28 protein-coding genes are annotated in these 46,575 nt (G+C 44.4%); 17 read left to right on the top strand and 11 right to left on the bottom strand.

Annotated elements, in window-relative coordinates:
- The coding region (locus tag CWB99_RS23090) for a KAP family P-loop NTPase fold protein (protein ID WP_249332080.1) at window positions 1–667 on the bottom strand (667 nt) is incomplete at its 3' end.
- A gap of 564 nt (window positions 668–1,231) precedes the next feature.
- Between CWB99_RS23090 and CWB99_RS23085 the strand changes: the two genes are divergently transcribed.
- The 4 genes from CWB99_RS23085 to CWB99_RS23070 all read left to right on the top strand — a co-directional run bounded on the left by CWB99_RS23085 (window position 1,232) and on the right by CWB99_RS23070 (window position 9,159).
- Window positions 1,232–4,417 (top strand): M43 family zinc metalloprotease, encoded by a 3,186-nt coding sequence (locus tag CWB99_RS23085; RefSeq protein WP_138551468.1) that lies wholly within the window; start codon window positions 1,232–1,234, stop codon window positions 4,415–4,417.
- 471 nt (window positions 4,418–4,888) lie between these two features.
- Window positions 4,889–6,682: a S8 family peptidase gene (locus tag CWB99_RS23080; RefSeq protein ID WP_138551467.1), complete on the top strand. Its 1,794-nt coding sequence runs from the start codon at window positions 4,889–4,891 to the stop codon at window positions 6,680–6,682.
- 297 nt (window positions 6,683–6,979) lie between these two features.
- Window positions 6,980–7,831 (top strand): DUF417 family protein, encoded by an 852-nt coding sequence (locus tag CWB99_RS23075; protein WP_138551466.1) that lies wholly within the window; start codon window positions 6,980–6,982, stop codon window positions 7,829–7,831.
- A 119-nt stretch (window positions 7,832–7,950) separates the two neighbouring features.
- Entirely contained in the window at window positions 7,951–9,159 is a 1,209-nt protein-coding gene (locus tag CWB99_RS23070; protein WP_138551465.1) for a tyrosine-type recombinase/integrase, read from the top strand.
- 538 nt (window positions 9,160–9,697) lie between these two features.
- Here CWB99_RS23070 and ydiJ read toward each other — a convergent pair.
- Window positions 9,698–12,751, bottom strand: coding sequence for a D-2-hydroxyglutarate dehydrogenase YdiJ (gene ydiJ, locus CWB99_RS23065; protein WP_138551464.1), 3,054 nt, complete (start codon window positions 12,749–12,751; stop codon window positions 9,698–9,700).
- A gap of 147 nt (window positions 12,752–12,898) precedes the next feature.
- On the opposite strand from ydiJ, the gene CWB99_RS23060 reads away from it, so the two are divergent.
- Window positions 12,899–13,105, top strand: a complete 207-nt coding sequence (locus tag CWB99_RS23060) for a PGPGW domain-containing protein (protein ID WP_138551463.1) — start codon at window positions 12,899–12,901, stop codon at window positions 13,103–13,105.
- Window positions 13,106–13,151: 46 nt separating this feature from the next.
- On the opposite strand, the gene ppsA is transcribed toward CWB99_RS23060, so the two are convergent.
- Window positions 13,152–15,527 carry a phosphoenolpyruvate synthase gene (gene ppsA, locus CWB99_RS23055; protein ID WP_138551462.1) on the bottom strand — a complete coding sequence of 792 codons (2,376 nt, stop codon included), beginning with the start codon at window positions 15,525–15,527 and terminating at the stop codon, window positions 13,152–13,154.
- A gap of 141 nt (window positions 15,528–15,668) precedes the next feature.
- Between ppsA and ppsR the strand changes: the two genes are divergently transcribed.
- Window positions 15,669–16,478 carry a posphoenolpyruvate synthetase regulatory kinase/phosphorylase PpsR gene (gene ppsR / locus CWB99_RS23050; RefSeq protein ID WP_138551461.1) on the top strand — a complete coding sequence of 270 codons (810 nt, stop codon included), beginning with the start codon at window positions 15,669–15,671 and terminating at the stop codon, window positions 16,476–16,478.
- A gap of 29 nt (window positions 16,479–16,507) precedes the next feature.
- On the opposite strand, the gene CWB99_RS23045 is transcribed toward ppsR, so the two are convergent.
- The gene (locus CWB99_RS23045; protein ID WP_138551460.1) at window positions 16,508–17,863 is read right to left on the bottom strand and encodes a class II 3-deoxy-7-phosphoheptulonate synthase; all 1,356 of its coding nucleotides are present in this window, start codon (window positions 17,861–17,863) and stop codon (window positions 16,508–16,510) included.
- Between the two features lie 1,391 nt (window positions 17,864–19,254).
- On the opposite strand from CWB99_RS23045, the gene CWB99_RS23040 reads away from it, so the two are divergent.
- The gene (locus tag CWB99_RS23040) at window positions 19,255–20,127 is read left to right on the top strand and encodes a DNA replication terminus site-binding protein (protein ID WP_138551459.1); all 873 of its coding nucleotides are present in this window, start codon (window positions 19,255–19,257) and stop codon (window positions 20,125–20,127) included.
- Between the two features lie 1,247 nt (window positions 20,128–21,374).
- Here CWB99_RS23040 and CWB99_RS23035 read toward each other — a convergent pair.
- A complete protein-coding gene (locus CWB99_RS23035; RefSeq protein ID WP_138686233.1) occupies window positions 21,375–21,566 on the bottom strand; it encodes a hypothetical protein in 192 nt (63 codons plus the stop codon).
- 900 nt (window positions 21,567–22,466) lie between these two features.
- Complete coding sequence (locus tag CWB99_RS23030; protein ID WP_138553568.1) at window positions 22,467–23,681, bottom strand: replication protein A; 1,215 nt, start codon at window positions 23,679–23,681, stop codon at window positions 22,467–22,469.
- Window positions 23,682–24,381: 700 nt separating this feature from the next.
- Here CWB99_RS23030 and CWB99_RS23025 point away from each other — a divergent pair.
- From CWB99_RS23025 to rmuC, 6 genes are all read left to right on the top strand, one after another.
- Window positions 24,382–25,614 (top strand): AAA family ATPase, encoded by a 1,233-nt coding sequence (locus CWB99_RS23025; RefSeq protein ID WP_138553567.1) that lies wholly within the window; start codon window positions 24,382–24,384, stop codon window positions 25,612–25,614.
- A 16-nt stretch (window positions 25,615–25,630) separates the two neighbouring features.
- On the top strand, window positions 25,631–26,593 hold the full coding sequence (locus CWB99_RS23020) for a transcriptional regulator (protein WP_138553565.1): 963 nt from the start codon (window positions 25,631–25,633) through the stop codon (window positions 26,591–26,593).
- A 154-nt stretch (window positions 26,594–26,747) separates the two neighbouring features.
- Window positions 26,748–29,843, top strand: a complete 3,096-nt coding sequence (locus CWB99_RS23015) for an SNF2-related protein (protein WP_138553563.1) — start codon at window positions 26,748–26,750, stop codon at window positions 29,841–29,843.
- 237 nt (window positions 29,844–30,080) lie between these two features.
- Window positions 30,081–30,287, top strand: coding sequence for a hypothetical protein (locus CWB99_RS23010; protein WP_138553561.1), 207 nt, complete (start codon window positions 30,081–30,083; stop codon window positions 30,285–30,287).
- The gene (locus tag CWB99_RS23005; RefSeq protein WP_138553559.1) at window positions 30,288–30,980 is read left to right on the top strand and encodes a response regulator; all 693 of its coding nucleotides are present in this window, start codon (window positions 30,288–30,290) and stop codon (window positions 30,978–30,980) included.
- Window positions 30,981–31,099: 119 nt separating this feature from the next.
- Window positions 31,100–32,557, top strand: coding sequence for a DNA recombination protein RmuC (gene rmuC / locus CWB99_RS23000; protein WP_138553558.1), 1,458 nt, complete (start codon window positions 31,100–31,102; stop codon window positions 32,555–32,557).
- Between the two features lie 120 nt (window positions 32,558–32,677).
- Here rmuC and CWB99_RS22995 read toward each other — a convergent pair whose 3' ends face one another.
- The 4 genes from CWB99_RS22995 to CWB99_RS22980 all read right to left on the bottom strand — a co-directional run bounded on the left by CWB99_RS22995 (window position 32,678) and on the right by CWB99_RS22980 (window position 38,457).
- Complete coding sequence (locus tag CWB99_RS22995) at window positions 32,678–33,208, bottom strand: hypothetical protein (RefSeq protein ID WP_138553556.1); 531 nt, start codon at window positions 33,206–33,208, stop codon at window positions 32,678–32,680.
- Between the two features lie 211 nt (window positions 33,209–33,419).
- The gene (locus CWB99_RS22990) at window positions 33,420–33,899 is read right to left on the bottom strand and encodes a hypothetical protein (RefSeq protein ID WP_138553554.1); all 480 of its coding nucleotides are present in this window, start codon (window positions 33,897–33,899) and stop codon (window positions 33,420–33,422) included.
- Between the two features lie 297 nt (window positions 33,900–34,196).
- Complete coding sequence (locus CWB99_RS22985) at window positions 34,197–36,290, bottom strand: ATP-binding protein (protein ID WP_138553552.1); 2,094 nt, start codon at window positions 36,288–36,290, stop codon at window positions 34,197–34,199.
- 562 nt (window positions 36,291–36,852) lie between these two features.
- Window positions 36,853–38,457 carry an isocitrate lyase gene (locus CWB99_RS22980; protein WP_138553550.1) on the bottom strand — a complete coding sequence of 535 codons (1,605 nt, stop codon included), beginning with the start codon at window positions 38,455–38,457 and terminating at the stop codon, window positions 36,853–36,855.
- 232 nt (window positions 38,458–38,689) lie between these two features.
- Between CWB99_RS22980 and CWB99_RS22975 the strand changes: the two genes are divergently transcribed.
- The 4 genes from CWB99_RS22975 (at window position 38,690) to CWB99_RS22960 (ending at window position 45,301) form a co-directional block, all read left to right on the top strand.
- On the top strand, window positions 38,690–40,870 hold the full coding sequence (locus tag CWB99_RS22975) for a malate synthase G (RefSeq protein ID WP_138553548.1): 2,181 nt from the start codon (window positions 38,690–38,692) through the stop codon (window positions 40,868–40,870).
- Window positions 40,871–41,108: 238 nt separating this feature from the next.
- The gene (locus tag CWB99_RS22970) at window positions 41,109–43,394 is read left to right on the top strand and encodes a ferritin-like domain-containing protein (RefSeq protein WP_138553546.1); all 2,286 of its coding nucleotides are present in this window, start codon (window positions 41,109–41,111) and stop codon (window positions 43,392–43,394) included.
- Between the two features lie 9 nt (window positions 43,395–43,403).
- Entirely contained in the window at window positions 43,404–44,396 is a 993-nt protein-coding gene (bufB, locus tag CWB99_RS22965) for an MNIO family bufferin maturase (RefSeq protein WP_138553544.1), read from the top strand.
- Window positions 44,393–45,301 carry an HvfC/BufC N-terminal domain-containing protein gene (locus tag CWB99_RS22960; protein WP_138553542.1) on the top strand — a complete coding sequence of 303 codons (909 nt, stop codon included), beginning with the start codon at window positions 44,393–44,395 and terminating at the stop codon, window positions 45,299–45,301. The genes bufB and CWB99_RS22960 overlap by 4 nt, the downstream gene beginning before the upstream one ends.
- Here CWB99_RS22960 and CWB99_RS22955 read toward each other — a convergent pair.
- Window positions 45,292–46,575 (bottom strand): tetratricopeptide repeat protein (locus CWB99_RS22955; protein WP_249332076.1); only part of this gene is annotated, 1,284 nt, incomplete at its 5' end. The two genes, CWB99_RS22960 and CWB99_RS22955, sit on opposite strands and share 10 nt — an antisense overlap.

Here is a 46,575-nt window from a genome sequence, read left to right as displayed (position 1 = left end):
GGTTGGACTTGACCAGTACACTGTCAGGTTCAGGTAGCTTTGCACTGCGGTTAAAGAATCTAGATAAATATTCTCGGCCATCAAATTCCGAGCCGTACACAGCTTTTATAGAGTGCCCCAACTGCTCCGTGTCGGTCGCGACGACGAACATGTATCCGGGCATTTCAAAGAAGTGTTTAATCGTTTCAAGTAGTTCGATTGCATAATTGGGTCTGCATCGATCAAGTTCGTCGACGATGATTACTATTTGTTTTCTGTTTATTACTTCAGAGTATTCACTTAGAAGCTGTTTTAGATCTTGGACAGCTTTTCTCTGTAGTGGATATAGCTCCTGTAAGCTCAATTCGTCTTCATCCTTTATTTCAGCAGACAGTAAATCTTTCGCGGGCGCATATATTGGGCCTAAGCCGGACAATGCAGCAGCACATCCGCCAAGCTTAAGCATTGAATTCCATATTTTCTTTACTTTTTCTCCTACTTCTTTTTCGGCCTTATGTGCTTTGTAGCCCTCATGCTGATCTATCAACTGCGATGTTATTTCACTCACTATTACGAGTAATGGATCTTTGGAAAAGCCTGACTCCCAAGCGTTGATGTACACTACTGGTGCTTGATCCTTATATCTCAGCTGTGAATAGAGTTGTCGAAGAAAATGTGTTTTGCCTATACCCCATGAGCCATTGATATTTAACGTTAGTGGTTTTGTTTGGGCTTTGATGTTACCAAACCCAAGTAATTATTTTCTAGAAAGTCGTATTTGCTTGTACTCTGGATGTGAGCTAGTTCTGGTGTAATCTTATATACTGATTTCGAAATCTTCCTTAAATGACTTTAGGCCTTGAAAAAGCCCTGCTGTTGACCGAACTTGTGACAACCCAAACCTGTCGCTTGTATCGCTAACATTAGCACTAAAAACAAGCCATTACCCTACTTCCTGACGTGACTGCCCTGCTTCAACAAAATAACAATTATGCAAAATATTAAATTATACTGTATACAATATAATTTAACTGATGTAAGTTACACAAAGCTTTCGTAACGTTCAAAAATCCACCGCACCTTTGCGGCTTTTAGTTAGGTGGCTGATATAAATGCACTTTTATTCAGTTCCAGGAAAACAACAGAGTACCTTAATAGGGTACTTGCAACAACACTACAAGTTAACTTCGGGGATAAGAAAATAGGTTCTTAACATCCATATGTTAACAAATAAAAACAACAGGAGAACACTATGCCTTTTTCTAAACGTGTGTTGGCAAAAACACCGACCAGAAAAACACTCTGCCAGGCTACGGCTATTTTGCTGACTACGCTGTCCCCCGTCACTGTATTTGCAGGCGAGCCTGTCAAGGTAAATCAAACTGCACTTGATAGTAGGATACAATCCGTATTTGCAACTTCCACCAGCCATAAACATGCAGGACAGATCTGTGGTACCGACCATAATTCACAGGATTGGTCTGCTATCCAAAAAGAGAATCTCAGACAACGGTCTTTGAGCTCCAGTTTTGCAACGCACATTATGTCTGAGCTTGCGAGTCAGGACGATCTTGCTGCAGAAAATGGCAATGGTGTTCCCGGGCGTTACTATATTCCAGTGGTAGTGCATATTTATGGCGACAGATACAACTGTGAAACAGGCACCTACTGCTTAACCGAGCAAAAAGTCATAGACGGACTGAACAAGTCTAACCAGGATTTCCTGGGTTTAATCACAGATGATGGACCCATTGCGCCCGAGTTTCAGGCGATCAGGCAAAACCTTAACATTGAATTTGTATTGGCAAAAAAAGATCCAAACGGCCAACCAACAAACGGTATTGTCCGCCATCCAGAAAAGGCAGGATATGGTAAAGGCAGTGGCGTTGACGATCAAATTTCAGCCGATGCCTGGGATAACTTTAAGTATATGAATATCTATATTCAGCAAGACTTATATGATGACGGGTCTACCAATAATTCCGGTGTTGCCTGGTATCCTCAATTGAGTATGTCTCAAAATGGCTTGTCACGGGTTGTTTATAATGGTGATTATGTTGGCGCTAACACCAATGAAAACTTCCGCTCTGTTTTGACCCATGAGTTTGGCCACTGGCTAAACCTGCCCCATACCTTTGATGGCGATGTCTGTACAATTCATTCTGAGGCTTTTTGTAATGCGACTGGCGACGGCTCGTGCGATACGCCGCAAATGAGTAGCAGCATATTACAGAACAACGCAAAAAACTGCCTGGGCCAGCCAACAAACACAGAAAACTTTATGCACTACTCTGATAACTATGCCATGTTCACCAGTGATCAGGTAGACAGAATGACCGCTGCCCTTCATGGGCCTGCAAGGGCAACGCTTTGGTCTAATGCAAACCTAATCGCCACTGGCCTTGATGAGTATACCAGCAATGCTGATCATCCATGGGATGGCACGTCCGGCGCGGTTACGCCGCCAAAGGGCGATGTTATTCAGTCGTTTACTAATTTGTCGGGACAAAAAGGTGAAGTGGATAACTACGAGATCTCGGTGCCTGAAGGTACTCAGGCCGTCGCCTTTTATTTAGACGGTTACGATGAAGATCCTGATATGTATGTCTCTAAAGGCAAAGCACCGGTTAAAAATGGCGATACCTGGGACGCTGATTTTATCTCATTCAGAAGTGCAGGCTCTCCGGAGCTGGTAACGATTTCTGCTCCATCCAGTACAGTGCCCTATCACACTGCAATTGACGCTTTTAGCGCCTATTCAGATGCGACGCTCAGTGTCATTTCTGGTACGGACAATACACTGTGCAATGGCTGTGAGCGCGTATTCTTAGCCGAGATTAATAACCTGGAATCTGCTAAAGGTGCCGATCCAAAAATCTATCAGTTTGAAATCCCATCTGATGCTGTACGCACGGTTGCGGTAATGCCCGGCGGTTATCAGGGTGATCCAGATGCCTATGTTAGTATGAACTCGGTGCCAACGGCTGATAACCATGACTGCGGGCCATTCAGTGCGCCAAGACACAGCGAGTACTGCGAATTTGCAGCTGGCGGCGGCCAGTTAAATATCATGATTGACCCTTTCCTAGAGTATAGCGGCGCTTCGTTAGTTGTTTATTATGAACGAGCTGGTGACTCTGACTTACCCATCGCACAAGCGAATGGCCCTTATAGCACCACTATTGGTGAGTCTATTCAGTTTAGCAGTGTGGGCTCAAACGATGCTAACGGAAGTATTGTTAGCTATTACTGGGAGTTTGGTGATGGAAACACCTCCACCGCTGCAAGCCCTGTGCATACCTACCAAAACGCAGAAGTATATACCGTGAAACTGACCGTAACAGATAATGACGGTAATACGGGAACAGATACTGCAACTGCTGAGGTGAAATCTGAACTTGTGGCCCCTACTGCACTAGCCAATGGCCCCTACTCTGCCATGTCAGGACAAGCCGTCGCCTTCAGCAGTGCAGGTTCTGAAGATCCGGATGGCAATATTGTTACTTACCTGTGGGAGTTTGGCGACGGCAACTCAAGCAATGAGCCGAACCCCGGCCATACCTACACTCAGGCTGGCGACTTTACGGCAACTTTAACAGTGACAGATAACGATGGACTGAGCAACAGCGCGCAAGCCGCCGTAAGCATTTCCGGCATTGAATACTGTTCAGCCAGTGGCAATACCCGATATGAATGGATCGCAAATGTACAAAATGGATCGTTCAGTAACCCTTCCCAGGCAGATGGATACGGTGATTTTTCTAATCAGACTATTAAGCTTACAGAGGGAGCTAACCTGTTTACCTTCACGCCGGGTGGAAATTACACCGAGCATTGGGTTGCCTGGATAGATTTTAATAACAATGGTCAGTTCGAAGATTCTGAGCAGGTTATGTCAGACGTGTCTGGTAAAGGTGAAGTGACAGGCTCAATTAATGTTCCTGCAAGTATGGTGGGTTCTAAAGCGAGATTACGTATTGCTATGAAGTACAACGGCGCTGCTGCCAGTGCCTGTGGCTCGGTAGGTGATGGAGAAGTTGAGGACTATACCGTTGAGATCATGCCCAAAGATATCAGTGGCTCGGTACCTGATGCATGTGCGACTCAGCAGCCAGTAAGCGGCGGTCGACTGGTGGCGGGCGAAGCGACCTGTCTGGGCGGAGACGGTACTTTATGGTTATCTATTGGAGATATTACCTCTACACAAAGCCTGGCTATTACAACAGCGCATGGCAGTGGAAGTCTGAACATCCTGTACAAAAATGGTGGCTGGCCAAGTGATAACGATAAGGACGCACAATCTAATTCTGGTGGCACATCGGAATGCATTCAAATCGCAGCTGGAAGCCAGTATTGGTCTTACCTAAAGATCTCTGGCAATGCAGAAAACACCAGCATAATTGTCGACTTTGATGCACAGCAATGTCGTAAACAGTAGTCGATAACAAGCAAGCTTAAGCCAAAAAGCAGCACCTGAACAGCGTGCTGCTTTTTTGGCTATTACTCATTTCTAAGGTGTTTTTGCAGGAACATATCTGCGTTCACAAAGTTACAAGAAAACTGACCGGCCATAACTCAAGATAGTCAGAATTTACAAAACCTACTGGAACTTCTTAACGCAGATCATGTGTTTATTAAAGGGCCAAACAGGTGTAAATCACTCATAATTTATCACTAGCTGTTTACATTCATTTACATGAAAAATATATCATCACATTCCTTAAAAATATGAATTAAATATTACAAAACAACTAGCTGTGTGAAATCTGCTCAACTCTTATAACCCAAATTACATGTAATATAAGTAAACGGAATTTAAATTAAAAGTAACCTCGTGTTTACATTCAAGTGCCTTCTGTACGCATTGCTGAACGGAAGGAACAACAACTAAATCTAGGGAAAAACTATTATGACAACTAATAATTTAAAAATTGGTGCCGTTGCGCTGGCTATTTCAGGCATGTTCGCTGCAACTCAAGCTGTGGCAAATAACGCTGAAGCGTTCAATAGCGTTGCAAGTATGGCGCAGTTGAGCCAGAAAATTGAAGGTCAAAACACCGCAGGTACGCAGTTTATCATTAAATACAAGGACAATAGTAATCAGCTTATGTCCATCTCTGAGGCCGAGATGTCTCCGTCGATGATGAATTCACGAGCACAAACTTTTGTTAAGAGCTTCAAGAGTAAAAAGAAAGCGTCGTTACAAACTAAATATGTCCGTCAAATGGCATTGAGCAATCACCACGTTATGCGCGTTGATCAAACGCTTTCTGCGGCTGATGCGCATAGTCTGATGCAGGAAATGGTCGCGACTGGCAATATTGAATACATTGAAATTGACCAGATGTTGCAACCTTTCGCTACACCTAATGATCCACAGTACTCAAGTCAGTGGCACTATTTTGAGTCTGCCGGTGGTATCAACGCACCTGCTGCGTGGGATAAGGCTACGGGTAATGGTGTGGTCGTGGCTGTACTGGATACTGGTTACCGCCCTCACTCAGATCTGAACGCAAACATCCTGCAAGGTTACGACATGATCTCTAACTTGTCAGTAGCAAACGACGGCGGTGGTCGTGACAGCGATGCACGTGACCCGGGCGATGCAGTATCTGCCAACGAGTGTGGCTATACACATAGTGCACGCAGCTCCAGCTGGCACGGCACACATGTGGCAGGCACAGTCGCTGCGGTTTCAAACAATGGTCAGGGGGTTGCCGGTGTAGCATATGACGCCAAAGTCGTACCTGTACGTGTACTTGGTAAATGTGGTGGTCTGACTTCGGATATCGCAGACGGTATCATCTGGGCATCAGGTGGTTCAGTATCAGGCGTACCATCTAACGCAAACCCGGCTGATGTAATTAACATGAGCTTAGGAGGCAGCGGCGCATGTAGCTCAACGACTCAGAGCGCTATTAACACTGCGCGTGCTAACGGCACGACCATCGTAATTGCAGCGGGTAACGACAACTCAAATTCTGCCAATTTCAATCCGGGTAACTGCTCTGGCATCATTAATGTTGCTTCTGTAGGTCGTAACGGTGGCCGCGCTTATTACTCAAACTACGGTTCAAACATCGACGTTGCAGCACCCGGTGGCGCGCAAAGCTTTGCCAATGATCCGGAAGGTATTTTGTCTACTTATAACTCTGGTAGTAACGGACCTTCAAGTGATAGCTATGCATACTCACAAGGTACGTCAATGGCGGCACCTCATGTTGCAGGTGTAGCGGCGCTTATCAAGCAAGCTAAACCCTCAGCAAGCCCGGACGAAGTTGAAAGCATCCTGAAGAGCACTGCTCGTAGTTTCCCTGCCACATGTAGCAGTTGTGGTAGCGGTATCATTGATGCTTCAGCCGCGGTTGATGCAGCACTAAATGGCACCGGTGGTAATGAGTTGCAAGATGGCGTAACCAAATCTAGCTTGAGTGGTGGTTCGGGCAGTGAAACCTTTTACACATTTAACGTTGGTAACGGGGTAAGCAAAGTGACGTTTACAATGAGCGGCGGCTCAGGCGATGCTGACCTGTATGTACGTGCAAACGCACAGCCTACTCGCACGACTTATGACTGTCGACCTTTTAAGGATGGCAATAACGAAGTGTGTACCGTTAACAACCCATCGGCCGGCACTTTCCACATCATGTTACGAGGCTATTCGTCTTATAGCGGCGTCAGTCTTAAGGCCCAAACAAACTAAGGTTTTGCTGTAAGCCAGTTGACCATGCTCGTGGCTTACACTTAGTTTGGCTATAGCCGATTCAGTTATAGCCAAACTACCAATTGGGCATTGTGCCACCTTTTGCGCAATGCCCTTTCATTTTCCCATGTATGCCAGCGCAGCAACCATACTTCTTTGCATTCGCCATGACTGTACACATACACAGTCTCAGAAATCGCTTTATTTTGGCGATGAACTCATCAAAAAATTAATCCCCACTGAAATTTAAATGGGTTTGCCCGGTCTTCTTGGTACATTCATTTGCATAGGACCATTATGTCACACTCAACAAATTATAAGGTGATTACGTTTGTCGTCGCACTAAGCCTGATGTTACTCGGTAGCTCGTTTATCCTTGGGGGGAATATTGGCTATGTAGAAAAAGCCCTGAGTTTTTATTCGCTGAACGATTTATATTCAATGCAGAGTCTTAGTCAGGTATTTGGGTTGTTTTTCCTGATTACGGGTATAAGCGTTGGAGCCGCGCTTTTTATAACTCAGTTGCGCAGACCGCAATTTGCCTTACTCATTGTGTTAAGTGGTATTATGTTGCTTACGTTGTTTGATGCTGATCGTTGGATTGCAGCGCACGGCGGGTTTCCGGTTATTGGTTCAGGTCAGGGTATTATTAAGTATTTTGCCCTGTTACCTTTGGCGTTTTATTTATGTTTCACTAAGCGGATCTCAGCACGCCAGCACGCAATATTAAATTATATTCCCGTGGCAATCGTACTTTTCTGGATTGGTGGAATGAAGTTTCTGGAACTGGAAGCCAAGGCCATAGTGCCTTTAGTCGAAACCTCCCCGTTTATGGCATGGCTTTATCAGATTTTCACAATCCAGCAAGCGTCAGACTTAATTGGTATTTATGATCTGGGATTTGCAATATTACTTGGCGCCGGCATTTGGCTTGGCCGACGTAATCTGGTTCTGATTGGGATGGCCGGTACAGGTGCTGTGTTTATTATGACGCAGACATTTTTGTTCACAGCCGACGGTGGGTTTTCACAGTCGACCCTGATAGACGGGTTAGGATTATTCATAATCAAAGATCTCTGGTTCATTTGTAATCTTGCCATCATCTTCGAGTACGCTCGCGAATTGCATGCTTCGAAAGCAGAAAATTAAGGCTTTGATATTTTAAGTGCTCGCTGCGGATAACGCGCGAGCTCGGTTTTCCGTTGCAATCTTGCTGAGCTTAGTTCAGAATAAAACACTGTTTATATAATCAGTGTTATACACATACAATGACGCCATTAGTTGATACTCTTAAGCAGCTCAGGTACTTAGTCGCACATCTTGAGGACAATACACTCGAGACAGAATACCCAGATATTGCCAACTTTCTTACCAATGAGGCCTTTGATCCACATTGTTGTAAAAACGATCTGGCGTTTCTATATCAATTTTTGTATGTGTATGGCCGCAAGTCAGAAGCCACATTCAATCGATTTCGTAATGAAATAGAGCGGTTTTATCTGTGGTCCTGGACAATAAAAAAAGCCTCTGTATTTGATCTGAAACGTGAAGACATTGAGGCATATGTTGAGTTCGTCGTGGAGACCAGTGACGATTGGGTTGCCCAATCAGTGCAATGGCGTTTTAAGGATAGTAATGGTTTAAGGGTTGTTAATTCAAACTGGCGACCCTTTGTTTATAAGGCTAATGGGGTTAGTCAGCAAACACTCGCATCAATGTTCACCGCGTTAAATGTGTTTTATAAGTTTGCCATTTTGGAAGAAAAATCATTCGCTAACTTTGTTCCTGTGGTGAAAAAGAACTGCCCTTATCTCGTAGTGCAGTCACAAATTAAAATGCCAGACACACTGAGTGACCTGCAGTGGGAGTATGTGTTTGGTGTTACAAAAGACCGGTGTGAAAAGGACCCCAAGCTTGAAAGAAACCTGTTCACATTAGCGTGTTTAAAAGGCTTATATTTACGGATATCCGAATTGTCTGACCGCCCGCAATGGGCACCTGTAATGAGTCATTTCTGGCAAGATCAAGATGGTTTTTGGTTTTTGCGTATTATGGGCAAAGGAAACAAGCTTCGAGATGTCACATTAAGCGAAGAATTCATCGAGTATTTAAAGCGTTATCGTTTAAGTAGAGGGCTGACTTCCTTACCTCGCGTCGATGAACCCCACCCAATTATTCACAAGCTTCGCGGTAGCGGAGGTATGAATGTAAGGCAAATTCGCAGAATCGTGCAGGAAAGTTTTGATCTGGCAATTAAAAAGCTCAACGAGGATGGATTTCAGGAGGAAGCTGAAAATTTACAAGCAGCTACATCACATTGGCTTCGCCATACAGGTGCAACGCACGATGCGCAGCACCGCCCTCTGAAACATTTATCCGAAGATCTGGGCCATTCAAAAATAGCGACGACCGATCAGATATATATCCAGACTAATATTAAGGAAAGAGCTAAGTCTGGAATAAAACGTAAATTGTAGATCTCGTTTTTATTCTAAATACCACGAAAGCCTAATGATTTATTTGAGCATCATTGGGTATCGCTGTTACGCGAGGAAAACTGAACTTAGTCTGCTTACTAGGTTATAAAACACTCATTAATATAAAATATGATCCGTTCTTGTCGGCTTTGTGAAAAAGGCGTTTAAGCTCAGAATAAAAATTATCACTTCAGTATATCCAAAGCCCTATTCTGATTTATCTACGCTTTCAAAGAGCGTATCTTGTTTAGCTTATTTCAGTTCTGAAGATGGAAGCTCAGGTAATTCTGAACAGCATTTACACAACCATGGTTACATTACTCTAGACTACTGAATCCAGAGTCAAAAAAGAACACATCATACTAAAGGCCGTGACACTAAACTCGCAGCGTAATTCATTGAATATAACAAAAAATAATCAAGTCAAACGCTGATTTTTAATTATGTTAAATCGTATGTTTAGTGATAATCAAGGGATAGAGAGTCGTGAAAAATAGAAAAAGTAGCGATACAAAAAGTATCGCTACCATACACTGCTTTAAAGATTCTTTGCAATGTACTCTATCGGATGCATTGGTTTTTTATTCTCGTAACGCTTAACCTGGCAACGACAAGAAAAACCCGTAGCCAGTACTGTTTCTTCTTCTATATTACTTGTGTGTTTTTGCCACGACATTTCATATAACGATCGTGAGTTGTGTTGATGATCGGTTTCATGGCCATAAGTACCTGCCATTCCACAACACCCTGTTGCTGGTGTCTCTAAGTTCACACCAAGATGCCCAAAGATATCTTTCCAAATCGTTTTGCTTTCAGGCATAGCACTGGTTTCTGTGCAATGACTAAGTAACTTGACAACGGAGTGGCCGTTTTCGTTTGACAACTTACCCACTGAACTCCAGTCCTGAGTTGACAGCCATTCGTGTGCAAGGTGAACTTTAAATGCTAATTCGTCTTTATTTAGGATCTTGAGATATTCGTCTCTGTAACAGAGCACCAAAGAAGCATCTAATCCTACTAGCGGCCTGCCATAACTGGCAATACGTGACAAAAACTCATTCGCAGACTTAGCTGTCGACTTGAACTCTTTTAGGAACCCTTTTACATGCTGGGCTTTACCGTTTGGAACAAATGGTAAGAGCACTGGCTTTTTACCGAGTTTAGTAATTACTTGCATAAATGCTTCTACTAACTCAGCTTCGTAGAAACTGGTAAACGGATCCTGAACGATAAAAATAATATCGGACATTTGTTCTTTTGACAGTGTAGAAAATTTTTTCTCGTCGTACCTATATTCACTGTTGGTGCGTTTGTCTAAAGTTGGGACGCTTAAGGTTGGCGTATCTACATAACCTACAACATTCTTCAACGCGGATTTAACGGGAGCAAAATTCACAACAAAGTTAGTAAGTCTTGGCAGCTTAGCCATCAGAGGCGTTGTTTGTTCCACATTTGCAACAAGGTGATCCTTTAATGGACGGTTGTATTTACTGTAATACAGATTTAAGAAGCGAGCCCGAAAACTTGGCACATCAACTTTAATCGGGCATGCAGTGGTACATGCCTTACAGGCCAGACATTCATCCATTGATTCTTTAACTTCATGTGAAAAGTCATAGATGCCCTGTTGTTTCTTTCGGTTGTTTCTAAAGCGCTCCCACCAGGTGGTATCGTTTTCTTTTTCTATCAGGGTTTTCTCTGAAGATAGTAAATCGACCCCCTGCTCTTCCTGAAGACGAAACCACTCTCGTATCAGAGAAGCTCTGCCTTTAGGTGAGTGACGGCGATCTTTGGTCACTTTATATGACGGGCACATTGGAGAGGCTTCATCATAATTAAAGCAAAGCCCATTACCATTGCAGTTCATCGCATTTTCGAAGCTTTCTTTGACTTCAATATTGATAGCTCTATCAAACCACGCGCGTTTTTGTCCATCAACACTAACCAGGCTGTCATTGCACTCTAATGGTGTGCAGATTTTTCCCGGGTTCAGGCGATTATTCTTATCGAACACTGATTTTATTTTTCTGAGTTCAGTAAAGAGTGCGTCACCAAAAAAAGCCGGACCATATTCGCTTCGATATCCTTTACCATGCTCGCCCCACATGAGGCCACGATACTTAGCGGTCAATGCAACGACTTGATCTGAAATTTCACGCAACAATTTTTCTTGTTCAGGGTCGCACATGTCTAAAGCGGGTCGAACATGAAGTACGCCGGCATCCACATGGCCAAACATGCCATAGTGCAAACCTTTACTGTCCAACAGTGCCCTGAACTCTAAAATAAAATCTGCAAGATTTTCTGGTGGTACTGCGGTATCTTCTGCAAAAGCAAGTGGTTTCTGTTTTCCTTTGGTATTACCCAGCAAGCCCACTGCTTTTTTACGCATAGCGTATATTTTCAGTATATCGGCTTTATCATTAGTCAATTGATAGCCAACAACACCCGCTTCTCGGTTGGTGATAAGTTGGTCAAGTTGACTGCATAATGAAGAAACTTTTCCTTCGATTTCTTCAGGGGTCTCGCCATTAAACTCAACCATGTTGAGGCCCTGAACCTCAACTCCTGGAATATCGGAGATTAAGTCCGATACTGAATGCCAAATGATGTCTTGCTTGGCTAGATTTAAGACTTTACTGTCTACTGTTTCTACGGAAGTTGCATTTGCCGCAACTAAGAACGGTGAGTTCCTCAAAGCAGATTCGAAAGAATCGTATTTAATATTGATGAGTGTTTTATATGGCTGTATGCGGGTTACGTTAAGTTTCGCTTCGGTAACTATGCCTAACGACCCTTCAGATCCTGTGATTACACGGCTTAAATCAAATGTGGTCATCTCATCGTCAAAGACATTTTCGAGATCATAGCCCGTTAGGAATCTATTTAGCCTTGGAAATTTCTCAAGGACTAGTTCTCTATTTTCACGGCAGCTAGTTAACACTGTCTTATATATTTCACCAACTCTGTTAGTCTGCTCGGCAAGTAGTTCCGCTTTTTCAAGTTCAAGTTTATTGGTATTGAGCTCAGTGCCATCTACAAGAATGGTTTTAAGTTCTAGTACGTGATCGCTGGTTTTACCGTAGACCAGAGAGCCCTGACCAGAAGCATCGGTATTAATCATGCCACCGATAGTCGCGCGATTACTGGTTGATAGATCTGGCGCAAAAAAGAATCCATAAGGCTTCAGAAAATCATTCAATTGATCTTTTATGACGCCAGTTTGTACTCGTACCCAGCCTTCTTCTTCATTTATTTCAAGAATTTCTCGCATGTAACGAGACAGATCGACCACTATCCCAGGTGTTAGAGATTGCCCATTAGTACCTGTTCCTCCCCCCCTAGGTCCAAAGCTTAAAGACAAAAAAGGGTCCAGAGATGCTACTTGCATTGCAACTTGTACATCTTTGGTATTTTTAGGGTAGATAACGGCTTGTGGTATTTCTTGATAGATACTGTTATCAGTAGCAGTGACTATACGGGTCGCATAACTTGTATCTGTATCCCCGCTAAAGCCTTGGCCGCAAATTTTACTGATGTAATCATTTAATAGTGTATTGGCAGAATCCTGCTGGGTAATTTCGGCAATCATGACGGTAATAATTTATTGCTTTGGCACTATTGTATCATGTTGAGTCTCTTTAAAAATCTGGAATTTTTTGTTTTGTTACATTTTGAAAAGGATTAAAGCAGGTATATGGAGTAGATTTAATACTAATCTCGAATTTGAGGTCACACTATGAATAAAATTATGATGAACTTAGTTGCAGGGGTTTGTGCTTTGCTAGCAATAGTATTTATTGTGGTACCTGGCCCGTCGATTTTCTTTCTGCTTGGTGCGTTGCTTTGCTTATCCTTCAATTACCCATGGGCACGAGTGTGGTTGAAAAAGAGTCAAGTATGGTTTAAGAGTGCCTGCGTTCAACTAGACAAACGTTTTAGATAATCCTTTAAAAAAGGCCTGCATGATGCAGGCCTTAACTAATCTTTATCTAAGCTTTGTTTTGCTCAGCAAGGTATAGCCAGGTTTCGAGAACAGTATCAGGGTTTAGCGATACTGAATCGATGCCCTGGTCAACCAACCAGGCTGCAAAATCTTCATGGTCAGAAGGCCCCTGCCCACAAATACCTACATACTTGCCTTTTGCTTTGGCCGTTTGAATTGCCATAGAAAGCAGCTTTTTGATGGCCGGGTTACGCTCGTCGAATAAGTGCGCAATAAGACCTGAGTCACGGTCGAGACCAAGTGTTAGCTGAGTCAGGTCATTTGAACCAATTGAAAAGCCGTCGAAATACTCAAGGAATTCTTCTGCTAATAAGGCGTTAGAAGGCAATTCACACATCATGATAACCTTCAGACCATTTTCGCCGCGCTTAAGACCGTGTTCTTCAAGTAGCTGTATAACCTTTGTAGCTTCTTCAAGTGTACGTACAAATGGGATCATGATTTCGACGTTATCGAGACCCATTTCGTTACGAACGCGTTTAATTGCTTCACACTCTAGTGCGAAACATTCGCGGAAGTCTTCTGAAATATAACGAGACGCGCCGCGGAAACCAATCATTGGGTTTTCTTCTTCCGGCTCATACTGTTGTCCGCCAACAAGGTTTGCGTATTCGTTAGACTTAAAGTCTGACATACGAACAATCACGCGCTCTGGCGCAAATGCTGCGCCAAGGGTAGAGATCCCTTCGACTAGTTTTGCGATGTAGAATTCTACAGGAGACTCGTAACCTGCAATGATTTCTTTGATTTCAGCTTGTAAATCAGCAGGCTGAGTGTCGAAATTGATCAACGCTTTAGGGTGTACACCAATCATTCGGTTAATGATGAACTCTAAACGCGCAAGACCAATACCTGCATGTGGCAACTTAGCAAAGTCAAAAGCACGGTCTGGGTTACCCACATTCATCATTATCTTCATCGGAATGTCAGGCATTGAATCGATACGCGATGAGATGACTTCAAAGTCTAGTTTGCCCTGGTAGATATAACCTGTGTCGCCTTCGGCGCACGACACCGTTACTTCATCACCATGCTTAATGGTGTCGGTCGCATTACCACAACCCACTACTGCTGGAATTCCCAACTCTCGAGCGATGATTGCAGCATGACAGGTACGGCCGCCGCGATTCGTTACGATTGCAGCTGCGCGTTTCATGATAGGTTCCCAGTCTGGGTCTGTCATGTCAGTAACCAGGATATCGCCCTCTTCGACTTTATCCATTTCGTCAATCGAGTTTAGTACGCGTACAACACCGCTACCGATTTTGTGTCCAATTGCACGTCCTTCACAAACAACGCTCGATTTTTGCTTAAGCTGGAAGCGCTCCATAACGTTAGCATCTTCGTTAGAGCGAACTGTTTCTGGTCTAGCTTGTACAATGTAAAGTTTGCCATCGTTACCATCTTTAGCCCATTCAATATCCATTGGACGGCCGTAATGTTTTTCGATGATAACAGCTTGCTTTGCTAATTCCTGTACTTCGCTGTCTGTGATGGAGAACTTGTTTGACAGCTCAGGGTCCATATCGACAATCTCTACTTGTTTACCGTGAGATTCATCGTTCGAATAGACCATTTGAATTGCTTTGGAGCCAATGTTACGTCTTACAACTGCTGGCAAGCCTTTGGCCAGCGTCGGCTTATGGACGTAAAACTCGTCTGGGTTTACTGCACCTTGTACGACCATTTCTCCAAGACCATAGCTTGAGGTGACGAAAACAACATCCTCAAAACCTGATTCTGTATCAATCGTAAACATAACACCTGAGGATGCTTTGTCTGAACGTACCATACGCTGAATACCAGCAGATAACGCGACGCCACGATGGTCGTAACCCTGGTGAACACGATAAGAAATTGCGCGGTCGTTGAACAAAGAGGCAAAAACGTGCTTGATAGCGACCATTACTGCGTCGATACCTTTAACGTTTAGGAAAGTCTCTTGTTGTCCTGCAAATGAAGCGTCTGGCATATCTTCGGCTGTTGCTGAGGAACGAACAGCAAAGGAGACATCGTTGCTTTCATCGCCGTGTAGCGAGGCGTATGCGTTGCGAATGGCTTGGTCTAATTCTGGCTGGAAAGGAGTATCAATAACCCATTGGCGGATTTGTGCGCCGACTTTGGCAAGTTCGTTGACGTCGTCAACATCGAGGGAATCGAGAATAGTGTGAATTTTCTCATTCAGGCCTGATTGCTCGAGGAATTCATTAAAGGCGTCTGCCGTTGTTGCGAATCCACCGGGTACTTGTACACCTGCATTGGCAAGGTTAGATATCATTTCACCCAGAGAGGCATTTTTACCACCAACCCTAGGTACGTCTTGCATACCTAATTCTTGATACCAGAGAACGTAGTCTTGCACGGAACTGTCTCCAAAAACAAATTGTATTTAATGTGAGAGAAAAATTGACCTTCCTATAGGTCGAAGGCATTCTACAACTTAATGCATAGCGGCGTAAACCGCGACACGAAAAAATACTAAAAAAGTAATTGAAAGGTTAAAATGAGAACTGCATTTTATATATCGGATGGAACAGCGATTACATCTGAGGTATTCGGGCATGCGACGCTGTCGATGTTTCCCGTAGACTTTAATCATAAGACGATCCCTTTTGTAGAGACTGTCGAAAAAGCTGAAAAAATCAAAGAGCTAATTAATGCTACTGCGCAAACAAGTGGCGAAAAGCCGTTGGTGTTTTTCACCTTTGTAAACCCCGAATTGTCCGATATTATTCTTGCATCAGATGGGGTTTGCTATGATTTCTTATCTTATTCCAGCGAAATTGTAAAAAGAGAACTAAAAGTTGCTCCGGTACCAAAAGTTCACCGCACACACAGCATTCACGAAGCGACTTACGACTTCAGGATTGATGCAGTCAATTACGCACTGGCCAACGATGATGGCGCAAATGTAAAAGATTACGAAAAAGCCGATATTATTTTGGTTGGCGTGAGTCGCAGTGGCAAAACGCCGACGAGTTTGTACCTGGCTCTTCAATACGGGATTAAAGCAGCAAATTATCCAATGACAGAAGATGACCTTGAAAAAGGTGCTTTACCTAAGTGTTTGATGCCTTACAAACAGAAGATATTTGGTCTAACGATTGACCCTGAGCGTTTGTCGGCTATCAGACAGGAGCGTATGGCTAATTCAAGATATGCATCAATACGGCAATGTCGGATTGAGGTCAGAGAGGTAGAAATGTTGTTTAAGAAGAATAAAATACCTTACCTGAACTCTACTAAATTCTCAGTCGAGGAGATATCAGCCAAGATTATATCAGAGACTGATCTTGAAAGACGCAAATATTAAAAAAGGGCCAAAGGCCCTTTTATCTTCTTCTATACTCGGTTTCGAGCATCTTTAAGCAGGTCTGCAACTAAGAATCCGAGCTCCAGGACCTGGTCTGCGTTTAAACGCGGATCGCATTGCGTGCGGTAACGCTGAGCCAAGTCTTCATCTGAGAGTCCATATGCCCCGCCAATACACTCAGTGACGTGTTGTCCAGTCATTTCTAAGTGTACACCACCTGGGTATGAACCCTCAGCTTTATGTACGGCGAAAAACTGGCTTATTTCACGCAAAATATTATTAAAGCTACGAGTTTTGTAACCTGTGCTGGCCTTTTCAGTATTACCGTGCATCGGATCAGAACTCCATACGACCTTGCGACCTTCTTCCTGAACTTTTCTGACTAAAGCTGGCAGCTTTTCGGGTAAAACATCAGCGCCCATTCTGGTAATCAGCGTAAGTCGTCCGGGTATATTTTCTGGATTTAAAGCGTCGATCAATTCGATAAGTTCGTCTGGCTTCATACCTGGGCCAACTTTCACACCGATCGGGTTTTTTATTCCTCTGAAAAACTCAATATGTGCATGGTCAAGTTGCCTTGTTCGTTCACCGATCCAAACAAAGTGAGCTGAGCAATCATACCAGTCACCACTTAAGTGGTCTCTGCGAGTCAGGGCTTGTTCATAACCAAGCAGCAGTGCTTCGTGTGATGTATATAAGTGAGTTTCTTTGAGACTTGGGGCAACTGTAGAGTCGATACCGCAAACCTCCATAAACTCAAGTGCTTCCTGGATTCGATTGGCCAGTTGCTGAAACTTCTCTTTCATCGGATTTGCTGCAACAAAGCTCATATTCCAGCGACTTACTTGGTGAAGATCTGCAAGCCCGCCTTGCGCGAATGCTCGCAGTAAGTTGAGCGTTGACGCACTGTGATGGTAGGCCGTCAGTAATCTTTTCGGATCTGGTATGCGAGCTTCTTCCGTAAATTCAAAGCTATTTACTATGTCTCCTCGGTACGAAGGCAAAGCTACACCATTGATTGTTTCAAAATCAGAAGATCTGGGTTTAGCATATTGCCCTGCCATTCTTGCGATTTTAACAACCGGACACTTGCCTCCATAGGTCAGCACTACAGCCATTTGCAAAAGTGTCTTAAATGTATCTCTTATGCTGGTCGCGCTGAAGTCAGCGAATGACTCGGCGCAATCCCCACCCTGAAGTAAAAAAGCCTTTCCTTCGCATACATCGGCCAGGCTTTTATACAAGCTTCGAGTTTCTTCTGCGAATACTAAAGGCGGTGCTGCATTGATCTGTTTTTCTACTGATTCAAGCTCTAATTTATCCGGGTATTCAGGTTGTTGAACTATCGGATGTTCTCTCCAGCTATCTGGGCTCCAAGGTTTCATATTTTCCTCATTCCTCATTAGTTACCTCAAAGGCAAGGTACCTTATAGACGCTACAGCTTCAAGGATATTTCGAAGAATTTAAAGGATTAAATCAGGCAAAGAACACATCATACATTAAGCGACTCCTGGATCACTCAGCAAACTACACTATTTATAAACAATACCAACGTAAGGAAAGCTTATTTCGGTTGAGTTTCTTATACAGGAATAGTAATTTTCCTTTTTAATAATAATTATGTTAAATTGACTGGAGATTAGGGAGTTTGCGTATATTCTCTCACTACGATCATAAGATGGTTTGCATCGTCCCCCCGGTATCCAGATAGAATATCCTATCGCCATTCGTTCAAGAGTTCATCGTTACAGTCTGTATAAGATTCTTAACTAAACAAGGTTCGAAGGCAGCGCACACTCCTACCATGGCATTAATGTACATGACTCACTACTATTTCTAATGAGGTAACTGTGATAAGAGTTTTTACTAAAAACATGCATTCCGAATTTAATAAAGGTGTTGCACAATTTGCGCCACACCCTGCCACGGTTGGTTTCGGTCTAAATCAGTTCTAGCGTAACATGCCCTTTAGCACGTGATGTCAAATTCATAACAGCATATTCTGACTCAAACAACATCTGACAGAGAAAGCCCAGAATTTGTCTTTGCTAAACATTCAGGTAAGAATCAAAAACCTATTTACAATCCATGGCATTAAAAAACTGGCAATAGGCGAGAAAGTATTGCGTAAGTTAGAGCAAAGAACTAAAGGCCACTATCAATCACCTGTTTCACCACGACTGATTGATGATAATTATAAGGTCAGAGTACAAAAGTTATTATTGGTAATAGTCATAAATTTCCAGTGGACGATAGAATTTTGATCTATTTGGTCGTCATATTGAAGTATTTGTTGAAGACCAGGATAGACGGTTCAGGTACCATGAACAAAGTGCCTAAAGAAAACGATTTTCTGCCAAAGTTGACCATAGCAATTGCTATTGTTCTGAACATTCCTGGCTACAATTTTGCTCTATCAATTCTTGAGATCGGACCCCCCCCGTAAAGCGAGAAGACACAATGAATTATTGGAGTATTGTATGTGCCAGAAACTATTAATAATCTTTGAATTATGGAACGAGAGTGTAGAAAATAATTGGCTTTTTTACAGGTCAAACCTTTATTAAAAGTTGTCCATACAAGAAGTTAATAACAGGACCAGATAGTGTTGTACAAAAAAGAAAGTTAGGCTAGAATAGTAGGAACACATCATACATATGGTATATAATTGATTATCGAATCAACACTTATCGTCTTTGATAATTTTTATCAAGGAGATACGAAAAATAAGTATATAATCACTTCTGTTTTTAAATCGTTTTAATTGGCTAGCTCATGAAAAGTAAACTTTCAATAAGGTCACATTTTGATTATCTTTTTGAACAAATATCTTTGTTCTGTGACGAGATACAAGCTGCAGATATTGCACAAGCTATCTATTTTAAGCTTCCTGCGGTTGAAAAAAAGGACGAAACTTCGGCTCCGGAAAACATTCCTGTAGAAAAATTGACCGAAGATGCAGCTCTTTCACATTGTGTTAAGTCATTTAAGGACCTTTTTCTTGATAAGAAAGAAAGCGGTAAAGTACTTACACGCCATCCGGGACTAATCCTAGTTAACGATCCAAAAGGTGAAATTAGAAATCGACTTGTCGAAATTAACTTAGCTAAAGATGCCTTTAAAGAATTAGTTCTAGAAATTGCAAATAACGACGCAAGATTTGAAGCAGTGCATAGTGCTGTGCCAGGTTTAGTTACTTTGGCAGCTTATAGAAAGATACACTTCGAGCACACAGTGCCATACTCAGTGCGCTTTACTTGGATGACCAAACACTCAACAAAAACACTATCTAAGAAAGCCGCTCTGGATATACTTCAACGGTCTTCTCAATATACAAACCCAAGAGCAATAGACCAAAATAACTGGCAATCAATTGTTGAACAAGAACGACTTAGGGTTTCAAGTTTGTCTTCATCAGCAAAGTTAAGAATAAGGCGCCCTACCAGAGTAAGCCCTGAAGTAAACGTTCGCTTTAGTGCAAAAAATCGATATCATGTAAGCGGTGCGCTTCCATTTATTCTTTTAAATCCGCAAAAAGAAACAAAAATAGGTGAATTGAAAAATTATATTCGAGAAGATACTGATCCACGTAAAAAAGAATACAATTATCTAATAGAAAGAATTTACCTGGAAAAAATTAACGAGTAGAACGGGTTAAAACTGGAACTATAACTAACACCTGGCTTGGATAGGATAAAAAATAAAAAGCAGACACTGAATTTATGGAAGATAAGATTTTCATTTCTGTTAAGTTTTTTCTAGTAACTAGGATAAGTCAGCGAGTTCGATTTAAAATATACCTAAGCGAAGAAATTTTCTGTTCATATATTAGAAAATGAGTTAAGGGTCAGTAAAATTTGGACTCTAATGCCAACTACCTGACTGCTTTTTAAATTCTTATCTCCGTTACCCATCTCACTTAATACGTTTCGTTATCTATGTAAAGTTAAGATAGTAAGTAGTTACTTTCTCATGGTCAGAAAAGGCTTTATCTATGATAGTGAAACGTATAAAACACTACATATCTATCACTAGATTAAAAATCCCTAAATTTTTATTTTCTTTAATAAAGCCAAACAGATCTTAAATAGATATTACCAAGCTCAAAGTATGTTGCTGGTAAACACCTAACTTCTAACTCAAATCGAATGCGCATCTTAAAAGTCTAACCAATTGAGCTTGCTTCGGTGATGCCAAAAAACACATCTTTAGTTTAATGCTAAGGCTAATGACGGCGGACTGCAATACCCAGCTATCGAGAAGTACCGCTATCAAAATCCCAGCAAAGTTCAGGTACATCTAACAACGTTAAACCATTCCGACATTTGTCAAAATAAATTGAAAAACAGTAATCGTTACGATCTTTTTCCAAACACAGTCATTGGATCTAATCGGCTTATATTTCAACAACCGATAAGAGCATTGATAAGCTGACTAATCGTTATAATCAAAATATCGGTATCAAATCAAAATCGCCATTTTACCCATTCCGGGTTTGAAAACTGAGCACTCATCAAGAACACATCATTGATTATACACCCAAATCCTCGTCACTTTTCTACCCTAGTCACCCAAACAAGCCACCGATGTTATCCCACGATCGCAGGCCCAATTCGAACAGCGAATTTAGACAGACACACTCGATTTTGTTCCACATGGCCACCGTGTCCATCAAGCGTGAAAGTTGCGTGTCAATTCCAATAAGAACACATCATAGATAATGGGTTCACTCACCAGTCATCAACGTTCCCCCCGATCGCTGACCCACCCAGGCTGCAAATTTAAGCAGACACACTCGATTTTGTTCCACATGGCCACCGTGTCCATCAAGCATGAAAGTTGCGTGTCAATTCCAATAAGAACACATCATAGATAATGGGATCACTCACCAGTCATCAACGTTCCCCCCGATCGCTGACCCACCCAGGCTGCAAATTTAAGCAGACACACTCGATTTTGTTCCACATGGCCACCGTGTCCATCAAGCGTGAAAGGTAGGCTTCACCCAAAAAGAACACATCATAGCAAAACGGATCACCCACCCGGATCACCGCTGCTATGCTGCCCACGTCACTTAAACCAGCCATCAATGTTACCCCCGATCGCTGGCCCACCCGGGCTGCAAATTTAATCAGACACACTCGATTTTATTCCACATGACCACCTTATCTAACAGGCGTGTGTGTTCGGCGTGACCCTATTAAGAACACATCATAGAATAGAAGATCACACACCCAAATCCTCGTCGCGATGCTGCCCACGTCACTGAAACCAGTCATCAATGTTACCCCCGATCGCTGACCCATCCGGGCTGCAAATTTAATCAGACACACTCGGTTTTGTTCCACATGGCCACGTTGTCCATCAAGCATGAAAGTTGCGTGTCAATCCCAATAAGAACACATCATAGATAATGGGATCACCCTCCCAAATCCTCGTCACGATTCTGCCCACGTCACTGAAACCAGCCATCAATATTACCCCCGAACGCTGACCAATCCGGGCTGAACATTTAATCAGACAAATTGCGTTTGATCCAAATGGTCACCTTGTCCACCAGGTGCGAAAGTTGGTGGCCCCCATAAAGAACACATCATAGCTAAAAGGTTTAGATAATCCAACAACACTCCCATACTAACCCATTCATAAAACAAGTCGTCAGACAATCATAATAGCAGTTCAATCTTCTCCAGAATTAAAGCCGATCATCCGGCAAACGCTTCGTATAAGTATAACCTCTTGAGTGATATACCCTTCAACTAAGAAGAACACATCATAAATAAGCATAAAAACAGCTCTATTTGTTGCTAAGTCTTGTTATTTCTATAAGTGCTAGGCAGCTTAAAAGCGACATTGTCTAATTTTAAAAATATTCAAATACTAAAAAGCTAGAAACCTGTCACAAAATATCATGTCGCTTCAGATTTAACATAATAATTTTTAGTTCACAGCATGTGACAGACTAAACTCGATTGTCGCCAATCAAGTTACTTTTTCACGATTTCTTCCAACGTGTCTTCGTCTATCACTTCCGCGTTTTCGACAATGCGCTTACCACCCTGGATTTCAATTCGCTTATTATGTTTATTTAACGCTAATATCTCGTCACAGAACTGTGCAGATGGGTGCATTTCGTATACATAATCTATGATTTTGCCGCTTTTATCATCTTTTACATTCGAAATATGATACTCAGAAATAGCCCCTTTTTCGATCAGGTCTTTCATTGTTGTAGTCATATCTCGCCGTAATGCTTTCAATTTATTGTCGGTTATTTCATCATCAGGATAGATGGAACCATATTTTTCCATGATTGATAAAAGACGGAAATGGTAAGTTTTTCCTGGAGCTGCATATCTCCACAGGTGATATAAGCGCAGCATCATCCAGCGGGACAGACCCCGTTTCAATTCTTGCGCGCTATTAAAGTAGTATCCCTTATACTCTAAATTGTCGATCATATTATGAACAAAAGCATTCAGACAGGCCACACACTTAACGTTACCGCCCTGCCCTTTTTTACCACTGAAGTGAAGCGACGATAAAAAGTTCATATTAGACTCATAAAACGAGTCATCTATATCTGTACTTTTAGTGTCTGTTGCACGATATTTAAACGATAGTTTAGAGCCTTGCAAAGCCTCCAAAGATTCTTTGATCTGAGGGTAAGGCATTGATTGACCAACAGCTTTGAGCTCTTGAGCCAACTCATTCATAGAGAAAATCACAGCATATTGAATACCGGACTTAAAATTGATTTTTACAATTTTACCTTTTGAAGCAAGGCGAATGAGCGCGCGCTCAACTTTTTCCTCTCGGTCCGACGGCCATACAAGAAATTCAGCTTCCTCACCGTCTTTTTTACTACTTACAACAGCCGGCGTAATTTTTAACTCACCGTCATACACGATACCGTCAACTTTTTCAGAAATTCTTCTGGAAATAATGGTTTTCTTTGGCGCTTCTTCCAGGGGCAGCTTTTTATAGCCAGAACGCACAAACCGGCCCCAAAGGTCGTAATGATTGAAAGTGTTAGAATAAGCCCGCAAACCATGACTAGCAGTTTCCAATGATACTCGAACATCTTTGTTGTCAGTGAACAACGCTAAACTCTCGTTATCGGTTGCGCTTTCAACACCATGGATCTGACCTCTAAGGGAATCAGGTAAATTATCAACGGAGATGTTTACCTTACGGCTCATTTTTTTACTTCCAGAATTTTGCGACAGTTAATGACAACACATTCACGATCAAAAGTTAATTGTTTAAGTTAGTAAAAAAGTGATCTGCGCTAAAAAATCAGTATTGGATCACTTTTTTACTAAGACTCGACATATTGGGATCCAGTTTATACCAACTGGCACAAAGATCTTTATTAAAAGTGCTAATGAAAGCCCCAAATAAGCCTGTAAATCAGGCTTTCTCAGATCTGTTGTGGATAAATTGAGATCGAGCAGGTAAGGATCCGATCTATTCTAAGTACAGATCAGATCTATACCTATTGAAACCTTTGTCTTCGATAGATTAAGTGTATAACTTACTGAATTAACTTAGTAAAATATAGATCTGTCACTACAGAATAGTGGACAAACATGTGCATAAGTTGTGTATATTAGAAAAATCAAAAGAGCTGTTAGTAAAAGAACGATCTCGGAGTAAGGAAAGATCTGATCTTAACCAAGTAGTTTCCTGATCCAGATTAACAGTAGCATTTCCAATAAAAACAATAGGATATGTGGCGTTATTTAGCATCTAGCCTTTAATACCTATAGATCTAACCAATTCTAAACTTATTTATTTATACCTTAGGTAAGTTATAAATATCGATGTCTTTGTTTTTTTATGTTTACTGCAAAAGTAATGGACATTATAATAATAACCATCATTTGAAGGAAATAACGTATGTCTATCAATAGTAATGCGCTCTCAACGTACAGGCTGCTCAAAGCTACCGCAGAAGTTGCTGAAAAATCCTTAGAAGGTCGAATTCAGCATTATCGGGCACATCTCAAAAGCGAGGATAAAGAACTTCGCACATATACACAAAAAGCTGCTGCAGATCTGCTAGGTGTGAATAATAGAACACTCAAGCGACGTCATGATCAAGGTGACTTTGATCACTTGGCTATCCAAAAAGGGGCAAACGGCCATTACGCTTATACATTAGCCAACATCTTCTCTATGGCCGAGATATTGGGAATAGAAGCCGACCACAGAAAACCAAACGATAAACTACAGGTTATTGTTATAAACAGCCTTAAAGGCGGATGTGGTAAGACAACCAGTTTGGTAAACATAGCAGCTGCCCTTGCTACTACGAATATTAAGAGATACCGCATCGGGATCATTGATCTGGATCCGCAGGGATCATCTTCAAGCTTTTTTCCATCTCAAGATCCTGAGCCGATCACTGTCGGCGATCTTATGCGTGATTGTATTGAACTAGACGAAGGCGAAACCTGGCAACAATTGGTATCAGATGCATTCAGAGAAACGCATATTCCTAATATCCGCGTGTTACCATCTGGTATGGACGATTTTTACTTCGAACATGAAACCGCAACAGAATTAAAAGAATCATCCAGTTATGCGCAAACACGTCACTATCATAAATTAAAAGAGAAAGTCATAGAGCCGGTCTCAGAGCAGTTTGACATTATCTTGATAGATACTGCCCCTTCGCTTAATTTCATGTTCTACAATGCACTGATGGCGTCTACGGCCATGCTTATTCCTGTGCATCCAGAAGCGGTCGACTTTGATGCTAATAACAAGTATCTAAAAAGACTTGGAGAAATCTATCATACGGTTGCGGCACTTGGACATGAAGGCTGGGATTTCATGCAGTTTTTGGTCACTAATTACGTTAAAGGTAATCATTCACAGCGGGATATTGTTAAAGACGTCCGTAGTGCATTTGGCCGCCAGGTGATGAGTTACCCTATCAATCACAGCTCTGCGATCACCGCAAGTTCCTCATCGTTTAATACCATTTTTGATCAAAAAACCTCTGATTCACTTGCAAGCAGAGAGTCTTTGATTAAATCACAGGAAAATATAAAAGATGTCGTGGATGAACTAGAAATGTTAGTTCGGTCAAATTGGCCATCAACTCAGTCATCACTCGATCAGTAAGTAGGTAAACAAATTCATGGCTAGAAAACGTAAGAACGACACACGCATCGATCCTTTTGCAACACCCGTTGAAGGCAGCAGTTTAGACGATCTGTTAGATCAGGCAAAAGTGGGTGACGTGGTGACCATGCCCGCACCCAGCGATCCCAACAGAATGATCACATTGGTCTGTAAAGTAATTAAACATAACGAAATAAGTCAGGCCACAAAGGTATATGGTGACAACAGACGCGACCAGACACTGCTCAACGAACGTTCCGTAGCAGATATTCTTCCTGCTATAGAAGCCGACAAGCGTAATCTACACCCTGCGTTATGTTGGGAAAAAGGCGCTGTACATGAAGTATTATCAGGCTCCAGACGCAGAAAAGCCTGCCTGCTAGGTGGCGCTGATTATGTTATTTTAACTTCTGCTGACTTCACAGATGAAGACGCCAAAGTGCTTTCAGTGTCATCAGACCAATACATAGCACCAAGTTTGTGGGAACAGGGTAAAGCTTTTTCACAAACCAAACAGTTACTTATTCAACAAGGCAAAAAAGGATCTTATCGCGAGATTGCGGCTATAGAGGGTTTATCACATACCGCGATTGCAGATTCGTTAAAAGCGTATGAGCAGATCCCGCTCGAAGTTGTCAGTCTGTATCCGACGGCAAATCATTTGGGTCGCGAAGCCGCTAAAAAGCTGATCGCCGCGATTCAGGAGCAGAGTGAGGGTTTCAAACAAAAAGTGGCTGAGTATGCGCCTGAACAGCTAACGACTGAGGCCGTCAGTGACGAAAAACGCGCGGTACTACTGACCAATTATCTGACTACATTTTCAAAGGCGGAGTCCAGAAACATAGCATTACTCGAAAATGACTACGTCAAGGTTCAAAAGAACATAAAAAGCGGTGCTATCACCGTTAAGATAGACGATCGTGTTATGACCGAGAAGCGTCTAGAGCAATTAGAGAAATTGCTTGCCAGTTTCAATTAATCACTAACGGCCGATTTGTCGGCCGTTATTCGTACTTTTTCGACACTGTTGTCATCCAACCAGTCAAATTTTCCCGATTTATCGCCATTTGCCTCTTTAGCTCAAATACGTAATTTCATATACTGCTCTTTTACGTCTTTTTTATTGTAAACGAATGTCTTCGCAGTTATCTAAAGAGCAACTTCTAGCACTATTTGAGGAAATTAAACAAGAACAGTCGACCCAGTTTCCACTGTCCGAACGATTTCTCAAACAGTATTTCAATGCTGCCTTGTTAAGTAAGGCCAAGCAATATTTGCATGATGAACAGATTAGCTTTCTGGAGCACTCTGAGGACTTCACAAAGATAGACGCTCAGGTGATGGGTAACTTCGGCAATACCTTCACTCAACACATCAAAATTGAGCAGATCAAAGGAACGCCGTCTGTCGAAGCCCAGTGTACTTGTTCAAATAATCCCAAATGCCGCCACATTGCGGCTGTCTTGTTGAAACTAAAAATAGATCACTCGGGTGGTTTTGGTGAGTCTTACCTAGTCAATGACTGGTTTAATGAGCTCGCACAATTGCAACAAGCGAATGATCTGGACGTGACGAATGTCTTGTTATTCGTGCTTGAGTCCCGTGGGAATGAACTGTTGGTCAACCCAAAAACAACGCCGCAAAAACCAGACGGGGTTTACCCTCTTGGCCGTGCGCTAACCGAGCATCAGCTTAACAGTCAGGTGCCGCCAAAGGATATTTTAGAAAGCGACTTTAGATTGTTTTCTTGGATCCGCTCGCAAAATACGCCTGGTCACTTTGAACTGTCCGGAAGCTGGGGATTCTCAGCGTTACAACAGCTCGTGCAAAGTAAGCGTTGCTTTTACCAAAACAGCCGTAAACCACTGACTTTTGGACATAAGCAACACCTTGAGTTTAGGTGGGAAAAAGAACGCGATGAATATCGCTTAACCAGTCATTTAAGTGGAGTCGAGCAGTGGCAACTGATCAAAACGGATCCACCTGTCTATTTAGATACTGAAAATATGCTGCTTGGTCGGATCGAGTCAGAGCTAAGTGCACAGGAAATTGCTCACTTGCACACTATGCCTTTGATCAACACAAATAAGATCGAGGCTGTGATTAAACGTTTCCAGGACGTGTTTGCCGACAATATAGTGCCACCACCTCAGGGGCACGAGCACCTGGTGAATAAAGATAAGCTGGTCGCCAGACTGAGCATAGAGCCCGGCTCTCCTTTGAAGCTGGCTTTATCATTGTTGGATAAAGAAGGCCGTTACTCCAAAGCGAAGCAACTCAATCGATGCGAAAAAATGCTCAACGGGCTTGGCTTCTCCGCTCAGCAAAATCACTTCGTGCTTCCACATGATGATGATGTAACCTATCACTGGTTTAATAGCGAAGTCCGCCCTTACTTACAAAGTAAACTCTGGCAGGTCGATGAATTACAAGGTGGCCGAGCGGTACAGACACCAAAAGTCACTTTGGTACTAAAACGAGACAAAAAACACCACGTCATCGGCCGGGTAATGTTTGATGATAAGCTGGTTACACTGGACTGGGATAAAATTCCTTCACACGAAGTCAATTCTCTGGCTAATGTTTATCAATACATTAATATCGCAGAGCAATGCTATGCCATTCCTAAGGCCGTTTACGACGAGTTGCTCCTGCTAAAAGCAAGATTTAGCTATTATCTCTCCAGTTCGCAGTTCAAGTTTCCATTGTCGTACGCCAGCAAATTATTTGAGCTGAATGCAGTTGAGAGTGTGTCTGATGACAGACGCCTGTTAGATTACCTAGACGAACTGAGTAAACCTGAGCAATCACTAGGACTCGGCGTACCAGACTCTGCAGAGCATTTTACGCTTCGTGATTATCAGGTGCAGGGGGTAGACTGGTTGCGGTTCCTGAATCGCCATCAGCTTGGTGGTATTCTTGCGGATGATATGGGTCTGGGTAAGACGCTGCAGGTGATTGCTTACTTTATCTCGCAGCACAACACTTTGGTGACCAAGCCTTCGTTGATTGTTTGTCCGACTAGTTTGGTTGGTAACTGGCAGAACGAATTCCGTCGTTTTGCGCCACACCTTCCTTTGCTGACGGTGCATGGCGCACAGCGTGATAAGCAGCTCAATCAGGTTGCAAATGCACGCTTTATTATCACCACTTACCCGTTACTAAAACGTGATTTGGCGCATTACTCTGAGCTGGAGTTTGATTCAATTGTGCTTGATGAAGCGCAGTACATTAAAAATGAAACTGCGCAGATTTCCAAATGTGTTAAGCAGTTATCTGCTGAATTTAAACTGTGTCTGAGTGGCACACCGGTCGAAAATAACCTCCTGGAGCTAAAGTCTTTGCTCGATTTTGTGATGCCTGACGTGCTGGGCACCAAGCAACAGTTTAAGCACTACTTCCAGCAACCTATCGAGAAAGAAAGTGATACCCGGCGTGCCAAAGAGTTACAGTCCTTAATTGCGCCTTTCATTTTGCGCCGAACAAAGTCTGAAGTTGTGCGCGAGCTCCCAGCAAAAACAGAGTTGGTTAAAAAGCTTGAATTCAGCGGTGGTCAAGCAGACATGTACCACCAGGTACAGGCTAAAATCGAGTCTAATCTGGTCGATTTATTTAAAGAACAAGGTGTAGAGCGCAGCAAGTTGGCATTTTTAGATGCCCTACTGAAGTTGCGTCAGATCTGCTGTCACCCCAGCCTGGTTGATAAAACTCAGACGTTCAACAGCGCAAAGTTTGACTGGTTATCAGGTCACTTACCTATTTTCTTAGAAGAAGGCCGCAAGGTGATCATTTTCAGCCAGTTCACCAGTGTACTGGACATGATCGCCAGCCATTGTGACAGCTTGAATATCCCGTTCACTATGCTGACAGGTCAAACTCGTCAACGTGATAAAGTGATTGCCCGCTTCACTGAGGGTGAGGTCGATGTTTTCCTGATCAGTCTCAAAGCAGGCGGAACGGGCCTGAATTTGACCCAGGCCGATACGGTGATCCATTTTGATCCCTGGTGGAACCCTGCCGTAGAAAATCAGGCAACAGACAGGGCTTATCGAATCGGGCAGGATAAGCCTGTATTTGTTTACAAGCTGATCATCGCTAATTCAATTGAGCAGAAAGTCTATCAGATGCAAAAGGACAAGCAGGCACTGGTAGACGCTTTGTTTGCTGATGCAGGCGTAAATTTGACTCAATTTAATGAAGCGCAAATGCTCGAAATGATAAAAAACTAATTTTTTCTGAACTTTTTAGAACAAGGGGTGGTCTATCATTATGCTTGTTGTTAACGCCAAGTTTGTAGTAAGCATATTGTTGATTTCCCCCTATTAAATACAAGTTTTGTATCGAGCCGGTTAACTGTTAACCGGCTTTTTTTGTGCATTTTTAAGCTGTTCCATATTTGATCCACATTGTTCGACTTTAATAACCATATTGGCGAATTAGGACGCGATGGACTCAAGGGGCGAGCTATGTTGTGCTACGAAAATACAATTTCACAGTTAAACTTTATTGAACCTCAGTCACAGTGTGATTATGATCTACTAAATGAGGTTGCCAGTTCAGATGATCTGGCCAGCATTCTGACCATGTTGTTGTTTGATGAAACTTTATCGGATAAGTTAAAGGGTCAAGTTAAAAAGCAGCTTTCACAACTAAAGGCTAAATCGAGAGGCTAAATGACATCTAAGCACCATATTCTTATCGTTGAGGATGATTACGATATTGCAGAGCAGGTAATGCTGTTTTTTAAAGCTTCTGGATTCGAAATTACCCATATTGCAGATGGTGCTTTGGTGGTCGACTGGGTGAGAGAAAATAACCCTGAAGCCATTTTGATGGACATCATGCTACCAAATCAGGATGGTGTTGAGTGTATGCGCCAGATCCGAGAATTCTCAATGGTACCGATTGTGATGCTCACGGCAAAGGTATCGGAGGCTGACCGGTTAAAAGGGTTGGAGTTTGGTGCCGATGATTACGTCTGTAAGCCTTTCAGTGCTGCTGAACTGGTAATGCGTATCAAAGCGATTCTGCGTCGCTGCCAGGCTGCCCCCAGCGCGTCTCAGGAAGCTGCTATCGTGGTGGATGTGGATCAGTTAATCGTTTCTATCAAAGGCAACACCTTGTCTTTGACTAAAGTTGAGTTTGACGTATTTGCCATGTTGTATCAGGCGCCTAACCGGGTTTTCTCCCGTCAGCAGATTCTGGATCATATTCAGCCCGACAACTTTGATATTTCCGACCGCGTTATCGACAGTCATATCAAGAACATCCGTAAGAAGATCAAGCAAATCGAGTGCTCGCCCAAAATTGTAGAATCGGTTTACGGTGCTGGTTATCGTTTCAATGAACAGCAACTTGATGCATAAATGACGGCGCTTAAGCGCCGCTAGCTCACCACAACAAACTTCAAGAAAATCACAATATAATAGGCATTTAAGCTGTGTAGTTGATATTATCTAAACATAGTTACATCAAGAGAATGCCTATGTTTTGGTCCAGTTTAGCCACCCTTTCTCCCGCTCAAATTTTGACATTACTCAGTGCCGGTGCCGTGTTATCTTCATGTGTTTTTGCCCCTCTGTATTGTTTGTTCCGGCAAAAGAACCAAACTGCCAGACAACAATTGACGGTACAAAATGAGCAGTTACAGAGTCAGCTGGCGCAATTAACTGATGAACTGAAACAGGCACAGAGCCAACACTGGCAACTACATGGTGACTGTCAGCAGTTACAAGCTCGGCTGGAAGAAAAGCAACGTCAAAGCAACGAGTTACAGAATCGCTGGCAAAAAGCAGAAGATATGGCTCAGGACACGCAAGCGTATGCTCACCGTCTGGAGTTAGAGCTGACCGATGTGAAAACCACCCTGGCACAAAAACAGCAGTCTTTTGATGCACAACTGGCTCAACTTGAACAGTCAAAGGCCGTGTTAAAACAAGAGTTTGAAAATCTGGCGACACAAATCTTTGAGGACAAAAGCGAAAAGTTCGCCCGGCACAGTCAGGATAAAATTTCTCAGCTGTTACAACCCGTTCAGGGCGAGCTTAAGGGCTTTCGGGATAAAATGGAAGCCATTCACAGCGAAGAACTCAAACAAAGAGCCGCACTGCGCACCGAGTTATTGCATTTGCAGGCCAACAACCAGGCCATCACTGAGCAGGCGCATAAGCTGACAAACGCGTTGCAGGGCCAGAAGAAAACTCAGGGTAACTGGGGTGAACTGATGCTCGAAAATGTGCTCGACAGTGCGGGTTTACGTCCGGGTAATGATTATCAGCGCGAGGTGAGTTTTTCGACCGAAGAAGGTAAATACCGTCCCGATGTCATTGTGTATCTGCCTCAAGCGCGTCACCTGGTGGTGGATGCGAAAACCTCTTTGAACGCTTATACCCGCTATGTCAATGCTGAGCAAGATAGTGAGGCAAATCAGGCCATTGTCGCCCACGTTGAAGCAGTAAAAGCACGGGTAAAAGAGTTGGGAGACAAATCTTACGAGCGACTACCAGGGCTGAACTCTCCCGAAGTGGTGATCATGTTTATTCCGGTGGAGTCAGCATTTGTTGAGGCCATTAAATATGCGCCCGATTTATATCAATACGCCCTCGAGAATAAGGTGTTGATTGCAACGCCAACTACCCTGCTGACCAGCCTGAATATCGTGAAACAGTTGTGGCGTTTTGAAGAGCAAAGTAAGCACAGTAAAGAGCTGGCACTGCGTGCTGAAAAGTTCTACAGCAAGCTGAATGCTTTTTTGCATAGTTTGGAAGGCGTGGGAAAACAACTGGATAAGGCTCGGGAAGGGTACGATAAAGCGATGGCTCAGCTATACAGCGGCAAAGGAAACCTGATTAAACAGGCCTCAGAGTTTAAAGAATTGGGCGTCTCAGTATCTCGCGAGTTACCGAGTGAACTAACCGAAAAAGCGAAACTTGAATTAGAGTAAGGGCAACCTCTGACGAGGGTGTTTCTGCAGGACGGGTATTAGTACTTGTTTCCTGCAGCAGGTAATACCTTTTGGAGTCGCAATATTCGTCACTGAGTTTGCGACTCTTTATTTGGCGACTTAACGATCTTTGTATATTTCATTGGCCTTGAAGGCTTCAACTTCTAATGGAGAATTATCATAGCCATATTCTGCCAGGTCAGAAAAGTGTTGTGTCACGATAGCCTGCAGGCTGGAGCGTTCAATCTGCAAGACATGAACAAGTTCATGTGCCAGTTTAGGTGTTGTGAGTTCAAAGCCATGGCGTACGTAGATGGAATAACCAAATACCTGCGCGTTATTGATAATGCCCTCTCCCACAAACCCAAGTGCTTCGCCTAACGTTTTCAAGGCAAAGTTGTCATGAGGAAAAGGGACTTCGTCAACATAGACTATCCTCACCTTTTCCGGAGATTGTATGCCTATCTCTTTTGCAATTGCTAAGTGCTTTTGATCTAAAGGTTCGCCAATCTGACGACCTTGTATATCAGTTTCTTCAGCCCAGTTAATATATTGGGGCAAAAGTACTGAGGATATCAACGTTTGGTGAAAGAAAATGATACCTAGGGTGGCGGCAAACACGATGGCTAAGAGTATTTTTATTATTTTCATTGTTGGTCACTCATTTTATATTACTGATTTTCCTTAATTCATAAGAACTGGGAGTATGCTGGAAAGTAAATTCATAATACACCAGTCAACAAAGGTTATCATTTTTCATAGTACAGTGGCTAAAAAAGCGGTGAGTATTTAAGAGGGGGAGTTATAAGCGTGTCGCAGATAATAAAAAAGGGCCCTCAGGCCCTTTTCGCATTTGGTATGATCAGCTATTACACAAGGCGTATTTGCCTCTGCGTGGCATGTCTGTATAGAGGTAAATATACATGTCGTTATTTTGTACATCTTGCCAAACACGACTGTTGGCTGCTGGGCACAGAGAGTTACGAATATACTCTTTCACTTCGCTTTCAGACATTGCCAATTTAGTTGGGATCTGAATAAACACATTGAGCTCGCCGCTTTTAAAATCAATATTATTAAACTTCCAGCTGCCCATCATGAACTGCTTAGAAAAGTAGCGTGTAATGCGTTTTTGAGCACTTGAATCAATTGCCGCAATCTGAATGTCTTCAGGTGAGCTATCAACAAAGTAGGTCCATGCAGCTGAAAGTATGATAAAGCCACCCAACAACATAGACCAGATTGGTAAAGTGGTTTTTACTGTCGTATTTTGCTTTTTCTGACGATGTCTGGATTCAACAATTTTTACCCATTCATTGTGTTTCATAGTTCGCTGTGTCATAGACCATTCCTCCCGTGTATATTGCTTATTAAAACCAATCATTGTGGAAAGAAAATGGAGGAGTACCCTCGTCACACCTGATCGGATCAGTTGTGGGGCGATTTTTATCGAGGTCGGATCTGTGAAGCGATAGCGGATTTAGCGATACAAAAATGTCAATATACAGATGGTTTGATATAACCAGACTTTAGTACCAGGCGAGTGTTTTTTAATCTTACCTGTTTTAAAAAAGCACGATAAGTATGATTAAATAAAGCACTAAAAAAATGCCTGACATTATATCAGGCATTTGGGTTACTAAATCTGTGCTGCGGTCTGTGGCACTTTTACCTTAGCTGTGGCTGAAGCGGCAAATAATGTTACCCGCACAGAGAGCCCCCCTAGTCTGCTATCTCTTAATTCAATATCTCCTGACATGGACTCCACCAGGCTTTTACATAAGGATAACCCCAGACCTGACCCGCCGGTTGCTCGGCTGCGCGAGCTTTCTACCCGGTATAAACGCTCAAATAAGCGTGGCTTTTCAGTGTCAGACACACCCGGTGATGAATCCTCCAATTGAATGATCAGTCCCTCACAGCTTTGCCGGATTTTCAGACGTACCTGCCCCGGTTTATCTGTGTACAGGCAGGCGTTTTTCGCCAGGTTATCTATTACCCTGTCCAGCTTAGGTTTGTCGATCAACACGCTGGCATTGGTAGGTATTGAAACATCGGCACTAAAGTGTAGATCATTGCTTTGCACCATCCGCTTGATGTCGTAGCAATAACTGTCTGCGAGTGTACGGGTACAGTAGGGTTGATTATTGATCACCATTGCCTGGTTATCAGCTTGAGAAAGTTGATAAACGTCTGAGATCAGATGGTTTAGCTGGGATATTTTTTCATTGATCTTGCTGTATGCCAGAGTGTCGTCTTCCAGCAGGTTATATTCCAGTGCCTCTATGTGTAGCTTAAGCACGCTTAGCGGCGTTCTCAGTTCATGAGAAATATCTGCCAGCATTTGATCTTTTTGTTTAAGGTTTTGCTGGTAAAGGTTAGCCTTGAGGCGCGTAGTACGGTTTTTACTGAATAAAATATAGGTGATCAAAATACCCAGCAACAGACAGGTCAGGGCAACAAACAGCCACATGCGCTGCATCAGTTGTGCATTACGCAGCTGACTTTCTGTGAGCTTACGATGATGCTCAGAGTCATCCAAACGTTGCTGCTGCATGACGGTATCTATAGTGCGTTTGTGAGTCAGTGCCTGCTCTGAATTGGCCTTTTCTATATTCTGGGCAAAAAAGGTATTTGCCTGGCTTAGGGCTTCATACGCCTCCTGGTGGTTGCCTTGCTGAAAATCGTATTTGGCCTTGAGGTTATAGTAAACCTGAGACATATGAGAGTTCTCATTTTCTACATCCATAAAATGTGTCAGCCACTCGTAGTGGGGCTGGGCCAGTTCTGGTTTATGCTGATATAAATAGGCGCGGGCCATAATGACGTGGGCATAGAAACGCTGTATCTGGTTATCACTTTGAGCGGCGTAATGCATCGATAACTTAGCATGCTCCTCAGCCTTGGCTCCTTTTTCCAGCTTTAGATAGGCCTGGCTGATTAGCTTATGGGCACGCGCCAGGCTGACATTCGCCGGAATTTGTTCAAGCAGCTCAATGGCCTCAGTGGTTTTTTCTACAGCCAGCAAGTAATTTTTGCGTTTAAATGTGACCTGAGCCAGTCTCAGCGCCGTGCCGGCAATATTACTCAGCTCACCCGATTTCTTGTCTGCTACCAGGGCTTTAGTAAAGAAGAATTCGGCCTGCTCCAGGTCGTTAAAGCGCATTGCCATATCACCCAGGTTATAAAAGTTGTTTGCGACCACACTGTGAAGCTGACTGCCTTTTAGCGCATCTCTGGCTTTAAGCTGAAACTGCATGGCCATTGCCATTTCATTCTTGTAGTCATACAAGGTTCCGAGATTTGAATAACTCTGACCTATCAAGTCCTTATTATTCATTAGTTTAGCAGTCTCTAAAGCTTGCCTGTAGTTGCGCTCAGCGTCATCCAGCTTGCCCATACGTCGGTAATTAATCCCCAGCTCCTTATAAAGCTGAAACAGGCTGTCGACATCCAGCTGAAATTGCTTGGGTAATCTGTCTAACGCATCAATCGCTTGCTGATGATTGCCCTGCTTACGATAGATTTGTGCTTCAACAAGGCGCGCCTTTAATTGTTTTTGTGCATCAGTGTGTGTGTAAAATGGGGTCAAACTACTGAGTGCCTGCTCGTAATTGCCCGACAGCTCGAGATTTTTAATCTCTTGCAGAGTTAATGTAGAGCTGGTTGCCTGCGCATTTACTGTCACTGTACTGAGTAACGCAAAAGCAGATTGAAGCAGTATTTTTTTCATAATTTCTTAGTAGTACATAAGACTTTTTTCAGAGTATGCAATAATTGTGGGGCAAATATGGATCTGTAAAGGGGGTTTACAGAACGCTGAGTTGGTAAAATCGTGATTTATTGGCTACCTAGTTAGTAAAATCCTGTTTTATCCATGTGCGGACTTAGTAAAATTCTGATTTATAGACATCAGAGTTAGTAAAAATGTGGCCTGAGCCGTGTTTATTATTGCAACTAGTCGAATTTTTCAGCTGGAAATTGGTGGCTTTTTTCGATTTTTGAGCCAAAACACGGTGGTTTTACTCACTTTTCCTGCCCTCCTTCCTGGCAGACACAGAAAGTCCCTTAGCTAATAAAATCTTGATCCATTCATTCGGGTGAGTATATACGGGCGGGTAAAATTCTGATCTGGGGTTTATCTGGTTGAAATATAGAGGGTCAAATCAAACGACAACACGCGTTAGGTCGTTGAGTTGTGCTGCCATTGGCTATGATACAGGAATGAGAAGTAGTAAGAATCTGATCTAAAAAGGGCCCGCAGGCCCTCGCTTGATTAAGGAACTATATGACAATTAAAACTGGTTCATGGTGTTGGCTTCACCACCTGCTTTCAGCGCGTTTTCACCACTGAAATACTCTTTATGTGTATCGCCAATATTTGAGCCGGCCAGGTCCTGGTGTTTTACAGAAGCCTGCTCGCGGCGAATTTCCTGCCTCTGAACGTCGCGTACGTAGGCAAGCATACCCAGGTCGCCAAAGTAACCTTCAGCCAGAATATCTGTGCTCAGTGCGGCAGTGTGATATGTCGGCAAGGTGATCAGGTGGTGGAAAATACCCGCCTGAGCGGCACCATCACGCTGGAAGGTACGTACTTTAGCATCGGCTTCTGCTGCCAGCTCCGATTGATCCAGCTCAGGAGACATCAGGGCTTTAGGATCTTGGGTTGGATCCGGGTAGGTCGATAGATCTTTGCCCTGTGCCTGCCACTCTGCATATACCTGCTCGCGGAATTTCAGCGTCCAGTTAAATGACGGTGAGTTGTTGTAGACCAATTTAGCGTTGGGCACCTGCTCACGGACTCGGTTTACCAGTTCCGCGATTTGCTCCACATTGGGCTTTTCAGTTTCTATCCACAACAGATCGGCGCCTGATTGCAAGCTGGTCACACAATCCAGTACAACGCGGTCTTTTTCAGTGCCTTCTCTGAATTGATACAGGCCATTGTCGAGGCGCACTGGCTTACATAGCTCACCATTTTGTTTTATGACCATATCACCTTCGTTCAGGTCGGTTGCACCTGAGATAACTGTGGTGTCGAGAAACGCATTGTATTGGCTGGCCAGGTCGCCTGGGGTTTTAGAGACCGGGATTTTCTGCGTCAGGCTGGCACCCAGAGAGTCTGTGCGGGCGACAATAATGCCATCCTCTACGCCCAGCTCTAAGAATGCGTAACGTACCGCATTGATTTTCGCAAGGAAATCTTCATGAGGCACGGTGACTTTACCGGCCTGGTGGCCACACTGTTTGGCATCTGATACCTGGTTTTCAATCTGGATGGCACACGCACCCGCTTCAATCATTTGTTTTGCCAGCAGGTAGGTGGCTTCCTCGTTACCAAAACCGGCATCGATGTCGGCAATAATTGGTACCACGTGAGTTTCGAAGTTATCTATCTGTGCTGTGATTGCCTGTACGTCACCGCCCTGTGCTTTAGCCTCATCCAGTGCCTTATAAAGGTGGTCAAGCTCTCGGGCATCTGCTTGTTTTAAGAAGGTGTAGATTTCTTCTATCAGCTTAGGCACCGCGGTTTTTTCGTGCATGCTTTGATCTGGCAGTGGACCAAATTCAGAGCGAAGCGCGGCAACCATCCAGCCACTCAGGTACACGTAAGAGCGCTTTGTGGTCTTGTTATGGCGCTTAATGGCCATCATCATTTGCTGAGCCGTGAAGCCATGCCAGCAACCCAGTGACTGCGTATACTGACTGCTGTCGGCATCATAAGCTGCCATATCTTCACGCATTACCTTTGCGGTGTATTTAGCGATATCCAGACCCGTTTTAAAGCGGTTTTGTAAATGCATTCTGGTTGCAAATTCGGGGTTGATCCCCTGCCATGCATTGCCCTGAGACTGGCACAATGTAGTAAAACGATCAATTTGAGAGGTATAACTGCTCATAACAAAATTCCTTCGAACGGGTTTAAGCTAACTGGTTTATGTTTGTCCGCCAGGTTGCGAGTGTGAGAGTGCGAGCTGGCGTTTAAATAAACACTAGACCGACCAGTTTGATTTTTTAAATTTATAGTTGTTATTGTCAGTATATTTACTGTGAATGGGATAAAGGGTTTGTTTTTACTGAAATTGGCTTATTTTAAAGTGACCCGTTCAAAACCGATCAAGGATCACTCATATGAGTTCTCACATTTTACAGGCCGGATTGCGTATCGATACCCGCCTGTTTGACTTTGTCGATCAGGAGCTGCTGCCTGGTACCCAAATTAACGCAGACGACTTCTGGTCTGGTTTTTCTAATATTATCCACACTCTCACACCCAAAAACCGGGCGCTGCTTGCCAGACGCGATCTACTACAAAAACAAATTGATGACTTCCATCTGGCCAACCCTACTTGGGATGCTGATAAGTATCGGACATTTTTGACTGAAATTGGTTATCTGGTGCCTGATGTTACAGCGCAGACTATCACCACCGCGCTCGTTGAGCCTGAAATTGCCCGTATTGCAGGTCCACAATTGGTGGTGCCGGTCAGTAACGCGCGGTTTGCGCTCAATGCTGCAAATGCGCGCTGGGGATCCCTGTATGACGCACTTTATGGCACCGATGTGCTACCCGAGGAAGACGGCGCAGAGCGCTCCAGTGGATATAACCCAGTCCGGGGCTTTAAAGTAATGGCCTATGGCCGCCAGCTGTTGGATCGTATTTTACCGCTTGCGCATGGCTCTCACATCGAAAGTAGCAATTATGCAGTGGTACAGGGTGAACTGGTGATTACGCTTAACGACTCCAGTCAGGCTAAATTAACGGACCCAGCTCAGTTTGTTGGATTTAACGGGCAGCCCCAGAATCCATCGGCATTATTGTTCAAACACCATGATCTGCATTTTGAGATCCTGATCGATCCGCAGGATCCGATCGGCCAGGCGGATAAAGCCGGGATCAAAGATATCATCTTGGAGTCCGCTCTGACTACGATTATGGATTGTGAAGATTCTGTCGCGGCCGTGGATGCCGAAGATAAAGTACAGGTTTACCGCAACTGGCTGGGCCTGATGCAGGGGACGCTAGAAGAGCAGTTTGAAAAAGCGGGTAAAACAGTTACCCGTTCACTGAATGCCGACAAAGCCTATCTGACGCCAGATGGTCAGACGCTAAGCCTGAAAGGTCGTGCCATGATGTTTGTGCGTAATGTTGGCCACCTGATGACCACGCCAGCCATTTTGGATGAGCAAGGCGAAGAGGTGTTCGAAGGGATAGTCGATGCGGTGATCACCGCAACCGCCGCGCTGCACGATCTACACGGTGATGGTGTGCTTAAGAATTCCTCTGCGCAGAGCGTGAATATCGTTAAACCAAAAATGCATGGCCCGGAAGAAGTGGCTTTTACCGACGAGCTGTTTAGTGCGGTAGAGCAGTTGCTTAAATTGCCAGAAAACACCCTGAAAATGGGTATTATGGATGAAGAGCGCCGTACATCTGTAAACTTGCAGGCCTGTATCAACGCGGCTCACGCTCGTGTGGTATTTATTAATACCGGTTTTCTGGACAGAACCGGTGACGAGATCCACACGTCTATGCTGGCTGGTCCGGTATTACCCAAAGGCGAGATAAAAGCACAGCCGTGGATTGCGGCATATGAAGACCGCAATGTGGATATTGGTCTGAGTTCTGGCTTTGCGGGTAAGGCACAGATAGGCAAAGGCATGTGGCCAATGCCAGACAAAATGGCGCTGATGATGGAGCAAAAGCTGGCACACCCTAAATCTGGTGCGAATACCGCCTGGGTACCCTCTCCGACGGCGGCCACTTTGCATGCCATGCATTATCATGATGTGAAGGTTGCCACACTCCAGCAGCAAATTGCTCAGCGGCAGATGGCAAGCCTCGATGACCTGCTGACACCGCCGTTACTGGGCAGTCGCCAGCTAAGCGATGAAGAGATCCAAACTGAGCTGGACAATAATGTACAAGGGATCCTGGGGTACGTGGTGCGCTGGATAGATCAGGGCATTGGCTGCTCGAAAGTACCCGACATTAACCATGTTGGCCTGATGGAAGACAGAGCAACTTTGCGTATCTCAAGTCAGCACATTGCCAACTGGTTGCACCATGGTATTTGCACGGAGGAGCAGGTTAAGCGCACTTTTGTGCGTATGGCAAAAATCGTTGATGAGCAGAATCGTCATGACGCTCAATACCAACCAATGAGTGGCGAAAACATAGAAGAGAACCTCGCCTTTTCGGCTGCTCTGGCGTTAGTGCTGGAAGGTAAGGCACAGCCGAATGGCTATACTGAACCTCTGCTGCACGCATATCGACGTCAATATAAGCGCATTGCGCAGTCGCTTCTCTGATGAGTCTGGGCAATAGAGTGTAAAGGGGCTTTACGCTCTATTGCCCCGTTAGCTTTCAGTAGCTATGGCTTGAACTACAATACTGATTTGCTTCTGTATAACCTTTCTGCCACACACCCACTATTTAAGAGTAATAGGATGTAATAGGAATTTCTTTTGTCGTGAACTACCTTTTATAGGCTTTGCTGCTGTGAAGTAAACCACAGGCAGCAGGTTACCGTCACGAAGGAGCAAGTTCATGAACGAACCAATTAACAAAGACGTATTGAGCGGGCTGAAAGAAATCATTAAGCCCGAACTCAGAATTTCAAAGCAACAAGAGCAAGAGATAAAAGCGCGTAGCGTTGATTACAAGGCTGCTGATATCTCGTGTGTGAAAGCCATCGCGCAGGCGGCTATCAACGTTGAGCTATTTACCATTCCTCTGTATATGACCGGCCTATACTCCATTTATGGGATGCATCAGATTGGTGACAACTCCGGGTTATATCCGGGACGTTGGTGGCCTGGTTTGGCAGCAACAGCTGGTACGGTGCCAAAGGGGCGATTCGATGAATATGACGCCGTAGTGAAGCCGACACCGACGGATGTCTTAACAGTCAACGAGCAAGTATTCAATGGTGTATACAGTGTGTTTGTTGAAGAAATGCTGCACCTGCAACTGGCTTCTAACATGGCTAGCAAGATCGGACTTACACCGACTTTTACCAGTGAGGCACTGATCGATAAGAAATATGGCTGGCAGTGTTACAACAATCAGACCATGATCCCGCACATTCTGGATTTTAATGACTGCGACAGCGATCTGAATAAGCTGAGCCCTGAAGTTAGGGATTACTTTAAAGCCCACTTTAAGGGTGAAAGTTTGCAGGACCTCAGGGTGAATGCGACGGAACTTAACAAAGAGCAGGCGCTGCTGTTTTTATTGATTGAAGAAACCGAAGAAGACGCGCAAAAAATTATTGCACCTCAGTACCTCAAACCCGGTGCAGATGGTCGTCCCAAGTACTTTGAAAATGCCCCGTTCGACTGGTGGCAACCCAGCTACACTGAAACCAACCTGCCGCTGTTTGGCTCTATCGGCCATATGTACCTGTGTTACTGGAACTACCTGCAAATTCAGTATGACGATGGCACGTCTTTGCTCGATGCGCTGTTAGGGTCAACACCGGTGCAAAGAGACTACTTTAACGTCCGCCCCGGCGATGACGAGTACCAGGCACAATTTCCTGGCGTTGACGGGTCTTTGAATTCGCCAGAACTGGATGATACTCGCCACGATGAGCTCAAAGTTAAACTTATCAACAACATCAATGCCATTACCGATCAGGGCGAAGGTCAGGGCGTGGTTGAAACAATCTGCCAGCAATGGAGCCATGAAGCCTGGGCACAAAAAGCCCTGAGCAGTTTGTTTGCGCAAAAGACTGAAGATACGCATACCGTGCAAGAGAAGTATCAGCCTGATGAGAACGCACTTAAAGCGGATTATCCGGGAGACCCCGTTTCAGGATCGGCGTGTGCACGGATCATGAATAAGCGCAAAGATCATTTCTTGATCTTCAAGCAAACACTGGAATTGATCGTTAAATACAGTGATCCCAGCTACTCAGAACAAGAGAGGTATCTAACCTGGAAAGACTGGCATGCCGAAGGCAAGCGTTGGAACAGGGAAATGCTGAATCCGGGTACCTGTGATAAAGCAAAAGAGCAGCACCCGGATTTACCTGGGGTTGATGAGATCGTTGCTGCACTGAACAATCTCAGCAGCACAGAAAAAAGCAAGGTGGAAACCCACCAGCTGTTCAGCCAGTCGGCAGTCGGTACCATTAAAGGCCTGACAACCGCGCTGGACCGCTACTGGTCGGGGAAAACGGATGAGTTCCCCGGGCCTGCAATGGGGGGCTCTGGCGACCGTGTTTCTATTTGCTGGGCAACGACCGGGATGGCACCGGATCTGGTGACTGGCATTGCACCGCAGGAAGAAGGCGTGTTGTATCATGCCTGCCAGGGTATGAGTTATAGATCGGAGGATGCAGGACTACCACCAGCCCAGGTGTTCCATAGCTGCAAAGGTTCAAACGATTGTAAAGCCCAGGGCGGCTGTGGTTTTGTTCACAGCACCACACCGGGTGGCAGTTGCGGTGCCAGTGGCGCTAAAGGCATTAAGAGTGCCCCGGCCGACAACAAATGTAATAACCTGGGTGGCTGTGCTGTGCCTATTTCTGCCTCGCAGTTATTCCCATCCTTACCTGCCGACGACAGCGACGGCTATAAAATGCAGTTGTTTAGCTTTGATGAAGGCAACAACTTTACACCTATCAGCTACGTTACGCCTGATGGCGGCGATCCACAGCAGGATTGCACTGACACTACGCCGATGCCTTACAAAGAAGGGGACGCGGTATACAAGATTGCCTGGCAGGCTTATTGTAATGCCAACGATCTGGTTAATGAGCAGACCGGTGAAATCCCTGCGCCACCAGAAGTGGATGACATTCGTCTGGCACTGCCACCTTCAACATAAGGAAGCGCCATGTCAGATAACCATACTGAGGAGGCGCGGCGCGAAGCCGCAGCCTCTTTTTCTCATACCGGGAACTTAGGATTTGGGGTTGGCTTGCGCAGTCAGCATTATCCTGAGCTGATGAGCATTGACCACGACACGGCAAAAAAGCCGGTAGACTGGTTTGAGATCATCAGCGAAAACTACATAGACAATTTTGGCTATGGCCGCTATGTGCTGGAAACTCTCAGAGCACACTATCCTATGGTGATGCATGGCGTGTCGATGAACATTGGCAGCACAGATCCCCTTGATTTTACCTATCTGAACAAGCTCAAAGCACTGAGCGATTTTGTGCAGCCTGCGTGGGTGTCGGATCATCTGTGCTGGACAGGCGTAGCCGGGGTAAACAGTCACGACCTTTTGCCCATGCCGCTGACGGATGAAAGTCTCGACCATGTTATCCGCCGGGTTAAGCAAGTGCAGGAAGTGCTGGAGCGCCCGATTGTGCTGGAAAACCCGTCTACCTATCTGGAGTATTGCCATTCCAGCCTGAGTGAACCGGCTTTCTTTACCGAGCTGGTGAATGCCACCGGCTGTGGTATTTTGCTCGACGTCAATAATGTGTTTGTCAGTGCGTTTAATCATGGTTTTGATCCTGAGGCGTATATTCGTGTCCTGCCCCACCAGCAGATTGTGCAGATCCATCTGGCGGGCCCAAGTGATTGCGGTGATTGTCTGATTGACACCCACGATCAGCCTGTACCGCAGCAAGTCTGGGCGCTTTATGCATTGGCGCAACAGCTGACCGGCGGCGTGTCGACCTTACTGGAGTGGGACGCCAATATTCCGCCATTTGACACCCTGGTGGCGGAGCTGAATAAGGCAAAGCGGGTACTTAATGGCGAGATGCCCGCGCAGGCCGTGCACCAGAGCGATATGGCGAAATTTTCAACGCCTGTGGTACGGGAAATGCATCAAAATACAGACCTGGCACACAGCTTAAAACCGGTAGCAAAATGACCTACTCAACCCCACAACTCAGCCAATTGCAACACTGGTTGTCTCACGTTTTAATTTCTCGTGGCGACTTACCTGAAAAGTTGCTTACAGCGGGCCAGCGTGATGGCCTGACACTTGAACAGTGCGTTAAATCGACCCCACAGTTGCCTGCCGAGCGTCGGGTGGATATCTATGCTGCTGGCTACGTTATGCGACTGGTAGAGTGCCTGAAAGGGGAATTTGCCCTGCTCTGCGCCTTTATGGGCGATGACGTCTTTGAGGTGTTTGCCAAGGCGTATATCGTGACCTTACCGTCGCGGTCATTCACTTTGCATACGCTGGGTAAATCGTTTGTCAGTTTTCTGGCTAATACCCGGCCACAGGGGGAATTCGACGACAAACAGCGTGCTATGTTCGATGTGCCCGTGGAGCTAGCCCGGTTCGAGCGTGCCAAAGCTGAGGTGCTGCTGGCCGAAGGACTGGAAAACACGCCCCCAGCTGAGCTGGTACTGAACGAATTTGAACTGCTGGGCGGCGGCGCATCGCTCAATCTGGTGGTGCCACCGTGCCTGCGTTTACTGGTCAGCGACTATGATCTGCTGCCCATGGTTGAGCAGTTAGAAAATGCCCAGCCACATACCCTGCCTGGCAGAGAAACCCGTTATATCGCCCTGACCCGGCAAAACTATCGGCTGATCACCCAGCCGCTCACCCACTGGCAGGCGGATTTACTCAGCCACTGTGGTCAGGCTATATCGTTTGAACAGGCACTAATACACAGCGCCCGCCGTCAGGGCATGGAACCCGCGCTACTCAGAGCCCGGCTGGCCATGTGGCTACCGGCCGCCGTCGCCTGCGGTCTGCTGGTGGTCGAGCGCGCTAAACGCCCGGCCACAACGACCGAAGATGCCTCGCACTACTTATAAGCGCAGCGCGAGGGGCGAATATTCAGCGGTTTATCTTTGCGTCTTGCAAGCTGCGATTCAAACTTACTGGCGAGTTGATGGCGCCAGTATGGTGCCATCATCTCTTTGTTCGGCGCTTTAGGCCCGAGCGTCACGTACTCAATCGGCGCCAGATGATCGTCTCTGTGCAGCTCCAGATATAAGCGCGGTGCTGTGCCGTTGGCAAAGTCGGGGTCTTCGCTCTTAATTTCTTTTGCACCATAGTCCAGATGCGTGACTATCACCCTGTGTTCCTGCTCATCCTTATAATGGGCGTCTTTTAGCAGGTAGGGCAGCGGGCCGAGCAGCCAGGCAAGCGTTTGTAATTTTTCAGGGGTAGGTTTCTTACCAACAAATATATCGACTTCTTTTTTGAGGTCTTTGAAGTAAGTTCGCAGCTCTTTGGCACCCTCGCCCAGTATCTTAAAATTATCCTTGAGATATACAACCCGGTAGAACGCAGCGCTTTCCTGAGGCGACTGGCCGGTATTGGCAAATGACGGCATCCTTTCCTCTTGCTCTGTGTGGTTGCCCTGCTCTTCCAGTAATCGATAGTCAAAAAAGCGCTCTGTGTTAAAAGTAATGGCGCAGCCGCAGGCATCATCATTTAAATGGTTTTTACTGTAAAAGCGCCACATATTCAGGCTGTCGCTGTCCGGTAAAAAGCAGCCAATAAATACCGGATTGCCTTCCTCCGGCTCGTAACCTAATTCCTGCCAGAGTAACTTTCCCTCATTGGGGTCATTTACCGCGTTGATATGGCCTAACCTGAAAGGGCTTTTTTCCAGTAAAATGGCCTGGCCCACATCGAAAGACGTGTAATGAGTCATAGTACGATGTTTTTTGACTTGAAGGTGGGAGAGTATCCTCTCTCTCAAAGCGCTAATTGACTTTGATTGTTCAAAACGCTCAGTTCTATCGTGCAGCTCATAGGCCTTAAAGCTGAACTCTGTGTCTTTAAATACTTGCTCGCACAGAGTTTTGGTCTCTGTAAAACTTTGATCTACTCCTTTCCCTTGAAAGTAACAGTAAGCTAGGTTGAGTAGAGCGCGAGCTTGTCCGTACTCAGTAGCTAACTTGTAATACTCAACGGCTTTCTCGTCACTTTGCGCTACACCTTTTCCGAGTTCATACATAAAGCCCAGGTTGTACTGAGCATCTGCATATCCCTGTTCAGCGGCCAACCGGTAATACTCAACCGCCTTCTCATCACTTTGCGCTACGCCTTTTCCTTGTAGATACATAAAGCCCAGGTT

Origin of the sequence: Pseudoalteromonas rubra (assembly GCF_005887095.1) — a bacterium.
Lineage (GTDB): Bacteria > Pseudomonadota > Gammaproteobacteria > Enterobacterales > Alteromonadaceae > Pseudoalteromonas > Pseudoalteromonas rubra_E.
Note: the sequence above shows the minus strand (reverse complement) of the source record. Positions and strands in the feature narration are given on the sequence as shown.

Excerpts from the sequence above, each read along its gene's own strand:
- ydiJ (WP_138551464.1), bottom strand. The coding sequence starts at position 12,751 with ATGATTGCCGAAATTACCCAGCAGGATTCTGCCAATACACTATTAAAT.
- CWB99_RS23045 (WP_138551460.1), bottom strand. The coding sequence starts at position 17,863 with ATGAAACCTTGGAGCCCAGATAGCTGGAGAGAACATCCGATAGTTCAA.
- CWB99_RS23015 (WP_138553563.1), top strand. The coding sequence starts at position 26,748 with ATGTCTTCGCAGTTATCTAAAGAGCAACTTCTAGCACTATTTGAGGAA.
- CWB99_RS22970 (WP_138553546.1), top strand. The coding sequence starts at position 41,109 with ATGAACGAACCAATTAACAAAGACGTATTGAGCGGGCTGAAAGAAATC.
- CWB99_RS23075 (WP_138551466.1), top strand. The coding sequence starts at position 6,980 with ATGTCACACTCAACAAATTATAAGGTGATTACGTTTGTCGTCGCACTA.
- CWB99_RS23085 (WP_138551468.1), top strand. The coding sequence starts at position 1,232 with ATGCCTTTTTCTAAACGTGTGTTGGCAAAAACACCGACCAGAAAAACA.
- CWB99_RS23070 (WP_138551465.1), top strand. The coding sequence starts at position 7,951 with ATGACGCCATTAGTTGATACTCTTAAGCAGCTCAGGTACTTAGTCGCA.
- CWB99_RS22960 (WP_138553542.1), top strand. The coding sequence starts at position 44,393 with ATGACCTACTCAACCCCACAACTCAGCCAATTGCAACACTGGTTGTCT.
- CWB99_RS23035 (WP_138686233.1), bottom strand. The coding sequence starts at position 21,566 with ATGGCTGGTTTAAGTGACGTGGGCAGCATAGCAGCGGTGATCCGGGTG.
- rmuC (WP_138553558.1), top strand. The coding sequence starts at position 31,100 with ATGTTTTGGTCCAGTTTAGCCACCCTTTCTCCCGCTCAAATTTTGACA.
- CWB99_RS23060 (WP_138551463.1), top strand. The coding sequence starts at position 12,899 with ATGAATAAAATTATGATGAACTTAGTTGCAGGGGTTTGTGCTTTGCTA.
- CWB99_RS22985 (WP_138553552.1), bottom strand. The coding sequence starts at position 36,290 with ATGAAAAAAATACTGCTTCAATCTGCTTTTGCGTTACTCAGTACAGTG.
- CWB99_RS22980 (WP_138553550.1), bottom strand. The coding sequence starts at position 38,457 with ATGAGCAGTTATACCTCTCAAATTGATCGTTTTACTACATTGTGCCAG.
- CWB99_RS23025 (WP_138553567.1), top strand. The coding sequence starts at position 24,382 with ATGTCTATCAATAGTAATGCGCTCTCAACGTACAGGCTGCTCAAAGCT.
- CWB99_RS22990 (WP_138553554.1), bottom strand. The coding sequence starts at position 33,899 with ATGACACAGCGAACTATGAAACACAATGAATGGGTAAAAATTGTTGAA.
- CWB99_RS23010 (WP_138553561.1), top strand. The coding sequence starts at position 30,081 with ATGTTGTGCTACGAAAATACAATTTCACAGTTAAACTTTATTGAACCT.
- bufB (WP_138553544.1), top strand. The coding sequence starts at position 43,404 with ATGTCAGATAACCATACTGAGGAGGCGCGGCGCGAAGCCGCAGCCTCT.
- CWB99_RS23080 (WP_138551467.1), top strand. The coding sequence starts at position 4,889 with ATGACAACTAATAATTTAAAAATTGGTGCCGTTGCGCTGGCTATTTCA.
- ppsR (WP_138551461.1), top strand. The coding sequence starts at position 15,669 with ATGAGAACTGCATTTTATATATCGGATGGAACAGCGATTACATCTGAG.
- CWB99_RS23040 (WP_138551459.1), top strand. The coding sequence starts at position 19,255 with ATGAAAAGTAAACTTTCAATAAGGTCACATTTTGATTATCTTTTTGAA.
- CWB99_RS22975 (WP_138553548.1), top strand. The coding sequence starts at position 38,690 with ATGAGTTCTCACATTTTACAGGCCGGATTGCGTATCGATACCCGCCTG.
- CWB99_RS22995 (WP_138553556.1), bottom strand. The coding sequence starts at position 33,208 with ATGAAAATAATAAAAATACTCTTAGCCATCGTGTTTGCCGCCACCCTA.
- CWB99_RS23005 (WP_138553559.1), top strand. The coding sequence starts at position 30,288 with ATGACATCTAAGCACCATATTCTTATCGTTGAGGATGATTACGATATT.
- CWB99_RS23020 (WP_138553565.1), top strand. The coding sequence starts at position 25,631 with ATGGCTAGAAAACGTAAGAACGACACACGCATCGATCCTTTTGCAACA.
- CWB99_RS23030 (WP_138553568.1), bottom strand. The coding sequence starts at position 23,681 with ATGAGCCGTAAGGTAAACATCTCCGTTGATAATTTACCTGATTCCCTT.